Raw genomic sequence first — 57,671 nt, forward strand, 5'->3', positions numbered from 1 at the left:
AGCGCTGATACGTATGCTGGACGGCTCGCGTAACGTCGAGCTGCCAACGGCGGACAGCAGCCTAAAGGTGCAAAAGCTGTATGGCTTTGATAAACAAGGCAACTTGCTGTGGATGCACATGCAGTCACCCGCTGGCGCGTTCGTGGACAAAGCGCTGGACAGCACCAGCACCATTGCCGATATATTAACCACCTATAGCCGCATTGACCGCAGTCAAAAGGACTTTCCAAACTTGCCTACAGGCGCACAAACGCCCAATGCGCAAAACAGCGTGGACATCAAAGCCTACCTTGAAGCATTGGATGAAGATAAGGACAACGCACAGACACTAGAGGGTATGCGCATGCGTCTGTTTTCGATGATGATGATGGCATCTGCGATGACCCGCTGATTTATCGTTCATTGTTATTAGCATGGAATATCAGCGTATCTGTTTTGGCAGGTGCGCTTTTTTATGTTTGCATAATCGCCATCTTTAAGAAAGGTAACATTCTGCCCATATCGCCTGCCATGCCTTGTATCGTGCCTATAAGCGCTCTATCATGCTAACAGCTTCGCGCACAAGTAAGCGGCGCTATAGATGATAATAAGGAGGGCAATATGCCGCAGATACTGCTTGGCGATGATGATGAAGAGCTGACCCAACTGCTCCAAGAGTATTTGCGCAATCATGGGGTAACTTGTGATTGTGTATACGATGGTGAGGCGGTCATCCAAACCCTAAAGACCAAACGCTACGACTTGCTGGTCTTAGACATCATGATGCCTAAGATTGACGGGCTTAGCGTGCTGCGTCAGTTGCCCGCCATCAGTCAGCTGCCTGTGATTATGCTTACCGCAAAGGGCGAGGAGATTGACCGTATTATTGGGCTTGAGCTGGGGGCAGATGACTATATCACCAAGCCATGCAACCCGCGCGAGCTGCTGGCGCGTATCAAAGCGGTGATTAAGCGCACGCAGGCGTCAGTGTCTGAGCACAGCCCCTTACCGAGTGATGGGCGCATCGTGTTGGACCAAGCGCATCGGGTGTGCTGTATTGATAACACCGAGGTACAAGTAACGGGTACAGAGTTTGATATCTTGGTCGAGCTGCTGCGACAAAAAGGGGAGGTGGTGAGTAAGGCATGGCTGTCTGAGCATGTACTGCAGCGTGAGCTACAGCCCTTTGACCGCAGTTTGGATGTGCATATCTCGCGCTTGCGTAAAAAACTGCAGCCCTTTCACCCCGACCCGATAAAAGCCATTCGCGGGAAGGGCTATCAGATGGTCGTGTGATGATGAATGACGCCCCTAAATCGCCACGTTTTGCCGTGCCATTATTTTGGCGACTGTTTTTAAGCCTACTTGTCACCATTGCTTTGACGGCGGTGCTGTCTATTTTGGTCGAAAGACACCTCAACGAGCAGGCGCTCGCGGCGGGCATGGACCGTCAAATTGAGCGCTTGATGATACGGCGCGCGCCTTTGATTGCTGCGCTTGAAGCGGGCAATTTGGATAGCGTGGCTCAGATGTATCGCCGTGAGCGTCGCATAATGAACCAGATACGTGTCTATGATGACGAAGGCAGTATCTGGTATCCGCGCTACCGCGAGCCTACTGAGCCGCGTGAGCGCAGCAGCGATACGCTGCCGCCCGCATCTGAGCCACGCGCCCCGCGTGGGCGTAGCGAGAATCCTCGCGAGCGTCCCTTATCTGTACTCGATCGGCTCTTGCATCCCACACCGCCGCACAAGGCGCTAGCCAATTTGGAGGCGCGTCCTGAGCTGGCAGAAGTGCCCGTACGTCTGCCCGATGGTCAGCGCGTGATTGTGCAGCTGCGTCCGCACTTGCTCTTTAAAGACGTGTTGGCGCTTCAGCACACCAACCTTGCGGTGCGCGTCAGCTTGATTATGCTCTTTAGCGTGTTGATGTGTTTTTGGCTCAGTCGCACCATGACGCGCCGTATCCGCCAAGTGCAGCATCGCGTACATCGGATGATTGCAGGCGATTACCACACGCCGCCATCGCAGTCACCAGCGGCGGATGATGAGCTTGGGCGCTTGGCACGCGATGTGTCCGAGCTGTCCAAGCGGCTGGCGGACAGCGAGCTTGCGCGTAAGCAGGTACTGAGCGACATCAGCCATGAGCTGCGCTCACCTTTGGCACGTCTTGAGGTGGCAACCGAGCTGGCACGCGACTGTGCGCCCGAGGCTCAGCGCTATCTTGCGCGTATTGATAAAGAAACCGCGCGTATGAATGAGCTGATAGAGCACATCATCCGTATCCAAGCGCTACAAATGCAAAAATACACACTCGAGGACAGCGCATACGAGACGGTCGTGATACCCGACTTAATCGATGAGATTGGGCAAGACGTGTGCTTTGAGTTTCAGCAAAAGGGCGTACAGTGGCACTGGCAGATGCCAGACAATACAGCCGCGTGGTGTGTCAAAGGCAATCCAGAACAGCTGCGTAGCGCCATCGAAAACATCATTCGCAATGCCTTTATGCACACCCCGCTGCAAGGTCGCGTCATCGCGCAGCTTGACCAACCGATGCGCGGACAGCTGCGTATTCGTATTAGCGATGAAGGCGGCGGCGTCGATGCGGCAGATACCGAGCGTATCTTTCAGCCGTTTGTGCGCTTGGATTCGGCGCGGCATCGGCAAACGGGCGGCTATGGGCTGGGCTTAGCGATTGCACAGGCCATCATCAGCGCGCACAAAGGCGAGGTCAGTGCAGAGAATCATTACAGCCGTACAGAGGCGGGCGCAGTACAAGGGCTGATGGTACAGATATACCTACCGCAATAGCTTGCGGGTACAGCGCCCTTATTATGGCGATGGCTCATATAAAGGCGCTAAAGGGCGATTGATGCCTGCACGCTATAAAGGCATGAATATGGCGCTCTATTTGCCGTATCGGGCTTTGATTTGTTTGTACGCTTCGTCGTAGTGCGCCATATCAATCATGTGCTTTTCGTCTTTTGGCTGAATGCACCAGTCATCATCGCTCTCTGCTCTTTGCCCCAGATTGTAGCGAATGTTTAGCATTTGCTTGTCGCAGCGCAGACAGCAGTATTCATTGCCTTTGACTTGCGTCGGCAGCGCCATCCCACCACAGCGGCAAGTAATCGCGCAATTTGTCAAAATAGCGATATTAATATCGGTCGGTGTCTGTGGGTCAGTGATTAAGAGGTCATTCTGTTTACCAAGACCCAATAGTGTGGTTATCTTGCCAAAAACAGCCATAAAACCATCCTTTAATATAAAGCTTGAAGAGTTTTTATTAACAAAAAGTTTGGTATTGTGCATAGCCTTCCAAAAAGTGAATATCCGTGTTTTATTACAAAAAATAATGCCCAGACGCTAGGCGCTTGTATATATCTATGATAGCCAATAAGCCAAATAGGCTCGCGTATTGTAAAAACAGTAGCTATGTTATTGTGCAAGAATCTTGCCATTATTGGGCTGTAGCGAAAATAACTTGTAACTGATACTCGTTTACGGTCTACTTACTATGAGCGCATATTGTAATTTAAACAATTACCTATTTACATAAGTTTCATAAAAATTACATAAAAAATATTTAAAAAAAATGCGAAGTCATAATTTAGAGAAGATAAATACATTTTTTAATATGATTTATATAACAAAAAGTTATTGATTGAATAAATGAAAGATATTGATAACTAACGGTTTTATACACCGTTGTCTTTGATGAATAGCGCCGAAAACGCCTTTGTAACAAAGCTCATGGCAATAAAGGCGGTGAAAATAGGAGCGGTGTGGCGTATCTAAGGACGGGCGACTGTCTGTGATGTTAACACACGCCATTAATGATAAGTAATCACAAAGGTGCTGCCACCTTGCGGGCTTGGCTGATAGGTGATTTGCCAGCCAAGATGTTGAATGATGCGCTGTACGATGCTCAGCCCCAGACCACTGCCATCGATGCCATTCATATCGCCACGTGCAAAACGCTCGAACAGCTGTGGCAATAGCGAATCATCAATGCCACTGCCTGTGTCGCTGATGGTGATACTCTGCGCATCGACGTGAATGCTGACCGTGCCTGTATCGGTGTATTGAAAGGCATTTTTAATCAGGTTGCCGAGCGCCATTTTTAGCAGCTCAGGGCGGGCGTGGGCGCTGTAAAGTGCTTCACAGTCTAGCTCGCAGCGCACGTCTTTATACTTAATTAAGTAGTTTAAGCGGCTGATTTCATGCTCGATGATAGGGCGTAGTGGCGTGATGGGCGCGTCAAGCTTTTCAGGGGCGCGTGAGAGCAGCAGTAGGGCGCTGATAATCTCTGAGGTTTCGGTGGCGGTGCTGTGGATGCGGTGGGTAAACTCGCGCTGACGGCTATCGGCGGGCAGCTGCGCCTCTAACACTTCGGCAGCGCCCATAATGATGGTCAAAGGCGTGCGCAGCTCGTGACTGACATCGCCTGTGAACAGCTGCTCGCGCTGCAAGTAGCCTGCAAGTTTGCGGTTTTTGGTATCTATAGCACGAGCCAAAACACCGACCTCGGATGGCAAGTGTAATAAGCCGCCAAGATGTTCATTGTCCGTCTCGACCGCGTGCTTAAGGCGTGATAAGGGCTTGGTAATCTGATGCGCGGAGACGTAGGCAAAGGCAATGGCAATCAAAAAACTCAGTGCCACCGCGCCGAGCAAGGTCTTTAAAAACAGCGCCTCAAAGTCTTCATAAATCGCCAATACAGGGTAATTGGTCAATGCGATTTGCTCACTGAGCAAGTAGGTGAGGATATAGCGCGTCTGTCCCTCGCTGTGGCTAAAAAAATGCAGCTCGCCGTCATAGGGCTGACCCGCGTGCATAAAGTTGGTCACTTGCATCTCTTGCACAGTATCGGTGGCGCGCGTTTGCAGCATCGGCGGCGCGTCGGCAAACTGATAAATATCAATACCTGGCTCGGCGCTGTAATGCGCCTGCACGCCCTTGGTTTGTAGGCTGCTGCTTAATTCTTCCAGCAAGCGCCCTTTAACCAGCGCCTGCTCCATGTGCATGCCTGCATACAGAAATATACTGACAAAGCTGATGCAAATAATGGCAGTAAAGATAAAGTAGGACAGGCGTACCTTTTGGGCGATAGCATTAAACAAAGTGGGGCTGCTCTTTTTGCTGGTGCTGATGGTTTATGGTTCGGTGACGGTGTCATTTACAACGTCATTTGAGGAGACTCGCGCAGCGTCAGGCGTATTATCTGCCGCGCCCAGCTGATAGCCAATCCCCGCAAGGGTGGTAATCATCGGCTGGGAAAACGGCTTATCTACCTGCGCGCGTAGGGTGTGCACATGGGTGCGCAGCGCGTCGCTGTCAGGGATATCGCGTCCCCAGACTTTGTCCTCAATCTCGGCTTTGGTCACCACATTGGGCGCGGCATTCATTAACAGCTGCAAGATTTTAAACCCCGTCGGCGTCAGGCGCAAGGCGTGTCCTGCCCGCGTGGCGGTGCGGCGCTCGGTATCAAGCTGCAATTCGCCCACTTGCAGTAAATGCGGAAAATGCTCGTTTTGGTCGCGGCGAATAAGCGCTTTGATACGCGCATCGAGCTCAACAAGGGAGAATGGCTTGACCACATAATCATCCGCGCCACTTTCAAAACCAATGACCTTGTCCGAGACGGTATCGCGGGCAGTCAGCATAATAATCGGCGTCTTGTTATGATGCTCGGCGCGTAGGGTTTGGCACAGCTTGGTGCCGTTCATACCAGGCAGCATCACGTCCAGCAGTATCACGTCATAGCGATTGGCGATTGCCAGCTCAAGACCGCTTACGCCATTGTGTGCATTGTCCAGCTCGTAGCCTTGCGCCTCAAAAAAGGCATAGACATTGGCGACGATATCGGGATTGTCTTCAATAATCAGTATTTTATACATCATGCCCATCACTTATAAGTAAACATCGTCTGTGCGCCTGCGGTTTCTTTGGTTTGTATGTCAAAGAACGTCAGCAAGGAAGGGGTAATTGCGTCATGTGATATCGGCTGCGTGGTCTGTGCTTGCAGGCGTGCGCTATCAATGCCGTTATTCTCAGGCGACCAGATAATCAGCGGGACGTGCTTTTGCGTGTCGGGGGCGATTTGGTACGGTAAGCCATGCAAATAAATGTTGTTTTCGCCCAAGCTCTCGCCGTGGTCACTCATATAAACCATCATAACATCATATTTATCGGCGTAGGGCTTTAGCGCATCGATGGTCTGAGCCAAAAAGTCATCAGTATAGCGCAGCGCATTGTCATAGCCGTTAATCACTGCCTGTTGGTCGCATTGTGACAGCTCATTGCTTTCACACACGGGGGTAAAGTGGGTAAAGTTTGACGGATAGCGCTTGTAGTATGCAGGTCCATGGTTGCCCATCTGATGCAGCACGATAAGCGTGTCTTTGGGCGCTTTGGTGTCCACCATTTTATCCATACCTGTCAGCATCCCCACATCACGGCACTCGACATCACAGACGGGGTTGGTCTTGGGTTCTTTAAAGTCGGTGTAACTGACCCTATCGGCGACACCTTTAGAGCTGGAATTGTTATCGCGCCAAATCACGGTAACCCCAAGACGCTGCAAGGTATCGAGCACGTTTTCGTTATAGTCGGCGGTGTCGATGTCGTAATCGGCTTGGTTTAAATAGCTGAACATACAGGGCACAGAATATGCCGTCGATGTGCCGCACGCGGTCGCTTGTTTAAAGCTATAGATATTGTCTTCTTTGGCAAGGCGCGGCATGGTGTCGCGCGGGTAGCCATTGAGGCTGATGTGGTCAGCACGTGCCGTCTCACCGACCACGAATACCATCAGCTTGGGCTTGCTTGCGCTACTTGCCGCCGCTTGCATGACTTTTTTGGCGTCCCCAGCATGCGCAATCATCGAGGTCGGGCGCGTGGCATCGTCATAGCTGTCTTTGCCGAGGCGAAATGCAGAATACACAGGCGTGATGGGCGTGGTGTAATAGCGAATAGGCTTATGCTGACGAAAAAAGCTCGCGTACTGGTCGCCAAAGGGCAGCAGACACAGCCCAACCACCGCGACCGCCGCCAGCATGGTGACGGCTTTGGCAATGGCGGCTTGCTTCCATGGGCGCAGCTCGACTTTGGTTTTAATAATCAAAAACGCGGGCACTATCCCAAGCAATAACACACGCACAAAAAACGCAGGCGCTAACAAGTCAGAGGCTTCGGCTTGGTCGGTCTGTAGCCCATTAATCAGCATATTTTTATCAAACACCGTGCCATATGTGTCAGTAAAATAGGCACACACCGCCGCGATAATGACCATCGCCACCAGTACAACACGGTAGCTAAAGCGATAGCATAAGAGCTGCAAAATCAGCCACATCAAGCCAAACAAAACGCCAGCGGTGGATAAGACAAAGCCAATATTGTCCCCAATATTATACACCGCCAAGATATGCGCAAAAAAACTGATATTGGCGCTCGCCACCAAAAACAGTGCCGTCAGCATAATCAGGGTATCCATACGCATCGGGTGTGCGGCGGGCGAGAGCTTGTGCAGCCAAGGGGATTGTGTGGTCATGTCATCACGCATCTGTCGGACTAAAGCCGCTAGATTAGCAATCCCCGCGTTAAGATGGCGTTAACATCGTTTTTTATTTGCTTTGTGCCTCCATGTTTATTTAAAGGTTATTCAACGGTTATTCAGCTTTTCTCTTATTTGGCTTGTCCTTTTATGTGATGGATTGCGCCTGATTTAACAATTAGTGAACGGCGAGCTTCACAACATCTTAACAAGTGCCTTGCTAGGCTAAGTGTCATTGATTGTCTGCTTGCTAATTTTATGACTGCCTAAGAGTATCGCTACTGATGACGCATTCCGCCCACAATACTCATGATACGCCTACCGCGCATGACCGCTTGCCCGCACCGCATCCCGTATTAACAAAAAGACGGCTAGGTGCTCAGCCGAGCGCCAGTGTGCATGACCGCTTAGCCATTCACGCCATAGGATTATTACTGCTCGCCATCCTTGCGACATGGGCGACCGAGCACAGCGCGCTGGACGTTGCCATCAGTCAGCTGTTTTATCAGCATGGCGCGTGGCTGATTACCAAAGGCAGCGAGCCGTATGCGTTGGTGTTTTATGATTTACCAAAAGCGGCGTTGATTCTCTTTGGTGTGTATTTGCTCGGTCTGCTTGTCTTACGCTACGCGCAACAGCGCTATATGCCTGCGCATGCTGTGTGTGCGGTGCGGGGCAGCTATATAAATCCGCCGCCCGCGCCATTTTTCGCCACGCGCGACATTGGCTATTTGCTGGCTAGCATCATCACCGTGCCGAGCGTCATTGGGCTGTTAAAGGCGGCGACGCACGTCAGCTGTCCCAATCAGCTGTCTGTCTTCGGTGGCGCTGCGCCGTATCTGAGCCTATGGCAAGACATCGCCATGCACAGCGATGCCAAGTGCTTTCCCGCCGCGCATGCCAGTGCGGGCTTTGGCTTGTTGGCGCTCGCGTATCTGCCGCGCCTGCGTGACTATCGCGCATGGATATTGAGCGCGGTACTGCTGCTTGGCTGGGTGATGGGCGTGTATAAAATGATGATTGGCGACCATTTTTTTAGTCATACGCTGGTGTCCATGCTGCTGTCGTGGGCGCTGGTCTGCGCGCTGGCGTGGGTGTTTTATCGCCGTGCGCCGCTGGCGGGTAACCGCTGTTAGTTTTGGCAAGGGCTTTGCGTATTTAAAATAAAAAAAAGCTGCGGTTTGTCACCACAGCCCTTTTGTTAATCACTTATGGTAGCCTTTATAAAAAACGCCCTAAGCGCTACCCAACATCGGCATATAATGAAAATACGCATACAGCGTGCTGGCAATGGCGGCGATGATAAGGCACGCGGCGACCAGAACACGGTCAAAGGTGCGCCATGTGTGCTGCCAGTGGATTTTGCCCGCGCTGGTCAGCCATTCGGTGACGCTAATCGCCACAATCAGCCACAGCGAGCCTGCCAAAAACCCACCCAAAACATCGCTCAGATAATGCTCGTTCAGCACAATACGGCTCAGCCCCACGAGCACACAAATCATAACCGCGAGCGAAAACAAGCGCACCTGCCACGCAAAGTTGCTGGTCAAACGTATGGCGATATAGGCAATAAAGCCATATAAAGCAATGCTGATGGTCGCGTGCCCGCTGGGAAACGAGTAGGTCTGCTCGGTCAGCAAAATCTCGGTCGGGCGCTCGCGTGCAAACAACATCTTGCTCAAAAACGAAAACAGCGTACTGCCGATGGTCGATATGAGCAGCCCAACAATGATATACGGCTTACGAAGCACGGCACAGACGATACTGGTCAAGGCGATAATCAGGCACGTCACCGCCGCCGCGCCGAGGCTTGTGATGACAATCACGCTACTGATAATCGGCGAGCTGCGCAACACGCTCATATGCGCCGATACATAATGGTCAAAGGCGACAATGGCTTCGGCTTCGACCACATCTTCGACCAAGCCTGCGTACAGCGCTAAGACATAGCCGCCCATCACCACAAACATCGTCAAGGTCAACCCAAAAAAATGCTCTCGCTGAAAGCGCGCCGCCAAAAACCCCGACAACGCAGGATGACGCTCTACTAAGTGCTGTATCAACGGCTGGCGCAGCAAATGAAAACGCGCGACCTCCATATAATGCCAAATGCGCCTCAGCACCCGCTCACCGTAGCGAATCGCCAGCACCTCTATCAATGACAATACGAGCAGCACGGCAACCATCGTTGCAATGAGGCTGGCGAGCTGGGCGTTTTCTTGTAATAGCGCAAACATGAACGGTATATCCTTACGTCCTTGTGGTGAGTGTGGGGCAGGCGTGATAAGGCGACATGATACCCCAGCACTTCAAGGATTGTCGTGGCGGTTGTGTTGCAAAAGTGCGTGGATAAATGCGTTGGTAGCGTCAATTTGCATCATAAAGCACTGATATAGGAATTTATTCTGCCGTACTGTGTGCGCAAGTTGAATGAATCTCTTTGAGAAAAATTGAAAAACAAATGTTTTTTAGTTTTCCGTTGTATGATATAAAGAGTTCGGTTACATGTTAGTAACGCTATGAAATAATCGACTGCCATAGGAATATTATGAAAAAACTTATTGCCGCATTGCTTGTTAGCACCGCCAGCCTATCAGGGTGTGCCGTGATGGATATGGCAAAAGCCTCGTATGAGCGCGAGAATAATAAGGCTTTGGATTTGATTTATCCGACACATGCAGAGCGTAGCGCGATACTCAAACGTGCTGCCACAGAAAGTGTTAGCGATCCGCATTTTGCACATTACAACTGGCTGTATATAAATACTGACGATAAAGGTAAAAAGTATTATGTGAATACGACAGTAGTAAGCTCCAAAAACACTGCAGCTGGGGCTGTCAAAACGTTGAATCCTGATCAAAGCTATAAAATCATTAATTATCGGTTTTTTTGTTATGAAGGGTATGGGCGTAAGTTATCTGGTCACAGCTACACCGCCGACCATAAAAAGAAATTTCAGCTGATTGGTTTTGGTCCTGGTGAAGAGTACGACAGACGCCCGATGGCAGAAGAATCTCATTATGCCAAAGCCATTTGCGCGCTTGGTGGTTTTTCAAGAGACGCTGCTTAATACAATAAAAGTCAATATTATCAGTTGCTTTCTGTTTTACAGGCATACGCGCCTATGACTCAATACTGCAATAGGTGCGGTACTTTTTATTGCCGCTCGGTGTGAAAATAATCTGCGATAACGGATAGAGGCTCTGTGATATGCAGCGCCTCACCAGCGACGCCAAAACCACGCAGTTCGCACGTATTGTATACGACTTGCTTAACGTATATCCTTAAGGCAGTAGGGCGTCACCATGGGCGCCCTTTTTCGTTGTCTGTTGTTCTACTGCTGTGATTGGATACCTATGACCACCGATACCACACCCGCGCTGTCTTTTCGGCGCTACCCGTCGACCACCGCGCTACAGTGTTTTGAGACAGCCGCGCGTCATTTAAGCTTTACCCACGCCGCGCAAGAGCTGCACATGACCCAAAGCGCGATTAGCAAGCAAGTCGCACAGCTAGAGGAAATGCTGAACATTGCGCTGTTTTATCGCACCTCGCACCGCATCTCGCTCACCCCTGCAGGCAAGACGTATTACCTTGAAGTCCTAAACATCCTCAAGCATATCGAAGTGGCGACCACCACCTTGATGTCGCACACGGACAATACTGAAGTGCTGAGCATCGTCTCACATCCGACCTTGTGCTCGCGCTGGTTGATTCCGATACTAAAAAACTTTAATGACCGTCATCCATTGATTCGTCTGGACATCCAGGAGCAAGCACAGCCGTTTTTTTATGAAGACCAAAAGGTGGATATCGCCTTTTTATACGGTGATGGCATCTGGAGTGGTATGGAGGCGCTCAAGCTGTTCGATGAGCATTGCATCGCGGTATGTTGTCCCGCCTATCTTGAGGATAATCTATTGAGCCATCAGGCATTGAGCGCAGGGCACGCGACTGATGTCACGCTACTGCACATCAGGTCGCGCCCCAGTGCGTGGTATGAGTATTTTAAGCAGCAAGACATCAGTATCGACGGCACGTTCGTCGGTCCTTGTTTTGACACCTTTCATACCTGCATTGCCGCGGCGCTCCACGGTCATGGTATCGCCTTAGTGCCTCAGCGTTTGGTCACGCCAGAGCTGGAGGCGGGCAGCTTGGTACAGGTATGGGACTATGCGTCCAAAGGGCGCGGCGCGTATTATATGGCGTATCCGTTATCGCACGGGCGCGCGCACAAAACCAAGGTCATGATTGATTGGGTAAAAAGCGTGCTTGAATAAAGAGCAATCACGCACGCCAGCGCCCGTGTTTTGTAAAAAGCCAATGAGCAAAAGGAATGCTTGCCCAACTTTAATTCGTTTGCGGCATGATGGGGTATTTGCTGAAATGAAAGTCTGATTCAAGGACGATGAGAGACTTTCATGGACACCCGCTATCAAGTGACCGATGCTTTTACGATGGTACACCCGATTACCCTCACGCATGGCAGCAATGCCCGCGTCTGGGACACTGATGAGCAAAGCTACATTGACTTTGTTGGCGGTATCGGCGTCTTAAACTTTGGGCATTGTCAGCCTAAGATTGTCGAGGCTATTACCCAGCAGGCGCAATCACTGATTCACTATGCGTACAATGCCGCAGGGCACTTGCCGTATCAGACCTTGATGCCGCGTCTGTGCCGATGGGTCGCCGCCAGTATGCACGCGGTGAATGCCGCGACCGACCCCGCCAGCCTAAGCGCGCAAGACATCGCCGCGTTTGACACCGCTCCTTACGTTACAGACATTGCCTTATCAGGGATGCTCACCAATTCAGGTGCAGAAGCCACCGAAAACGCTCTAAAAATCGCTCGCCTAAAAACCAAGCGCGTCGGTGTGATTGCCTTTGATGGGGGCTTTCATGGACGTACACTCGCCGCCGTTAATCTTAATGGCAAGGTTGCGCCGTACAAACGCGGTCTTGGTGCGCTGGCAGGTGCGGTGTATCACATTCCTTTTCCCAGCCCAGACAATGCGGTCAGCGACCAGCACGCCATTGACGCGCTGACCCGCCTGTTCGACGTCGAAACCGATGTGGACAATATCGGCGCATTCATCCTTGAGCCTGTGCAGGGCGAGGGCGGCTTTCAGCGTCTCTCTCCGAGCTTTGCGCAATACTTGCGCGCGTTTTGTGATGTGCACGGCATCGTTCTGATTATGGATGAGATTCAGTCGGGCTATGGACGCACAGGCGTGCCGTTTGCCTTTATGCATCTTGGCATTACGCCTGATTTGCTGCTGCTCGGTAAAAGCATCGCTGGCGGGCTACCACTTGGCGCGGTCATCGGTACTGATGCGTTGATGAATGACTTGCCCAAAGGCAGCCTCGGCGGTACGTATTCAGGCAACCCTGTCGCCTGTGCGGCGGCAAATGCCACTTTTGACCTTATGGCGGACGCTGCTACGTGGGAGAGTGTCGCGCATTATAGCGAGGTGATTGCAGAGACAGTGAGCGCATGGCAAGCAGACAATCTATCGCCTTGGCTACATGGCTTGACGGGTGTGGGCGCGATGCGCGGTATTGAGCTGCGTCACGACGTGGCGGGCAAAAATCCGCAGGTTATGGCGCATATCTTAAGTGAAGCGCGTGCGCGTGGCTTACTACTGATGCCCAGTGGTAAGTACCGCCACATCATTCGCCTATTGCCGCCTTTAACCATCGAGCCTGAGACCTTGCAACAAGGCTTGGCTATTTTAAAAGATGTATTAAAGACCATTCCTGCGCATTTTAGCCAGTCATCTGAGGTGAATAATACCAAAGCGACTGCGACCCATACCGCGCAAGCCCAAGCCAATGAAACGACTGCTACACCCAAAAAAGTATTGGCAGCTGGCTAAGCCTGACGTGTACGAATGACATTATTATTTTAATTATCGGAGACAACGCTAATGACAAGTGAAAGCACACATACCCCTCATGACGGCTTTGTCAGTCGCGACACCATTCGCCACGCTTTTTCTGTGGCAATGTCGGAGATGTACCAAGCCGAAGTACCGCTGTATCAAGACCTACTCACGCTGGTCGCGGATGTCAATGAAGCGACGCTGGCGCAGGATGCCGTGCTTGCTGAGCAGCTGGCGCATACAGGCGAACTGCCACGCCTCGATATGGAGCGTCATGGCGCGATTCGTCTGGGTACGGCGGACGAGCTGGCGATGATGCGTCGTCTGTTTGCGGTCATGGGAATGTATCCTGTGGGCTATTACGACTTAGCGCCCGCGTCTGTGCCTGTGCACTCGACCGCCTTTCGCGCGCTCGATAGTGAGTCATTAAACCACAGCCCGTTTCGGGTATTCACCTCATTATTGCGTCTGGATTTGATTGACGATACGGCGCTACGTGCTGCCGCAAAAGCAGCGCTGGACGCCCGCAACATCTTTACCGATGAGGCAGTGGCACTTATCGAGCAGTGTGAGCGCGATGGTGGGTTGACGGCGGCAGACAGTGCGCGCTTTGTCAAAGCCGCGCTTGAGACCTTCCGTTGGCACAAAGACACGCCGATTTCAAAGACCTTATATCAGCAGCTGTCTGACCAGCACCGCTTGATTGCCGATGTGGTGGGCTTTAAAGGGCCGCACATCAACCACTTAACCCCAAGAACGCTGGATATTGACGCGGTACAGCAAGGCATGGCGGCACGCGGTATCCCGCCTAAAGCCATCATCGAAGGACCACCACGCCGCCAGTGTCCGATTTTGCTGCGTCAGACGAGCTTTAAGGCGCTGCAAGAAGCCGTGAGCTTTCGCAGCGCCGATGGCACGTATGAGGCAGGCGAGCATACCGCACGCTTTGGTGAGATTGAGCAGCGCGGCGCAGCCCTAACCGCCAAAGGGCGCGCACTATACGACCGACTGCTGGCGCAGGCACGCACCGAGCTGGGCGCGATGCCAAACGAAGACAATGCCGAGCACTATATGCAGCTGCTCAGCGCTGCCTTTAGCGCGTTTCCTGATGACTATCGCACGCTGCATGATGAGGGGCTGGCGTATTTTTATTATCAGCCCGTGCCTGATGCGGCGGATAAGGACACGCTTGCCATCATCACAGAGATGAACAGCGACCCTCACGCGCTCAACTCCGCCGATATGGGCAGTTTGCTGGATGCAGGCGCGTTACGTATCGAGCCGATTGTCTATGAGGACTTTTTGCCTGTCAGTGCGGCAGGGATTTTTCAGTCCAATTTGCAAGAGGACAACACCAGCGCTTATACAGGCGCGTCCAATAAAGACGAGTTTGAGCAGGCACTCGGCGCGCCCGTCTATGATGAGATGGCGCTGTATACCGCCATGCAAGACCAGAGCCTCGCGCACAGTGTGCACGTGCTACAAGGCACTGCCGAGCGTACCACGATGGCGGCGCTGTCTTAGCCTAATGACTAAAACATAAGCACAAAAAACTCCGATAGAAAGTAGCAACACACACGCCATTCCATTTGGGAATGGCAGCAAGAATTTAATTATTTTGCAACGCTGTGAGCGGCGATGTACTTTGATAAGGGTATCAAGGAAGCCCGCTCAACCCACCAAGCATAACAAAAGGAATGACTATGATTCAGCAATACATGTCCGCCATGGGTGTTCAAGACGACCACTACCAAAACGGTGATTTTGCCGTGCATACGCCGATTGATGGCAGCGTGATTGGTCACGTCAGCCTACACAGCACCGATGATGTAAAGACTGCGGTAGACAACGCCAAAACTGCCTTTCACACATGGCGCACCGTGCCTGCACCCAAGCGCGGCGAGCTGATTCGCATCTTGGGCGAAGTGCTGCGTGAGTACAAAGACGAGCTGGGTGCACTGGTCTCCATCGAAGCAGGCAAAATCAAAGAAGAAGGTCTGGGCGAAGTCCAAGAGATGATTGATATCTGTGACTTTGCGGTCGGTCTGTCGCGCCAGCTGTACGGCTTGACCATCGCCTCAGAGCGCCTAGGACACCACATGCGCGAGACGTGGCACCCGCTTGGTGTGATTGGCGTCATCTCCGCCTTTAACTTCCCTGTCGCGGTTTGGTCGTGGAATACCGCCCTTGCTATCGTCTGCGGCAACCCTGTCATCTGGAAGCCCTCAGAAAAGACCCCACTTACCGCCATCGCGTGCCAAGCGCTGTTTGAAAAAGCGCTCGAAAAGTTCGGCGACGCGCCAGCGCATTTGTCACAAGTCATTCTTGGTAAAACCGAAGTCGGTAACGCCTTGGTCGAAAATAAAGACGTGGCGCTGATTAGTGCCACAGGCAGCACGCGCATGGGGCGCGCCGTTGGACCAAAAGTCGCTGAGCGCTTTGGCAAATGCCTGCTAGAGCTTGGCGGTAATAACGCCATGATTTTGACCCCAAGTGCGGATTTGGACTTGGCACTGCGCGGCATTCTGTTCTCCGCCGTCGGCACCGCAGGTCAGCGCTGCACCACCTTGCGCCGTCTGTTCGTGCATGAGTCGGTCAAAGACGACATCTTGCCACGCGTAAAGGCAGCGTATGAAACCGTGACCATCGGTCATCCGCTAGAGGGCAATTTGGTTGGGCCACTGATTGATAAAGACAGCTTTGATGCCATGCAAACGGCGCTGAGCAATGCCAAAGATTCAGGCGGTAGCGTCACTGGCGGCGCGCGTGTCTTAGTAGACAAGTACCCTGATGCTTACTACGTCAAGCCTGCCATCGTTGAGCTCGATGAGCAAAACGACGTGGCGCGCAACGAGACCTTTGCCCCGATTTTATATGTCATGACCTATACCGACTTTGATGACGCGCTTGCCATGCAAAACGACGTGCCACAAGGGCTGTCCTCGTGCATTTTTACCAATGACATCCGTGAAGCTGAAGTGTTCTTGAGCGACCGAGGCAGTGACTGCGGTATTGCCAATGTCAATATCGGCACCAGTGGCGCTGAGATTGGCGGCGCGTTCGGCGGCGAAAAAGAAACAGGCGGCGGGCGCGAGTCAGGCTCGGACGCTTGGAAAAACTACATGCGCCGTCAGACCAACACCATCAACTACTCAAAAGAGCTGCCACTGGCACAAGGCATTAACTTTGGTTAATCCTTTGAGGTTGTCAATCTTTTTATAGCACACAAGAGACGGCGCGTCTTATCCCAGCATGGGGCGCGCATTTGGTTACCAGCAGTGACGCAATTTGTAACCACCCATAATGATAAGGAATGCTAATACGGCTTACGAGCCACTACTAAGGAAGGTAGGTGTATATGATTCACGAAACCCCATCAAACCCCAATGATGACGACTACGACACATCATCCAATTTCTTACTTGATATTGCGCCCTTGGTACTGACTGCCATCATCTTAATGGTGCAATTTTTTGTGTTTAAAGACTTTACCCCGCACATTCCTTTGGCGTGCGGCATCTTGCTGACAGGTCTGTTTGTCAAGCTGCGCGGGCGCAACTGGCAGGGTATGGAAGATCGTTTTTTAAAGGTCATTAAAATCGGTCTGCCTGCGATTTTGATTTTGATGGGCGTGGGCATGCTCATTGGCTCATGGATTATCGCAGGCACGGTGCCGACCATTTTATATTATGGCTTTAGTATCTTTTCGCCATCCTCGTTCCTAGTCTCGGTGTGTATTATCTGCGCCATTATTTCTGTGGCGACAGGGACGTCATGGGGCACGGTCGGTACGGTCGGTCTTGCCATGATGGGTATTGGTATGGGCTTGGGTATTCCTGCCTATCTGACAGGCGGCGCGATTGTCTCAGGCGCGTTCTTTGGTGACAAGATGTCACCTTTGTCAGACACCACCAACTTGACGCCAGCGGCGGCGGGTGTGGACTTGTGGGAGCACATCCAAGGCATGCTGCCGACCACGGTCCCTGCGATGGTCACCGCGCTGGTACTCTATGCGTGGATTGGGATGAGCTATGGCAGTGACAACATCGACATGACCTCGGTACAAACGCTGCAAACCACCTTGATGGACAATTACACCATCAGTCTATGGACATTATTGCCAGCGGTCGTGGTCGTCGGTGCTGCGGTCATGAAAATGCCCGCCATCCCAACCGTATTAAGCGGTGTGGTGGTGGCGTCACTGGTTGCCTTTTTTATGCAAGGCGTTGGCGTCAGCGAAATCTTTACCGTATTACAAAATGGCTTTGTCAGTGAGACAGGCTCGGAGGTGGTGGACAAGCTACTGTCCAAAGGCGGCGTCATGTCGATGACGTGGGTCGTGACCTTGACCATCTTTGCGCTCGGCTTTGTCGGCTCGCTTGAGCATTACGGCACGCTAAAAGCCATCATGCACAAAATCAAGCACATGGTAAAAAGCCGCCTCGGTCTGGTGTTGACCAGCTATGCCAGCGTGATTGGTGTCGGCACCATCATCGGCGATGTGTACACCACCTTAGTGCTGCCCGCGCGTTTATTAAAAGACAAGTATCAAGAGATGGGCTACAAGCGCACCACCTTGACCCGCGCTATCGAGGACAGCGGGACATTGTTATCACCGCTCATTCCTTGGAATATGGGCGGTAGCTTTGTGGCGGCGACGCTCGGCATTGCCACCTTAGCCTATGCGCCGTTTGCCTTTGCGTGTTGGCTCTCGCCGCTGTTTGGCTTGCTGTGGGCGGTACTGGGCAAATTTATTCCAAAAGAAGACGACGCAGACATGCCAGCGCGCCATGACAACGTGCCCGCCGCGTCAGTATCTATCGAAAAGTTTTAACCACAAGCCGCCTGACTTGCTCGCATCACGCATCAGGCATCACCACTTGTGTGGGTCGCGCTTTTGCTGACCCAGCATCAACACCGTCGGCTGCACAAAGGAGGGCACGATATGTTGCAAGAGCATTGTTTATGGGACATCACCGCCCCCAAAGCGCCCCACTGTGAGACATTGACTAGAGACGCCAGCGCGCAAGTCTGCATCATCGGCGGCGGCTATACGGGACTGTCGGCGGCGATACATTTGGCTGAAAAAGGTGTGCGCGTTGTGGTCTTAGAGGGCAAGACCATCGGCAGCGGCGGCTCGGGCAAAAGCGTGGGCTTGGTCAATGCAGGCACGTGGGCACGCCCTGATGATTTAAACACCGCGCTTGGTGTTACAGACGGCGAGCGCCTGACCGAAGCGCTGGGCGCTGCGCCAAAACTGGTCTTTGACCTTATCAAACGCTACAACATCGACGCGCAAGCGACCAATGCAGGCAACCTGCACATGGCGCACAATACCAAAGGCGAACAAGATGTCGATATCCGCTATGAGCAGTTGAGCCGACGCGGCGCAAATGTCGAGGTGTTAACGGGCGCTCGCTGTCACGACTACTGCGGCACGACCAGCATTAATAAAGCGCTGCTCGACCATCGGGCAGGCACACTAAACCCGCAAGCCTACGTGAACGGTTTGGCAAAAGTCGCCCTCAGCCTTGGGGTCAGCATCTACGAGCAGTCCCCCGTACAGAGTTTGTATAAAGCCGATGGGCAGTGGTACGCCGCAACCGACCGCGCGCACGTGGGCGCTGAGCGCGTCATCATCGCCACCAACGCCTATACCGAGGGCGAGTGGACAGAGATTAAAAAAGCCTTTTATCTGGTCGCCTACTACCAAATTGCCTCCGAGCCATTAACTGGCGAGGCGGCAGCGCGCATCTTGCCTTACCGCACAGGCGCTTGGGACACACGGCTTGCGCTCTCAAGCTTTCGCCGTGACCATGATGACCGCTTATTGCTCGGCACGGTCGGCGCACGCGCTTATAAGCCCAAAGCCTTTTATCAGTCGTGGGCGAATCTTGTGCAAAAAAGCTATTATCCCGACTTGCCTGCATTTAAATGGCAGTACGAGTGGAGCGGGCAGTTTGGCTTTACCCAAGACCATATCTTTCGTGTGCTAGAGCCTGACGCAGGCTTATTGACCGCCACCGCGTACAATGGTCGCGGCATCACCACAGGTACGATGATGGGCAAGTGCTTTGCCGATTATATTATCACTGGCAATAAAGACAGCATCCCGCTGCCCTTTAAAACGCTTGAGGAATGCAAAGTCTCGATGCCAAGGCTTAAGTCCATCATGACCGAAGTCGGCTTGACGCTGTACCACTCAGGGCAGTGCTTGCAGATTATTAAATAGCGGATTATCAAATAACAGATGGCTAAATAACAGATGACTAAATAGCGGATTGTTAACTCAAAGACAGTCAGCCAAAAAAAAGCGCCGTCACGAAGACAGCGCTTTTTTGTAAGTAAAAAATAAAGCATCACAGCGGCTGCTGCAATCCTTGCTGGCGTGCTTGATAGCGACTATAAAAATAAATCGCCAAACCAGGCACATACAGCACCAAGGATAAGAGCAGATTGTCCAGTCCCGCTGCATAGACCAGCCACAGCCCGTACACGCTCGCGCCCAGACCAGTCGCCTTAATGTACCAGCGCTCGTTTTGTGCAAAAGACACTTTTACCAAATACGCGCCTACCAAAAAGTAAGGAATCAAAATCATCGAGGTCGAGATAATGACCAAGGTATTGTAGCCTTCACCCGTCAAGAAAATCATCAGCAAGCACAGCTGCACGGTCACACTGGTCAGCATGAGCGAGGCGGTCGGCGTGCCTTGCGCGTTTTGCTTGGTAAAGATACGCGGGAACGCATGGTACTTGGCTGCCGTGTAGGGCACTTCGGCAGAATACAAAATCCAGCTCAGATACGATGCCAATACCGAGATAATCAGACCGATGCTGATGCCCCATTTGCCGATAGTGCCTGTCATCTGCGTCATGATGCCTGCCATGGACGGGTTGCTAAGCGCCGCCACATCGCCACGGGTCATGACCCCAAGCGACAGCAATGTGATACCGACATACAGCACCAAGGCGAACAGCACGCCCAGATAGGTCGCGCGACCAATGTCGGCACGTTTTTTGGCACGTAGGGACAAGACAATCGCCCCTTCAACCCCAGTGAACACCCACAATGTGATGAGCATGGTGTTTTTGACCTGATCCATAAACGGCGCTTCTAAGGTCGTGCCCGCGCGGTCAGCGCTAAAGGTCTGTACATCAAAGCTATAATAAGCAAAAACAATAAACGCAATCAGCGGCAAGCTTTTTGCCAATGTGGCAAGCAGGTTAATAAACGCTGCCTGCTTAACCCCGCGCAGCACCAGATAATGCACCAGCCATAAAATCGCCGACTCACCCACCAATGCCCATAGGGTATTGCCTTCCCCAAAAATAACCTCGTTTGGGCTATCGACAAAGCTGCCGAGCGCCGAAAACGCCACCACCAAATACCCGACCACGCCAATGGTCGCACACAGCCAATAGCCCCATGCCGAAAAAAAGCCTGCCAAATCGCCAAAGCCATTTTTGGCATAAGTGTAGATACCGCCATCCATATCGGGCTTTAAGCGCGATAAGTGTAAAAAACAGCCCGCAAGGAACATAATCCCTACGCCTGTAATCAGCCATGCGGTGATGATGGCATCCACCCCAGCCACTTCCGCCATATTCTGCGGCAAGCTAAACACCCCAGCGCCCACCATCGAGCTGAACACGAGCGCGGTGAGCATGGTTAACCCAAGTTTTTGTCCATTTTGCATCATACTGTCTCTATATCGTTCATCTCTAGATTGCTTACGCTTGCGCGGCGTCGTCAAAATGCGCGCTCAGCACCTCGATATGCTCAGGACCAATACCGCAGCAGCCGCCAATCAATGACGCGCCTTGGCTTTGCCACTGCTCAGCCCAGCGCAAATACGCAGGTGGGGTCAGGTCAGCGCGCACCTCATCAAGACCGTCATTGGCGGTGGCGTCTTTAGGCTGCGGCGGGAACGCATTGGCATACGCACCAAGCTGTACCGACAGCGCGTCTTTGTCCGTAAGGGTGGCTTTCGCGACCGTCAGCGCCGCATCAATCACCTCAGGCTGACAGCAGTTAAACAAAATCGCTGCCACATTGGCATCAGAAAGGGCGGCAATGGCTTCGGCGACCGTCTCACCTGAGCGTAGGCGCGGCACATCGATATTTTCATTGTCCTCAAGGGTGAACGACACCCACACAGGCTTTTGCGCGGTATCCAACGTGCCAATCAGCTGACGCGCTGCTAGTGACTCTGCGATAAGGCTTTGGGTCTCAATCAACCACAAATCGACATAAGGCGACAACCCCTGAATCAATGGGGTGGCGATGTCCTCGACGTGTTCTGCATCAAACAAGTCAGCACGGTACGAGCCGAATAATGGCGGAATAGAGCCTGCCACGCGCGCGCTGTTGCCTTCTAGCGCCACCGCTTCACGCGCCATCTCGCCTGCTTTTACTGCCAGCGCTTCGGCTTCGGCATCAAAGCGCGACTGCCCAATATGAAACGGCACAAGGGCATAACTGTTGGTGGTGATGACCGCAGCGCCGCTTTGGATAAAGGCGCGATGCACATCACGCACCACCTCAGGCGCTTCAATCATTGCCAGCGCCGACCACTCAGGCTGACGAAAGGGTGCGCCACGTTTGGCCAATTCACGACCCATACCGCCATCAATGATGGTGACTGATTGTATTGTCATAACAAATCCTTCTTTGCGGTAGATAAAAAAAATAAGAAAAGGCTCGCGGGCATTTATAGCCGCTGAACCGATAAAGTGGGCAATACTAGGCGTAATGCTGGCATGATGCAACCGAAAGTTTGGCAACACCCCATGCAAAAGCGGCAATAAGACAAGCGTCATCGATCAAATGGCAAAAGCGCGATGAAGGCACAACATATCTGTAAAGCAAAGCATACACGGACCAACAAGGCGATACGTATGCCTCGTTGACACACCGTCTTGGATAGGGGCATCATGCTAGAGCATGATTATTTTTAATGTGCGATATAAAAACTTGATAACAACTTTAGTGAATAACGACAGCAAACCACCATGATCCAAGGAGCGCGACATGAAAGCGGCACGTTTTTACGATAAAAAAGACATCCGTATTGAAGACATTCCAGAGCCCACCGTAGAGCCAGGCACAGTCGGTATCGACGTGGCATGGTGCGGCATCTGCGGCACCGATTTGCACGAATTTATGGAAGGACCGATTTTTATTCCCCCTTGCGGTCACCCGCACCCCATCTCAGGCGAGTCCGCGCCCATCACCATGGGGCATGAATTTTCAGGCGTCGTTTATGAAGTCGGCGAAGGCGTTGATGATATCGAAGTCGGTCAGCACGTCGTGGTCGAGCCGTACATCATCGCGGATGACGTACCCACAGGTGAGGGCGACGACTATCATTTGTCTGAAAACATGAACTTTATTGGTCTGGGCGGTCGTGGCGGCGGTCTGTCAGAAAAAATCGCCGTCAAGCGCCGTTGGGTACACCCCATCTCAGAGGACATTCCCCTTGACCAAGCCGCCCTTATCGAGCCACTTGCGGTCGGCTATCATGCCTTTGTGCGTAGTGGTGCTAAAGAGGGCGATGTGGCCTTGGTCGGCGGCGGTGGTCCTATCGGACTGATGCTCTCGTCTGTGCTTAAAGCCAAAGGCTTGACCGTCATCCTGACGGAGCTGAGCGCCGCGCGTAAAGACAAAGCGCGGGAAAGCGGCGTGGCAGACCATGTGCTTGACCCCACCGAAGTGGACTTAAAAGAAGAGGTGATGAAAATCACCAACGATCGCGGCGTTGATGTCGCCTTTGAATGTAGCAGCGTCAATCAGGTGCTCGACTCACTCGTTGAGCTGACCAAACCTGCAGGCGTGGTGGTCATCGTCTCTATCTGGAGCCATCCTGCAAAAATCAGCGTCCACAGCGTGGTCATGAAAGAGCTGGACGTACGCGGCACGATTGGTTATGTCAACAATCACAAAGACACCATCGAGCTGGTCGAAAAAGGCTTGGTCAATCTTGAGCCGTTCATTACCCAGCGTATCAAGCTCGATGAGCTGATCTCAGAAGGCTTTGATACCTTGATTAACAACAATGAATCGGCGGTGAAAATCATCGTTAATCCGAATTTGTAAACAATCTTAGTCAGTCATAATCAGTAAAGCATAAACAAGTGGCGCGATTTTGCCCTCTTGTTTGTGCTTTTTTTTATGCCTTTAAAACACGAGCGGCTATCACTCATTACGCATGCTGGCATGCACAAACGCACTTTTCGCACAGATGCACAAGCAAAGCGTCCGTGATTATTTGCGACAACAATTTAGCAGATTAAACAGTCATGACCCGCAAAAATATGCCGATACTTTGTTTGTTATGGGTGAAGGCGTGATTGTCAGCGCGCAAACCCAACAAACCGCATTAACCATCGACTTTGGTTGCTTATGGCGGTAATATGCTAAATAGGCATATCTCTATGATAGGTATCCTGTTGACATAAAGGAATAAGGAAGTCTTTATGCGTACGGTTGGCATACTGCTGTTCGATGCGGTCGAAGTCTTGGATTTTGCAGGTCCTTTTGAAGTATTTTCGCTCGCAGAAAGCGAGCAGGGCGACGCACACTTTCAAGTCGTGACCATCGCTGAGCGACCAGCAGCCATCACTGCCAGACACGGGCTAAGCGTGATACCGACTTACGACATCCACTCGCATCCACCTTTGGATGTGCTCATCATTCCAGGCGGACACGGCGCCAAGAATATCGAAATAAACAACCCCATCATCATTGACTGGATTGCCGCGCAAGCACAAACCGCCGAGCTGGTGCTGTCGGTATGTACAGGCGCGTTTTTATTGGCCGAAGCGGGCGTGCTGGCAGGTCGCACCGTCACCACCCATTGGCGCGAGCTTGAGCGCTTGGCGCTGCGCTATCCAGAGGTGAACGTCGTGGCGGACAATCGCTTTATCGATGCCAGTGATGAACGTATGGCGCTTGTGACCTCAGCTGGGATTAGTGCGGGCATCCCCGCGAGCTTGTATTGTGTCGAAAAACTGACAGATACCGCGACCATGCAGCGCACGGCAAAGCGCATGACATTTACGATGGAATAATAAGGTCAAACATAAAGGAATCATAAAAAGAAGCACAACAAACAGGAGGTGTGGGTATGCAAGAAGCCGTTGCAAATATCCTCGATGAGGATTATGGACTACCAAAAAACATGAGTGAACAAAGGGCGTATAGTGTCTGCGTGCCGAATATGCCAAGGTGTACCTCGGTCGATGAGCACAACGTCATGATACTAAATGCGCTTGAGGCCATCTGTCTGCATATTGGCTGCGCGGATAAAAACGCCGCGCCCCATGATAAGCCCGCCGCCGTACAGGCATCAGAGGGCAGCGGACGAAGCGGTACCATCTGGATGCAGATATATTCAGACACCTGTAAAGGCAGTCAAAGCTGTGATGTGGAAGACACACCAACACCATAAGCTATTAATAAACGGCTCAGCACACTGCCCACCCGTCATGTCAAAGGCACGACGTTGGGTATTCAATGCCATTTATGGCGCAATAAGCGCCGTTATTTTTTGCATTTTTTAATATATGATTGACTTATTGGCAATCAATGTTACGCTAGAAACTTCTTTGGGGAGTAGCCTGTTTTTGTCAGCAAAATAAGCTCACAAAAGCGTTCGTATCAACATATTTGGCCACATGCCATGGTGCGGACACCTCTCGGTTGGCGAGACCATCGATATATACACACTGCAGGTCGAGGGTGTGCGTATGTCGTGGACTCTATACTCGACCCGAGACTGTGTGAATGAACCCGATAGCCCTTCTGTTACTTGCCTTTTCTATGTCCACCGATGCCTTTTCGGTCGCGATTGGTAAAGGGGCAAGCCTCAAAAATCCGCGTTTTACTCAAGCCCTACGCTTAGGACTTATCTTTGGTATTGTCGAAGCCATCACGCCGCTTATCGGCTGGGGGATTGGACGCTCTACCACCTATTTTATTGATGCCGCCTTTATCGAGCGCTGGGACCACTGGGTCGCTTTTGTCATTTTGGTCGGTCTTGGTATTTACATGTTCTTTGAAAGTCTGCAATCAGACGATGATGAGGACGACACCGACGAAAAGCCCGCAAAAATGTCTTTGGCAAAAACCATGCTCACCGCGCTGGGCACGAGTATCGATGCCATGGCGATTGGCGTCAGTCTTGCCTTTATTGAGGTCAATATCTTGGTTGCGGCGGCATTGATTGGTCTTGCGACCGCAATCATGGTGACGATTGGGGTGATGCTGGGTAAGGCGCTCGGCGCGTTAATCGGTCACCGCGCTGAGATGTTCGGCGGGGCGATGCTGGTGGCGATTGGCACATGGATTTTGCTCAGCCACATGATGGGCTAGTGCCATATTTTCTCTAATACCCTAAACCAATTTTCTGAGGCTATCTGGTTAATCAGTGCCTCAGAAAAGTTGCGCTGCTGCATACGCGCAAGCAGCTTATCCATATCACGCACATCGCTAAGTGACTCAGGCAACAGACAGCCGTCAAAATCTGAGCCAAAGCCCACGTGGTCGTCGCCCAAATGCTCCAGCAAATAAGCCAGATGGTCAATGATGACGTCAAGGGCGGTCTGTATATTGCGCTGCCCATCGGCGCGTAAAAATGCCACGTCAAAGTTCACCCCGACCATACCGCCGCGCTCTTTAATAGCGCTCAGCTGCGGGTCGGTCAGGTTTCGCGCCTGCGGACATAAGGCGTGCGCGTTGGAGTGGGTCGCGACAATCGGCTGATTTGTAATCTCTAGCGTGTCCCAAAAGGCGCGCTCATTCATGTGCGAGACATCAATCAGCATGCCTTTTTTGGCACAAGTGACCACAAGGTCTTTACCTGCATCGGTCAGTCCTGATCCTGTATCAGGCGAGTGCGGAAAAGCCGCGTTTAAGCCGTCCCCGAACAGGCTTTTTCGATTCCACAATGGACCGATGCTTCGCAGCCCTGCCGCATAGAATGTGTCTAACAGCTCAGGCTGAATCGCCAAAAACTCCGCGCCTTCTACATGCAGCACGATTGCCAGTTGGTTGTTTTTTTGACAGTGTATGATTTGCGCGACCGAGGTACAAATCTGAATTTGCCCATTTGACTCCGCTTGTAATGCGTGAGCAAGCTGCAACTGCGCGCAGTAAATATCGACGATTTCTTGTGGCGTAAAGTCTGTATTTTCAGGATTGGTCAATTTGTCAGGATGGTTGTTTTTCACATAACCATAAGGCGGCAAAAAGATAGAAAACAGTCCGCCCAACCAGCCCGCTTGCTGACAGCGCTGCAAGTCCAAATGCCCGGGCAGCGTGCCATGAATAAAATCATGCACAGGGTCAGCCGCTGAGCTGAGCCAAAGGCGGGTCAATAAATCATTGTGTCCATCAAAGATCATTGGCGGGGTCATGGTTGCTGTATTCATTCTGCCACCGTCTGCGTTGGGATGCGCGCCTCTTTGCTGAGTAGCTTCGAGTTTTTTGGATTCCTAAAGCGCAAGTCTTCAAAGGCGACGGGCGTTTCGCTATTGATGCGTGCCTCTTCAATCAGATAGTGATAAGGCGATTTGCCGCACACAGGGTCGGCGTTTTTGGCGTCGCCTGTCAGCATAAACGCTTGGCAACGACAGCCGCCGTAATCGCGCTCCTTATCAGGGCAGCTTTGGCACATCTCAGGCATCCATTCATCACCGCGATACTGATTAAAGCTCGCCGAGTCATACCAGATGTCTTTTAGCGGGGTTTGCTTGACGTTGGGGAATGCTATCGGCAGCTGTCTTGCCGCATGACAGGGCAACGCGGTGCCATCGGGCGCGACGGTCAAGAAAATCTTGCCCCAGCCATCCATACATGCTTTGGGGCGCTCTTCGTAATAATCAGGGACGACAAAAATCAATTTGCACTTAATGCCCAGCTCGGCAATTTTTTTGCGGTATTCATTGGTGATGCGTTCGGCGCGCACCACTTGCGCTTTGGTCGGCAGTAAACCTTCGATATTTTCAAACGCCCAACCATAAAACTGACAAATTGCCAGCTCAACGGTGTCGGCTTCTAGCTCGAGGCACAGCTCAATGATTTTATCGATTTGGTCGATGTTCTGCCGATGAATCACAAAGTTAAGCACCATCGGGTAGTCGTACTTTTTAACCAGTCGCGACATCTCATATTTTTGTTCAAAGGCATGCTTTGAACCTGCCAAGAGATTATTTACGACGGGGTCGCTGGCTTGAAAGCTGATTTGGATATGCTGTAAGCCTGCGTTTTTTAGGCTGGCAATGCGCGCTTCGGTCAGCCCCATACCTGAGGTGATGAGATTGGTATAAAAGCCCTTTTGGTGCGCGTAGGCGACCAGTGCTTCTAGGTCTTGGCGCACCAATGGCTCACCGCCAGAAAAGCCCAATTGCACCGCGCCAAGCTGCCGCGCCTCATCGAATACTGTGCACCATTCTTCGGTCGTCAGCTCGTCTTTATAGTGCGCATAGTCAATGGGGTTGGAGCAATACGGGCATTGTAGCGGGCAACGATAAGTCAGCTCCGCAAGTAACCATAAGGGCAGCCCAACAGGTGCAGTCATACCAAATCAATCCAATGTTCACGCTGGGCGACCAGCATGTATTCAATAATATCTTGCTCAATCTCAGGCACATCGCCGAACATCGCCTTTATCTTTTTAATGATATTGGCAATCGATGCGTGACCATCAATCTGTTGACCAATGATGCTGGCGCTATCGTTGAGCGTAATCATGCCCTCAGGGTAGAGGAGCACATAGGCATCTTGCGCAGGCTCAAACTGAAAGCGGTAGCCGTGACGCCATGTGGGAACCAGAGTTTGGTCCAGCTCAGGTATACTCATTTGAACAATCCTTTATGCCAGACATTATCATTGGTGACGCTTTGGTACGGCGCTTGGTCATGCACATAAGCAAGGCTCAAGGCGTCCAGTATCGTCCATAGAATATCGAGCTTAAACTGTAAAATCTCCAGCATGCGTGTTTGCTGCTCTACCGTCTTGAACGAATCCAAAGTAATGGTCAGCCCATGCTCGACATCGCGGCGCGCTTGGCTTAAGCGCGAGCGAAAATAGGTGTAGCCTTCTTCTTTAATCCACGGATAATGCTTGGGCCAAGACTCTAGGCGCGACTGATGAATCTGCGGGGCAAACAGCTCGGTCAATGAGCTGCTCGCCGCCTCACGCCATGTGGCACGGCGGGCAAAATTAACATAAGCATCGACAGCGAAACGCACCCCTGGCAAGACCAATTCTTCAGAAATGACTTGCTCACGTGTCAGACCGACCGCTTCTGCCAGACCGAGCCACGCCTCGCGCCCGCCGCCATCAGGATACACGCCGTCTTGGTCAATCATGCGCTGAATCCACTCTTGACGCACTCGCTGATCGGGGCAGTTCGCCATGATTGCCGCGTCTTTTAGCGGAATATTGATTTGATAATAAAAGCGGTTGGCGACCCACGCTTGGATTTGCTGCTGTGTGGCGCGCCCTTCGTGCATCATGATATGAAAAGGGTGATGAATGTGGTAATACTGACCTTTTGCCATAATCGCTTGTTCAAACGCTTCTGGACTTAAGGCGATATTGTCTTCTGTTATTGTTGTCATAGGATTGCCTTACCGTGTGTCTTACAGTTCTATCTGCATGCCATCGAACGCCACTTCAACGCCGTGTTGTTTTAGTGTCGCCGCTTGCTCTGATTGCTCATTTAATATCGGGTTGGTGTTGTTGATATGAATCAGCACTTTGCGCGTGTCACCCAGCTGGTCGAGATAATGCAGCGAGCCATCGTCACCGCTGATGTGCAGATGCCCCATGTCTTGCCCCGTCTTGGTACCGACGCCGCATTCTTGCATCTCATTGTCCGTCCACAGCGTGCCATCAATCATCACGCAGTCAGACGCCTTCATAATGTCCATGACTGTATCGTCAATCTTGCCAAGACCTGGCGCATAAAAGAGCTGCTTTTGCGTGGTAAGGTCTTTCACAATCAGTGCGATATTGTCGCCATCATGCGGGTCATTGCGGTGCGGTGAGTAGGGCGGCGCTGAGCTGCGGATGACAAGTGGCGTCAATTCTAAATTGTCAAAACCGTCGATGCTAAAGGGCTGCGCTGGGTCGATTTGATTGTACGCTAGACCGCCATTCCAGTGCTTGAGCATATTAAAAATAGGAAAGCCTGTGGTCAGGTCTTGATACACCATGTCGGTACACCATACCGAGATGGGGCAGCCTTCACGCAAAGTCAATAGTCCTGTGGTGTGGTCGAGCTGGCTGTCCATCAACACCACGGCGCTGATGCCCGTGTCTCTGAGCTGGCGGGCAGGCTGCGCGGCTTTAAAGTCAAACAGCTGCTGGCGAATATCGGGCGAGGCGTTAAACAAAATCCAATCGATGCCGTTTTCTGAGATGGCAATGGAGGATTGAGTGCGCGTTTGTGCGTCAATCGTACCTTGACGGACGCCGTGACAGTTGGCGCAGTTGCAGTTCCACTGCGGGAAACCGCCGCCCGCCGCTGAGCCTAAAACATGAATATACATAAATCGATATTTCCAAAGTACCAAAAAAATAAAAGCCCTAATCAACTAGGGCTTTTAATGCATTAACGGCAAGTCTGTGCTTAGCGCGCTTCGAAATACATGGTGATTTCAAAGCCGATGCGGATGTCTTTAAAAGCGGGTTTGGTCCACTGCATGATATAACTCCAAGGAAGGTAGAGCTCATTAATGAGCTGTAGGAATAATGTAAGTACCTAATGGTATTATAAGCGCGCCGCTTGTGTCAATTTGTTGTTCGGCACGGCGTATAGGGTTTTGGTAACGAAGACTAACACTAAGTATGCTATGCGCAACATTTTGATGACGGTATCGCTTATTGAAGGCAATGAATCTGCACACTTTCAAGCACTTGGTATTTTTTGCACTTATACGCAAAAATAAAAAAGCCCTATAGGAAGTATCGGGCTTTTGACTTATCCATATTACCAATAAATAGCAATGGGCGCTTTTATTACGCCTTTTTGCTATCATCTGTTGCCGATATTTTGATAATCGGTTTTAGCGTGATGCCTTTTTCGCTGTCTTCTGCCGCTTGGTTGATGTCGTCAAAGTCATAGAACTTAACCAACTTATCAAAAGGGAACTTGCCCGCCATATATAAGTCAATGAGCACAGGGATAAAGATACTGGGCACACTGTCGCCTTCGACCACGCCAATCAGCGTTTTGCAGTTTTGCATGATGTCGGTGACATCGAGCGCGGCGGTCGTACCTGGCGCAGACGCACCCACGATAGCCGCTGTGCCACGCGAGCGTAGGGACGCCATCATGTCGCAAATAAGCGCACTGATACCTGTTGAATCCATGGCAAACTGTGCGCCGCCATGGGTAATCTCTTTAACGCGGGCGACGGCATCTTCTTCTTTACTGTTAATGACATGGGTAGCACCAAGCGTGCGCGCCAGCGCCAGACGTGAGGGCACGATGTCGATGGCGATGATGGTGGTCGCGCCCAAAGCTGCTGCCGCCATGACCGCTGACAGCCCAACCGCGCCGCCGCCCCAAGCCACAAAGCTACTGCCTGCGCTGACCTTGAGCGCATTCATCACCGTGCCTGCGCCCGTTTGGATACCGCAGCCCAATGGACCGAGCAGCTCAAGGGGCGCGTCTTTACGCACTTTGATGACGTTACGCACATTGGCAATGGCATATTCGCTGAACGAGGACTGCCCAAAAAAGCGGTCATGCAGCTCGCTGTCGTCCTCTGCGCTCAAAGCATGCGAGCCATCGACGCGCTGCCCCGAAAAGTTATAGTCGTTAAAGTTTTCGCAGTAGGCGGGATGCCCCTCGTGACAGGCATTGCACGTATTGCAGTTTAAAAAGGTCAAGACCACATGGTCACCTGCCGCAAGCTCGGTCACCTTGCTGCCGACCGCCTGCACGATACCTGAGCCTTCATGCCCAAGGACAATAGGCTGCGGTACAGGAAAGACTTGGTCACGGGCGACCATATCGGTGTGGCACATGCCCGCAGCGACCACGCGTACCAGCACTTCATCGTCACGCATGTCGGTCGCCTTGACGGTTTCCATCTGAAACTTGCCGCCTTTTTCACGAATCACGGCGGCTTTATAGGTTTTTTGCGGGGTTTGTTGTTGAGTATTTTGAGTCATCATCATTCCTTTGAGCGCGAAGTAAGCGAAAAGCCTGTGCGGGTCTGTGCTGCGTCGACAGAGCCGCACCCTGTAGTTTTTTATGATTTACAGGCAGCGCTTGCTTCTTGTGCTTTTTTGTAGACGCTGTCCGCGTCCAGTCCTTGCGCTTTGACATCGCTTAGGTACTTTTGCGTGCCTGCCTCTAAGGGCGCTTTCCATTTGGGATCGCTGAGCGGGTTGGGGATATCAATCATGGTGTCGCCTTTGGCTTTGGCTTCTGCCATATATTTTGCGTCTTCAGCATCGAACACTTTGCCCGCCGCCGCTGCCATTGCCATGCCTGAATTGTCATCAATCACTTTTTTAAGGTCATCAGGTAGGCGCTCATAGGTGTTTTTGTTCATCGTCACCATGATGGCGGAGCTATAAAACGGGATATTGGTATGGGTGTTGGTCAGCTCAATCAGACGAAACGAGCCTGTCGCATCCCACGGTAGGCTCAGCCCATCGAGGACGCCGCGCTGCAATGAGGTATAGATGTCGGTGGCGGGCAAGCCAACGGGCGTGCCGCCAGCTGCTTCAATAATTTCACCTGCGATTGCCGATGGGCGGCGGATACGCAGACCTTTTAAGTCTTCAGGCGCGCGAATGGCCTTGTCGATGGTATGGATGCCGCCAGGTCCTGTACCCATCATAAACAGCAGATGCGTGTCTTCATATTCTTTGGCAATCACGCCATCGTCATACAAGGTCTGGAGCATGCAGTTCATTTGGGTGGCGGAGTTCGACAGTCCTGGCAGCTCGGCAACTTGGGTTAATGGAAAGCGACCATTGGTATAGCCTTGCAGCTGCGAGCCAATATCGACTGTGCCTTTGGCGGCAGCATCATAGGTGGCGTCAGGCTTGCTCAGGGTAGCAGAAGGGTAAATCTCCACTTTAAGTCTGCCGCCTGACTCTTCCTCGATTTTTTTGGCCCATGGCTCAAAAATCTCAGTATGTGTCGCGGCAGTGGCAGGCCAAAAGTGTGAAAACCGTAGGGTGGTGGTCTCGGTGCTGTCCGTAGCAGCGGTATCGCCTGATTGCGAGCAGCCAGTCATGCCAAGAAGAGCCGCCAATGCGAGGCTCATTGGAAGTCGCTTTTTCATCATAAAATCCCTTTTTGATGTTTACAAAGTAACGCTATTTTAAACAATCATGTTCTAAATATGAATTATTGTTCGTATTTAGAATTAAACTATCTTTTTTTGGCGGCACTGTCAATCAGATTGTTGCTTTATTTGCACTCATCTTTATGAACATCTAACGCATCAATGGCGTCCAAAACCGCTTGGCATTGCTGCTCGGCTGCTTGGCAATACCGCAGCGGGTCAGTCAAGGCAATTAGGGCATCCTGTTGCGTGTTGGAGAGTGTATTAGCGTGCGTATCAGATGGCGCCGCCAGCAGGTCTTGCAATGTCACCACAAAGCCTTGGTGCTGCTGATGGGCGTCCTCGCTTGCTTTATCAATCATGGCGAGCAAGGCGGGCGCGTCGCTGTCTTTGGCGTAGCGGGTGAGCGGCTTGGTCAAATAGGCGTCACTGTTTAAGTCAAGATTCGCCGCCATACGTGCGGGGTGGACTTGCAGACCTTGTAGCAGTGTTTTTAAATAAAAGACCGCGCCCGCGACGAGTGCCGCGCCTTCGGTCAACGGTACCCAACTGGCATGCCATTGTCCAAGCGCCCGCTCAAACGGCTGAGCGCTGGTATTGCTAATGACGCTTAGGTGTCCATGCATTCTTATGCTGGCGGCTGTAATCAGCGCGCACAATATGGGATTGCGCTTGTGCGGCATCGAGGATGAGCCGCCCATACCTTCAATCGCTGGCTCGGACACTTCGCCGATTTCGGACTGGCACATCAAAGCGATGTCCTCTACGATGTTTTCCATCGCCCCTGCGCAAGCGTCAAGGCTGCTGGCAATGGCGTGGATGGGCTGGCGATTGGTATGCCATGGCAGTAAGGGCACTGCCAAGCCCAAGTGGTCAGCAACTTGCTTGGGCAGCTGGTGCTGTTGGTTGTCCACATCACCGATACCCACAGGACCGCCCCATTGCAGGTAAAATCCTGTTTGCGTCAGCTGCTGTAGCTGAGGCACAACAGCGAGCAAACCCGCCGCCCACTGCGCAACCTTGACCCCAAAGGTAATGGGCAATGCCTGCTGTAGTAAGGTTCTGCCCGCCATCGGGGTGCGTCGATGCGCGTGGATAAGCTGGCGGCACGCGCCGAGCACGTCCATCACGTCCTGCTGAATGTGCGCCATGACAGGCTTGAGCATCAGCATCATCGCGGTATCGACCACATCTTGACTGGTGACGGTCTGGTGAAAGTAGGGGATAAGCTCGGTAGGAAGGATGGCTTTTGCTTGCTGGACAAAGGGAATCGCTGCATTACCGCCCAAATAGCTGTCATGGCTTAGGGCATCCATATCAAAATGCTCAAGCGCCAAGGCGTGCTTAGATTGTGCAAAAATACCCTCAGGAATCAGTCCATTGCGCTCGCGCACCAGCAGTATCGCCAGCTCAAAATCGAGCATCGCTTGGACAAAGTGTCGGTCTGATAAGTCCTCTGCCACCGCAGGGTGTACAAAAGGCTGATTGATTAATCGATTGATTTTCATTTAAAATCCCTGATTTGGTAAGTAAAAAACAGTATGCCCATGACACAAGATAAGAAAATATCCTCTGACAGTCCAGATTTTGTCGCGTCGCTTGCAGGCGGGCTGAGCGTCTTATTGGCGTTCGATGAGAACCACACCACAATGACCCTAAGCGAGGTCGCTGAGCGTGCAAGCATGGACAGAGCAAAGGCGCGGCGCTATCTGCTGACGCTACATGCGCTCGGTTATGTGCATAAAAACAAGCGGCAGTTCAAACTGTCGCCAAAAACCCTCAGCCTTGGTGCAAGCTATCTGAACAGCGTACACCATCATGATATTATTCAGTTTTATCTGGAGCGCGTCACCGAGCAGACAGGCGAGTCTTGCTCTTTTGCGGTGTTGGACGGCGACGATGTGACCTATATCGCTCGCTCCGCCGCGCAGCATCGCTTATTGTCTATCGCCATTGCCATCGGTACGCGCCTGCCTGCTGCCTACACCTCGATGGGTCGCGCGATTATCGCCAATTTGCCCGAAGAGGCGCTTACCGATTTTCTTGACAGCACTGAGATGGTCGCGCATACCCCGCACAGCATCACCGAGATGGCGGCGTTTAAAGACGAGCTGGCACGCATCAAAACGCAGCAATACGCGGTGGTTGACCAAGAGCTGGATTCTGGACTGCGCTCATTGGCATTGCCCGTTTATAAGTCCAATAAAGAGCTGATTGGCGCAATTAACATCAGTACCAACGCCATGCGCATCTCAGAAGAGGCACTGATTGAGCAGTTTTTACCGCTGCTCAAAGAATGCGCGGATAATATCCAAACTTACTATATTTAATACCGCTGTTTCGTCCGCTGTTTAGACCTCTCATGCAGACGTCTTATCAGAGTAGCACCGCCATGCGATGGTTTGACCGCGTTGGCGGTTTTTTTTGGCTTTGCTCGCGTGCCTCATTCTTTGCCGATGGTGTCTAGACTTTAGCAGTTCTGAGCTTGTTTTTATTTAAAACGGGCATATTCGCTCGACAAAGATAAACCATTGACAGCCCAATAAAAAAAGTATAGCTTAATTCACAATACGAACGTTAATTCTAATTAAGAACAAAAACAATGTCGTTACGGCATGTTTTGGGGTAAGGGCGCTGCTATACGTCGCCATTATCTCGCATATCACCAAGCCAAGGATGGTCGTGCAGCGGGTACGGGTGCGTCGTCATACTGATGATGGCACTGGGGACAATCAAGGAAGAGATGCTATGAAAAAAGCCATAAAGCGCACCAGCTTGTCTGTGGTCGCGGCACTGATGCTCGGGTTGGCAGGTTGCTCAGGGCAAGCTGACAATGCAGGCGGCGCACAAGCAGACACCACCGTATTGCGGTTTTCGCACTTTTGGCCTGCCACCTCTGCGATGCATGTTGAGGTCTTTGAGCCTTGGGCCAAAAAAGTCGAGACTGAATCAAACGGCAGACTCAAAGTGGAGATTTACCCGTCTGCCACCTTGAGCAAACCCGATGCCACCTATGACGCCGCTGCCAAAGGTACGGTCGATATTGGCGCGCAGGTACACGGCTACACCAATGGGCGTTTTCCATTGACGCAAATTGCCGAGCTGCCAGGACTGTCCAACTCCGCCACCCAAATGGGCTGTATTCTACAGACACTCTATGACAATGGCACCATCGCCAGCGAGTATGAGGACACGCATCTGCTGTTCTTAATGGGTGCAGGGCCTTCAGCACTGCACACTGTCGATAAGCCCATCCGCGTGCCTTCGGATATGAAAGGGCAACGCATTCGCCGTCCTTCTGCTATCGCAGGTGACATCATCGAAGCCACAGGCGGCACGCCCGTCGGCTTGCCCGCCACCGACATCTATACCTCATTACAGCGCGGCGTGATTGACGGGCTGAGCTTCCCTTGGCAGCCAACGGGAGATTTTCGTCTGATTGAACTGACCCGCGCACACACCAACATCCCGTTTTATAACTCTTCCTTGTTGGTGACGATGAACAAAAACAAATACGAAAGCCTGCCTGATGACCTAAAAAAGGTCTTGGATGACAACTCGGGCAGAGTCATGTCTGACTTGGTGGGCAAGGTGACGGATAAAGAAGATGCCAAGTTCCGCGAGGAAGCGCGCGCCGCAGGGCATACCATGGTCGATATCCCTGACCCACTGAACGACCCCAACTGGAAAGAACCCTTAATGGCAGGCAGTCAAAAGTACCTCAATGACGTCAAAGCCATGGGCTTGGATGCCGACAAGGTCTATGAGGAAGTCAAAAAAGTCAGCGCGGCGTGCAAAGGATGATTAACAACGGTTAAAGGATGAACATGATGAAAAGCATTACCCACCCAACAGGGCGCTTTGACAACAGCGCCAAAGACTATCAGCATATCAAGGCTGTGCCTCTAGCGGCGGCGATGGGCGCAGAAATACAGGGCGTGGACTTGAGCAATCTGAGCGATGAGGCGTTTCGCGAGATTGAGTCGGCGCTCTATCGGCACAAGCTGATTTTTTTTAGAGACCAAGACTTGTCGTTCACCGATCATGAAAACTTGACCTTGCGCTTTGGTGAGTTCGGCACCGATGCCTACACCAAAGGCGTCGAGGGACACGAAAACATCCAGCCTGTGATTAAAGAGGCGACCGTACAGACCAAGATGGTCTTTGGTAGTGGATGGCACACCGACTCTGCGTTTTTGGCGCGTCCGCCGTCTATCGCCATCAACTATGGCAAAGACATGCCTCCTTTTGGCGGCGATACCTTGTTTGCCAATACGGTCTTGGCTTATAACAACCTAAGCCCAGCCATGCAAGAGATGATAGCGCCGCTCAAGGTTTGGATGAGTGCCAAGCACGTGGTCGCCTCCATGCATGCCGAGCGTGCGGACAAAAAAGCCAGCGAGCTTGGCAGTCTGGAGCTCGATGTCGATACCCAAAAGATGATAGAGGGGTCGTATCACCCCTTGGTCAGAACGCATCCTGTGTCGGGAGAAAAGTCCTTGTATGTGGACAAGACTTACGCCTGCGGCATCGAGGGTATGACCGAGGCCGAATCGCGCCCGCTACTGGATTTTTTGGCGAGCTTTGCCACACAAGAGTCGTTCGTCTGCCGCCTAAAATGGTACAACAACACGGTAATTATGTGGGACAACCGCATCTGCCTGCACCAAGCGTTCAATGACTATGAAGGCTATAGACGCGAGATGTACCGCGCGGTGGTGATGGGCGAGCAACCCGCATAAGGAGCATATTATGGAAGATATTTTTAAGTCGCAGGTTACCCCCGCAGGCTATAGCGAGGTCGAGTGGCGCGCGCGTATCGAGCTTGCGCTGTGCTATCGGATGGTCGATTACTATGGCTGGACCACGCAGGTTTACAACCACATCTCGTACCGCATACCGGGCACCGAGCATGTACTTATCAATGCCTTTGGTCTGTTATATAGCGAAGTGACGCCCTCAAACTTGGTCAAAATAGACTTTGATGGTAATAAAGTCGATGACTCGCCATACCCCATCAACAAGGCGGGCAATGTGATACATACCGCCTTGCACAAAGGGCGCGATGATGTGCATTGCGTCATGCACACGCACAATGCCGACGTGCAAGCAGTGAGCGCCTTGTCCTGCGGGTTTATCCCCTTATTCCAAGAAGCCTATATCTTTTATGAACGGGTGGGCTACCATCCGTTTGAAGGTATCGTGCTCGATATGGCAGAGCAAGATCGCTTGGTCGCTTCCCTAGGCGAGACCAACCATACCTTGATGCTGAACAATCACGGGGTCATCACCACAGGTCACGATGTCGCCTCAGCATTTGTACGTATGTATCAGCTGATACAAGGCTGCGAGGTGCAGCTCAAGGCGATGGCAACAGGTGCAGAGCTACTGCAAGCGAGTCCAGAAGCAATGCGTCATACCCGAGCACAGTTTGAGGAAGGCGATGCACAAGCGGGCGCACAGGTGCGGCTGCCTGAATGGCCTGCCTACTATCGTCTAATTAATCGTATCGACCCTCATTGGATAAGATAAAGTATTCGTTAGTATGACGACGCTAAGTGCGCTTGGATGCGCCTTAAGTTCACAATGCAATCATCAAAACCTACGCACAGTCGTAGGTTTTTTATTCTAAAAAAAGCCTGACTTTCATGTTGACAGCCAGCGGCAAAAGGTATAGTTTAATTCATTATACGAACAATTATTCTTATATAGAACAAATAAGAAAAAGGTTCAACCCTCAAAGCGACAGGAACTACCGCATCACGAGCCTCGCTCGCATCATCTCTAGGGAGAGAGAAGCATGACCGCAGTCTATATTTGTCATCCAAAACGCTCAGCAGTCGGCCGTTACGGCGGCGCATTGGCCGCCATCCGTCCTGATGATTTGTTGGCGCAAGTTATCAAAGCCGTGTTGGATGATGCCCCTGACTTTGACCACAGCATGATTGATGATTGTTTTATGGGCTGTGCCAATCAAAGCGGCGAAGACAATCGCAACGTGGCACGTATGAGCGCCCTGCTATCAGGCTTGAGCGAACAAGTGCCCGCAACGACCATCAACCGCTTGTGCGGCTCAGGCTTGGATGCGGTCGGTACGGCATTTCGCGCCATTGCCAGTGGCGAGATGGACTTGGCATTGGCAGGCGGGGTGGAGTCCATGAGCCGCGCGCCCTTTGTGATGGGTAAACCAGAAAAAGCCTATGACCGCAGCCAAACCCTGCAAGACACCACCATGGGCTGGCGCTTTATCAATCCGCAGCTCGATGCCATGTACGGCACAGAAGCCATGCCGCGCACCGCTGAAAACCTTGCCGAGCATTACCACATCTCACGCCAAGACCAAGACGCCTTTGCCCTATGGTCACAGCAAAAGACCGCACAGGCGCAAAAGGACGGTCTGCTTGCCGCTGAAATCACCCCCATCAGCATTCCTCGCCGCAAACAAGACCCACTCATCGTCGATACCGACGAGCACCCACGCCCTGATACTGACATGGCGGCGCTCGAAAAGCTGCGCCCTATTTATCAAGACGGCACCATTACCGCAGGCAACGCCTCGGGCATCAATGATGGTGCGGCGGCGATGCTCATCGCCAGTGAAGCGGCGGTACAAAAATATAATCTGACGCCCATCGCCAAAATCGAAGGCATGGCGACCGCAGGCGTCGCTCCAACGCATATGGGTATCGGTCCTGTGCCTGCCACCAAAAAACTGCTGGCACGTCTGAATCTTAGCCTAGATGACATGGACATTATTGAGTTAAACGAAGCCTTTGCCGCGCAAGTACTGGCGTGCTCACGCGAGCTGGGATTGGACGACCGCGACCCACGTATCAACCCAAAAGGCGGCTCGATTGCACTCGGTCATCCACTTGGCGCGTCGGGCGCGCGCATTCTCATATCGGCGGTGCATGAGCTACAGCGCACCAACAAGACGCGCGCGCTGTGCACCATGTGTATCGGCGTCGGGCAGGGCATCGCCCTTGTTGTCTCAAGAGTAGGAGCATAATCATGGCATTTTTACATACGGGCACGCATCTGATTGCCTATCACGACAGTGGCGAGCGCTATTTGCCCGCCTTGGTCATGGCGCATCCACTGGGCATGGACCGCAGTGTGTGGGACAGCGTTTGCGACCAGCTGCACGGGCACTATCGCTGTATCCGCTGGGACTTGCCAGGGCATGGCAGTAGCGGCGCGGCAAGTAGTGAGGTGAGCATCGACGCGCTGGCAAAAGACGCACTGCATCTCGTTGATACTTTAGATATCGAGCGCTTTTATTTTATCGGCACGTCTATCGGCGGCATGATTGGTCAAAGTCTGTGCCAAATCGCCCCAGAGCGTTTAGAGCAAGTATGGCTGACCAACACAGGCGCGGTGATTGGCACGGCTGAAGCATGGGCGGAGCGCGCGGCAAAAGTGCGCGATATTGGCTTGGGACAGATGGCAGAAACCATCGTGCCGCGCTGGTTTTCACCAAGCTATGTCGAGCAGCATCCCGATGCCTTGTCAGGCTGGCAAGTACAGCTGTCACGCAATGATGACGAAAGCTACGCCAAGCTGTGTGAAGCGATTGCGCAAATGGACAATCGCGGCAAGCTCGCCAACTATAGCGATACGGTTACGCTGATTGCAGGCGCGGATGATGTCTCCACACCTGTAGCAGCGCTAGAGGGACTAAAAGAGCAGTTCGCTGAGGCAAGTTTAAGCGTCTTAGACGCGGTCGGGCATGTGCCCTCGCTAGAAGCGCCGAAGCGCCTAGTCGCGCATATCCAAGCGGACAGCGCGCGCGTGACCCTTGGTCAGACGGGCGTCCGTTACGAGCAAGGTCTGGTGCAGCGCAAACGCATTTTGGGCGACGCGCACGTGGCAAAAGCCTCCAGCAATGCCACAACCTTAGACAGCCCGTTTCAGCAGTTCATCACGCGCACGGCGTGGGGCGAGCTGTGGGGCGATACCAGTTTAACCGTACAGCAGCGCAGCATGATTACCACCGCAATCTTGGCGGCACTGGGGCGTGACGGCGAGCTTGAGCTGCATCTACGCACCGCACAGCGTCTGGGTATCCAAGAAAAACAGCTGCAACAAGTACTGATGCACGTGGCGATTTATGCAGGCGTACCTGCGGCAAATCATGCCTTTGCTTTGGCAAAAAACAACGGCTGGGGCAACCCTGTCAGTTAAACCGTGTGCAGACACAATGGATACCATCTGCCTGATACCTATGGAGAGTACGATAATGAGTCAACCCTATCCTTTTTTTCTACCGCGCGACCGCAACTGGCAGCCAGAAGCCTATACCCCAGGCTACAAGACCTCGATTGCGCGCTCGCCGCGCCAAGCCTTGGTCAGCCTGCACCGTGGCAGCGCCTCCGAGCGTAGCGGTCCTGTCTTTGACGGTTTAGAAATTGGCAAATACGACAATGACTTGCTCATGAACTTTCGCACCGAAGGCACGGTGGCAGGATTACCTATTGGTGAGCGCATCATCATGCACGGTCAAGTCATTGACCAATTTGGCAAGCCTGTGCCCAACACCTTAGTTGAGATGTGGCAAGCCAACGCAGGCGGACGCTATCGCCATAAAAAAGACAACTACCTTGCGCCATTAGACCCCAATTTTGGTGGCGTCGGTCGCTGCATCACAGACAGCGAGGGTCGCTACCGTTTTCGCACCGTGCGTCCAGGTCCGTACCCTTGGCCAAACGGCATCAACACATGGCGTCCTGCGCACATTCACGTGTCGGTTATGGGACCGTCCATCTCTACGCGCTTGATTACGCAAATGTACTTTGAGGGCGACCCGCTGATTCCGCAGTGCCCAATTGTACAGGTGCTCAAAGATGATGATGCGGTCGAGACCATGATTGCCCGCTTGGACATGACGCACAGCCGCCCGATGGACTGCTTGGCTTACCGCTTTGACATCGTGGTGCGCGGCGCCTTACAAACCTATTTTGAGGAGTAAATCATGTATAGCCAATACAAATTACAAGACGATAGTGGCTTGCTGCGTGAGACCGCCTCCCAAACCTCAGGTCCATTCGTACATATCGGTCTTGCGCTCGAGATTGCAGGCTTTGCCTCGCGTGATGATGAAATCTGGGAGGAGCTGGCAAAAGACGGCGCGGCAGGCGAGCGTATTGAGCTGGTCGGGCGGGTGTTCGATGGCAATGGCGATATGGTGCGTGATGCGCTCATCGAGCTGTGGCAAGCGGACAGCGAAGGCAACTACATCAGCCGCTTTGATAACAAGCAGCCCTTTAGCGGCTTTGGGCGCAGCGCGTGTGCCAACGACGGCGACTTTCATTTTTATACCGTAAAACCAGGACAAGTGGATTTTGATGGCGCGCCGATGGCACCACACGTGAACATCGCCATTTTTGCTCGCGGTATCAATCTGCACTTGCAAACCCGCGCTTATTTTGACGATGAAGCCGAAGCCAACGATGCGTGCCCCATCTTAAACAGCGTGCCCTCTCCAGAGCGCCGCAAAACCTTGATTGCAAAAAAAGAGCAAGGCGGTGACGTGACGCGCTATTGCTTTGATATTTATTTGCAAGGGGAGAATGAAACCGTATTTTTTGATTTTTAACCACTGTTTTTATTGTGCTGCGCGCTGAATAAATAGTCTACAAACCACGGGCAGCATACACAGACGTACTTAGTAATGAGAGGGATTTCATGAACCATAAAACCAAAATCGCCATCATTGGTGCAGGACCATCGGGTCTATTGCTTGGTCAACTTTTGACCAAAGCGGGCATTGACAACATTATCTTAGAGCGCCAGACAGGCGAGTACGTCTTGAGTCGCATCCGTGCAGGCGTCTTGGAGCAAGGCACGGTCAGCTTGATTCGTGAGTCTGGCGCAGGCGAGCGTATGGACAAAGAAGGTCTGGTACACACAGGCACGGATTTTAGTTTTCAAGGCGAGCACTTTCACATTGACCTTGAGCCGTATACCAATGGCAAGCATGTGGTGGTGTATGGACAAACCGAAGTCACCCGCGATTTGATGGAAGCGCGCGAAAAGACAGGCGGCGTGACCATTTATCAAGCGCAAAACGTCGAGCTGCATGATATTGAGTCAGACGCGCCGTATGTGACCTATCAGCATGAGGGTGAAGTACACCGCCTTGATTGCGACTATATCGCAGGCTGTGATGGCTTTCATGGCGTCTCGCGCAAATCGATTCCTGCTGACCAATTAGAAGAGTATGAAAAGGTCTATCCCTTTGGCTGGCTGGGACTGATGAGTGACACGCCGCCTGTCAATGATGAGCTGGTGTACTGCGCCCATGAGCGCGGCTTTGCCCTATGCTCCATGCGCTCGCCCACCCGCAGCCGCTACTATATCCAAGTGCCTGACACCGACAAAATCGAAGACTGGAACGAAGAGAAGTTCTGGGATGAGCTCAAGCGCCGCATTCCGCCAGAGATGGCCGAGCGCTTGGTCACAGGGCCTGCGATTGAGATGAGCATCGCGCCGCTACGCTCCTATGTCTGCGAGACCATGCAATATGGTCGTGTGTTCCTGCTCGGTGATGCCGCGCACATCGTACCACCGACTGGGGCAAAAGGCTTAAACCTTGCCGCCAGTGATGTCGATACCGCCTATCGCTTGTTCGTCAAAATCTACGAAGACGACCGTACCGATTTGATTCCCCGTTATCAAGAAATCTGTCTTGCCCGCACATGGAAGGCGGTGCGCTTTTCATGGTGGATGACCATGCTGTTGCACCGTTTTCACAGTGCAGGGCGTTTTGATTTTCGTGCGCAGCAGGCGGAGTTTGATTACTTTATTCATTCAGAAGCGGGCCGCGCGACCATCGCCGAAAACTATGTGGGCTTGCCCTTTGAAGCCCTAGAGTAGCGGGTTATTGGGTTTGATTATTTAACTTTTATAAAGGACGATTCCATGTTAAATAAAGTGACGGCAACGGCTTTAGAAGCGATGCGCCATGTCAAAGATGGCGACACCGTACTTATCGGCGGCTTTGGGCTGGCAGGACAGCCAGCCGAGCTGATCGATGCCTTGATTGAGCGTAATGCCAAGGAGCTGACCATCGTCAGCAACAATGCAGGCAATGGCGAGACGGGGCTGGCATTGCTATTAAAATCAGGCTGCGTGCGCAAGATTATTTGCTCGTTTCCGCGCCAGCATGACTCTTATATTTTTGATGCACTGTATCGGGCGGGCGAGATTGAGCTGGAAGTTGTACCGCAAGGGACACTGGCGGCGCGTATCCAAGCAGGCGGCAGCGGTCTGGGCGCAGTCTACACGCCGACAGGCTATGGCACGCTACTTACCGAGGGCAAAGAGACCCGCACCATCGATGGCGTCGATTATGTGCTCGAATATCCGATTAAAGCCGATGTGGCATTGATTAAAGCCTACAAAGGCGACCGCTGGGGCAATCTGACCTATCGCAAGGCGGCGCGTAACTTCGGTCCGATTATGGCAGCGGCATCTAAGCATACGATTGCGCAGGTGAGCGAGGTCGTCTCTTTGGGCGAGATTGACCCTGAGCATGTGGTGACGCCCGGTATCTTTGTCCACGAAGTGGTTTGTATTGAAGGAGAAGCAGCATGAGTGAGTATACGCCACGTTCTGTCGATGAGATTGCCAAGCGCGTCGCCCAAGACATTGATGAGGGCATGTATGTCAATCTGGGCATCGGGCAGCCGACCAAGGTGGCTGACTTTTTGCCAAAAGACAAAGACATCTTTTTGCACAGCGAAAACGGGGTGCTCGGCATGGGACCTGCACCCGATGAAGCCAACCAAGACGGCGATTTGATTAACGCAGGCAAGCAGTACATTACCTTGCTTGAGGGCGGCAGCTATTTTCATCACGGCGATTCGTTCGCCATGATTCGCGGCGGGCATATTGATTTGTGTGTCTTGGGTGCGTTTGAAGTGGCCGAAAATGGCGACATTGCCAACTGGTTTTTGGGACGTCCAAAGGACATTCCTGCGGTCGGTGGGGCGATGGACTTGGCAGTCGGTGCCAAAAAAGTGTACGTCATCATGGATCATGTCAGCAAAAACGGCGATCCAAAAATCGTTGAAACACTGAACCTGCCGATTACAGGTGAGCGCTGCGTCAACCGCATTTATACCGATTTGGCAGTGATTGATGTCACCGATGACGGCTTGGTGGTACGCGACATGGTGGATGGACTCAGCTTTGAGGCGCTGCAAGCAAAAACGGGCGCGACATTGCGCCCCGCTTAAAGCGAGCTGTTTGCGCGTGCGCCTGTTTTGGTGACGGCCAGCGGTATTTTAACCATCAAAAAAGGATTTTATGATGAAAGACAAGTTATCTTTTCCAGACCCTGCTGGCGCAGATTGCGCCGCAGCTGATGGTATCGGGGGTGTGCTATGACGCCTTTAACCAAACTCAGTCAAGGCATCTCCAAGTTTTGCCAATTCATTGGCGGTTTGAGCCTGATTATCATTGTGATGATGACCATGGTCGATGTGGTCACGCGCTATATCTTTAAGCTGACCGATGGCTCGTTTGGCTTTACGGTCAAAGGCACGGTCGAGATTGTGTCGTATTTTATGCTGTTTGCGCTTTTGGCGGCGTTTGCTGCCTTTGTTGAGCGCTCACAAATCATCGTGGATATCTTTACCCAAAAAATGCCACAAGCCATCAAAGGCTATCTGATGGCGATATTTATGTTTGGCTTTTTTGCCATCGGCATGGTGTTTGCGTGGGGACTGTATGAAAGCGGTATGGACGCGCTGGAGTACGGCAAGGTCACTCAAGATTTGAGCATCTCGATGATGCCTATTTATATGGTCAGTGCGGTGCTGAGCCTGCTTTTGGCAGTACGCGCATTGATTGAATCCATCACCATCTTTAAGACGGGTGAATTTTTTGACGCTGAGGAGACAGGCGCATGAGTCCAGAAATGATTGGTGCGACAGGCTTGGTCGTCATGATTTTGCTGGTCGCCTTACGGGTGCCCGTGGCGCTTGCCATGTTGGGTGTGGGGTTGATGGGGTTTGGTGCGGTCACCGACGCTGGTGGTGCGCTGCAAATGCTCAAAGACATTCCTGTCGATGTGCTGGCAAAGTATGACTTTAGCGCCATTCCCTTATTTATTTTAATGGGCGTGTTTGCCACGCATTCAGGTATGGCAGGCAAGCTGTTTGATGCCACGCGCACCATATTTGGGGGCGTGCGCGGCAGTTTGGGTATTGCAGGTATTGGCTCATCTGGCGTGTTTGCGTCTATCTCAGGCTCATCGCTTGCGACGGCATCAACGATGACCAAGGTTGCTTTGCCGCAGATGGAAAAATACGGCTATCAGCCAGGTTTTGCCTGCGGTATTTTGGCAGCGGGCGGCACGCTTGGGATTATGATTCCACCCAGTATCGCGCTGCTGGTCTACGCCATTTTGACCCAGCAGTCGGTCGGCGATATGTTTATCGCAGGCTTTTTGCCAGGTATCTTAGGCATGGTGATGTATTCCATCACGGTGATGATTATGGTGCGCTGGAAGCCGCATTTGGCAAAGCGCGGCGAACCCACGTCATGGAAGCATAAGTTTTTGTCCTTAACGGGGCTGATACCGTTTAGCTTTATTTTTATTGTCATTATCGCAGGTATTTTCTTTGGTTTGTTTACCCCAACCGAAGGGGCGGCGGTCGGTGCGTTTGCGGCGTGGGCGTATGCGTTTGTCAAAGGCATGCGTATGGAAGGGCTCAAGCAGTCGCTGATTGAGACTTTGGCGCTGTCGGCGGTGGTGTTTTTTATGCTGCTTGGCGCAGAGGCGCTCGGCTACTTTATCTCCGTCTCGCGCTTGTCTTATTCGTTGGCAGCATGGATTGGTGGGCTTGCGGTCAGTCCGATGGTGGTGCTGCTGTGCATCTTGGCCATGTATTTTTTACTGGGCTTGTTTATGGATGCGCTCGCGATGCTGGTGATTACCATTCCTGTGGTCTATCCCATCATTTTGGCACTCGGCTTTGACCCTGTATGGTTCGGGATTGTCGCGGTATTGACGGTCGAGCTGGGTCTGATTACGCCGCCGATGGGCATGAATATCTTTGTGATTAAGGCGATGGCACCGCACATTAAGCTCTCGGAGATGTTTCGCGGGGTAGCGCCGTTTATTGTGTCGGATGTGGTGCGCTTGGCGGTTTTGGTCGCGTTTCCTGCTATTTCGCTGGTGCTACTACGTTAAGCCAAACAACACCAACTGTGGTTATAAAAGCATCGCTTTGCTTGATATAAAGAACATTACAAATCCTGCCGCGTATAAATACGTTTCGCCCTGTGCGATATGCCACTATAGGCGGTCTCTATAAAAAAATAAGGAACAACCATGTCAAAATACGATAATCTGCATTACAACTATATTGATGGCGACTGGCGCGACGGTCAATCAAGCCATGAAATCGTCAGCAGCAATCCTTTTACAGGTGAGACGATTGCCACGTTCAAAGCCGCCAGCGTCGATGACATTAACAATGCCTATGCCGCGCTTGAGAAAAAACAGCAAGCATGGGGCGAGACCAACCCGTATGAAGTCAGCGGCATTATCGAAAAAGCCGCGCAAGTGATGATTGAGCGCCGTGATGAGCTGGTCGACGTGTTGGTGCGCGAGTCAGGCTCGACCGTCATCAAAGCCAATATCGAAGTCGATGCCTGTATCGGCGTCATCAAGCTGGCGGTTGAATATCCGTTTTTGCTCGAAACGGTGATTGCGCGCTCAGCCATCCCTAACAAGTCCAACCACATTATCCGTAAGCCTGTCGGCGTAGTGACCGTCATCGGTCCTTTTAACTTCCCGATGCTGCTCGCGATGCGTTCGGTGGTCACAGCGCTGGCAAGTGGCAATACGGTACTTCTGAAGCCTGCCTCTACCACGCCGATTAGCGGCGGTATTTTGCTGGCAAAAATCTTTGAAGAAGCGGGACTGCCCGCAGGCGTGCTTTCTGTGGTCGTACCAAAAACGTCTGAGATTGGCGATACGCTGTACACCAACCCCGTGCCGAGTGTGATTTCGTTCACAGGCTCAACCGAGGTCGGCAAGCGTATCGGCGAGCAGGCGGGCGGCGCGATTAAACGCTGTATTCTAGAGCTTGGCGGCAACAATGCCTTTGTCGTGCTTGAAGATGCCGATGTCGATTACGCGGCGCGTTCGGCAGTGTTTGGGCGCTTCTTACACAGCGGGCAGATTTGCATGTCGATTAACCGCATCATCGTGCATGAGTCTATCTTTGATGAATTTGCCGAAAAATTTGTCCAGTACACCAAAGGGCTCAACGTCGGCGACCCTGCGCAGCCTGATGTGCTCGTCGGTCCACTGATTGATGAGCGTGAAGCCAAGCGTGTCGAAGACGCCGTACAGCGCGCCCTTGACGAAGGGGCAGAGCTGCTGCTGGAAGGCAAACGCGATGGCGCACTTGTCCATCCGTATGTATTAAAAGGCAATAATGACGTGTATTCAGCACGTACTGAAATGTTCGGTCCTGTCGCAACCTTGATTGCCCATAAAGGCGATGACGATGCGCTCAGACTGGCGAACGATACCGACGCGGGACTCAGCGGCGCGGTACACTCAAAAGACATCAAGCGCGCGCAAAAGTTTGCCGCAGGCTGGCGCACAGGTATGGTGCATATCAATGACCAAAGCGTCAATGATGAGCCGCGCATTGCCTTTGGCGGCGAAAAAGCATCAGGCTTGGGGCGCTTCGGTCGTCATATCAGCTTTGATGAGTTCACTACGTATCAATGGGTGTCCATACAGACCGAGCAGCGCCAGTATCCGATTTAAACTTTTTATTGTTAGTAAAACCCACAAGGTTTCTGTGTTTGATAGCGCCTTGTGGTTTTTTTTGCTTATTGGTTTTGGCTGCGTGATTGCGAACAAGATCATAAAAATAATGAAAGGTTTTAAAAATAGCCTAAGTAAAAAAGCCAACCTCAATGCTGCTACATTCTCACCTATGGAAACAAGAAGTGAGCAACATGAGATCGGAAGTGGAGAAGAAAAGTCGGCGGATAAAAAGAAGTGCTTTAGCCAGCCGACATGAGCGTATTTAAACAAGGAATGAATAATGCCCTAAAATGCCTTGGTTAATGAACCTCTGATTAAGTTGCCTTCAAAGGTGTTTTCGTTTGAGTATTCTTTATAGATGCCCACATCCCCGCCGAGCAGCAACTCAGGGGAGAAGTAAGCGGTCGAGACACCAATAGCGTTACGTTTTTCATCGCCTGCGCCCGTCTCAAAGGTATTGTAACCGACCAAACCGACATCCAGCGTACCAAAGCTTTTGCTCAGTCCCCACTCAATCATCAGCTCTTCATCCAGCCCATGCTCTTGCGGAATCTCATAAGTGCCGAGCGCACTAAAATCAATATCGCCTGCTTTATTGAGCTTGACGTTGCCGCCTAAGGTAAACGACAGCGAATCATAATCTCTAGCAGGACTGGCAAAGCGGTCAACCGAAAAGTCGCCACTGTTACCAAAGTACCAGCCTGCACCTGCGACCGCATCCCAGCGCTCGCCATGCCAGCCGAGCAGTCCGCTGGCATACAGATTGGCAAGCCCAGTACGGTCGTCTTCGGCAATGCCGTTTAGTTTGATATCGGTGCTGACCAGCGGCACAAGCGTGTCTAAGATGACATCACCGCCCAAGAATTTTTGCGGGGTGACCCATACGGCGCGATTGACCAGCGCGGTGACATCAACCTTGCCACCATCGGGCAGGGCTTCGTTTTTATCGGCGCTGTAGTTGGCCAAGTAGCCCCGATAATACACACCGGGAGGCGGCAGTACGCTGCCTTTGATGCCCTCTAGACCAGGGACATATTGCGAGTCTGAAGCGTGCGCGGCAAACGGTAGGCTGACAGCAGCAAGTGCGGCGGCAAGAGAGCTGATAATGGTTTTCATGGAACTTCCTTGTTCATAAGTGATATAAAAAGAGATGTCATGGTGGGTAATGCTTTGCCATCAGCCATGCGGGTATGGCTGACACCTAGGCTTGATAGCGCACGCTAGGCAGTATCAAGGGCACAGTAAACAGTAATAGATGCTCAGGTTAAAGGCGCTTTTTTGGGGGAGTAATCCGCGCCTTTATTAAGGGTAGGGCTTTGATGAAAGTTAATAGACGTTAAACAATAACCGCGCGTTAGCCTTGTACGCGGCGGCGCTCGACATCGCTGCCTTGCACTTCAGGCTTGCTGTCTTTGATCAGATGAAAATCAAAATCAATTGAGGCATACGGTTTATCCAAGCCTTTTTCTGCCAATGTGTCCGCATCATCGACCATGGTCAGCTCTGGCACCAATCCTTCGCGACTGGCAAAGGCAAAGTCATCCCACAGATACTCATCACCATCAATATTGATTTGCGTGGTTAGCTTGCGCATGCCATCGGCACTCACAAAAAAGTGGACGTGCGCGGGGCGGTGACCATGACGACCGAGCGCGCCCAGCACCTTTTGTGTCATGCCATCAGGCGGCACAGAGTAGCCGAGCGGTACGATACTGCGAAAGGCGTAGTTGCCATTTTCATCGGTGAGAATCGTGCGGCGTAGGTTAAATTCAGACTGTGACTCATCAAAAAAGGAATAATTGCCTAAGCTGTTGGCGTGCCACACTTCTACTTTCGCGTTAGGCAGGGGCTGACCTTGCTCATCATAGACCGTGCCTTGCATAAATAAGACGGTGCTGTCTTTGTCATCCGTGCCATCATCCAAACGCGCAAAGCCACGACTCTCAGGCGCACCCGCCACGTACAAAGGTCCTTCAATTGTACGTACTGTGCCGCCCTCTAAGCCTGCCGCTTTCATGTCTTCTTCAATCATTAAGTCCATAAAATGATCAAAGCCCAAACCTGGTGATAGTAGACCCGCTTCTTTACCCAAATCGCCGATATAGGCGACACCGCTCCAATATTCATCAGCGGTAATGTGCAAGTCGTTGATGGCTTTCATCAAGTCGCCAACGATGCGCAACGTAATCTCTTGTACGCGTGGGTTAACTTGCTCTGGAAAGTCGATTTTGCCTTTGACGAATTTTTCTGCTAAGGCGTCTATGTCTTTGTGTTCCATGTCTCTCTCCTTGTTGAGGACTGTTCAAAAGTGCTGCATTTTTGGTGTTTATTGCTCAAACCCAACGGTGTCATTGTCGCGCTTTGCTCTAATAGCCTATGGCTGTTGCCAATGCCTTATCAGCTGTCGTCACTGCGTATCGAAGACGGGTGACGCAGCAAAGGCGTGACGTCTACTTGCATATACGGGTATAGGGGCAGCGACATCATGATGTCGTGTAGGGCTTCATGGCTCTCAACATCGAAAATGCTAAAGTTGGCATACTCGCCTGCCAAGCGCCAGATATGTCGCCATTTGCCTTCTGCTTGTAGTTGCTGCGATAAGGCTTTTTCGTCCGCCTTGAGTTTTGCTAGCGTTTCGGCGTCCATATCGCTCGGTATCACGACATCCATACGTACGTGGTATAGCATTGCAATCTCCTTATTACCTGCTCATGTGAAATCGTTGTCTGTCCGTTTTATCCGTTTAGCGACTGAGCTTGGTTGGCATACTTATTGGCGTAGTAGCTCACCTTGTCACGGTCTACCTCAATGCCCAGTCCAGCGCCAGTCGGCACGTCTAAGTTAAAATCATGGTAATCCAGTGGGCGTACCAAAATGTCATCGGTCAATAAAAGCGGACCGAACAGCTCGGTATCAAAATTTAGAGTCGGAAAGGTTGAGAACACGTGTGCAGAAGCTGCCGTACCGATAGGACCTTCAAGCATCGTGCCGCCATACAGCTCAATACCTGCCAAATGCGCCAGTTGCCCAATCAGGCAGCCTGCTTTGAGTCCACCTGCTTGGTTGATTTTGACCGCGAACACATCCGCACAATGTGCTGCTGCCAAATGAAAGGCGTTTTGTGGGTCTTGCACAATCTCATCTGCCATAATCGCCACGTCAAAGTGCTCTTTTAGACGCTTGAGACCGTCTTTATTGCGCATCGAGATGGGCTGCTCAATCAAGTCAATGTGACCGTCTTGCAAGCGCTTAATGCCCTTGATTGCCTCAAGCTCTGTCCATGCTTGGTTCACGTCCACCGTGATGCGGCAGTCGGGCAGGGCATCTTTAATCGCCAGCACATGAGTTAGGTCTTGTTCAAGGGGGTTGCTGCCGATTTTGAGCTTAAAGATACGGTGGCGTTGTTGGGCGACCATTGCTTTGGCTTCAGCAATGTCTTTTTCAGTGTTGCCGCTGGCGAGTGTCCACGCTACGCCGAGCGTATCACGTACGCGCCCGCCCAAAAGCTCGCTGACAGGCACGCCCAGACGTTTGCCCTCAATATCGAGCAATGCCGTTTCTATTGCACACTTGGCAAAGCGGTTGCCGCTGATGTGTTGACTGAGCAGTTGCATGGCTTTTGCGGTAGAGGTGGGCGCTTCTTTGATAAGTAGTGGCGCAAAATATGTGTCGATATTGGTTTTGATACTGTGCGGGCTTTCTTCTGCGTAGCTCAGCCCACCAATAGTGGTGGCTTCACCCCAGCCTTCAAGCCCATCTTCCGTTTGGATATGAACAAGAACTAAAGTTTGCTCTTTCATTACTGTGCAAGCGAGCTTGTGCGTTCGAATGGTCGGTATCGGCACCAGTAATGTGTGAATGGAACGAATCATGACTGTCCTTATCCTATGTGATAAATCCCTTAATCGTGCTATTTACTATATGTTTCGTGGGTCACTTTGTCTAAGACCTATTAGGGTGCTATTTGATACCTTTTAGGTATAATGTAAGTCTAAGGGCTGTCTTGTTAACAACCGTATTTGGTTCTTAGTCACCTATTAATCAAGAAATGCCAGTCATGAAGACAAACTGAAACGAAAACTGAAAAGGAAAAAGGTATGGAGCTTAGACATTTACGCTATTTCATCGCTGTTGCCGAAGAAAAGAGCTTTAATAAGGCAGCAGAGCGCCTGTATATCTCGCAGCCGCCGCTTAGTCGGCAAATCAAGCAATTGGAAGAAGAGCTGGGTGTGGTGCTGATTGACAGAGAGCAGCGTCCGCTAAAGCTCACCGAGGCGGGGACATTTTTTTATGACCATGCGCTACAAATCATTAAAAAATCAGACAACTTACGAGCGATGACCATGCGTAAAGCGCACTTCGACGGCGCTATCTCTATTGGTTTTGTCGCGTCGATGCTATACGGCACCTTGCCACGTGCGATTGCGCGTTTTCGCAAAGTCTATCCAAACATTAATATCAAGCTACACGAGCTGAACTCATGGCAGCAAACCCAAGCGCTCACCAGTGGCAAAATAGACGTGGGCTTTGGCAGGCTACTGTTCGATGATGCGTCAGTCAGACGCATTGTATTGCGTGAAGAGAGCTTGGTTGTCGCCTTACCTTTAGAGCATCCGATCATGCAAGAACAGCGCAGCAGCATTGATCTTGCCGATTTGGTCAATGAAAACTTGCAGTTATATCCCAAGCTGCCGCGCCCTGGGTTTATCGATTATGTTTTAGGACTGTTCGAGGCACGCAATCTCGAGCCGACCGCGTTTACTGAAGTCAGCGAGCTGCATGTGGCGCTTGGCTTGGTGGCGGCAGGTGAGGGCATCACCATCGTGCCCAAATCGCTTGAGCATTTACGCGACAAAGAAGTCGGTTATCTTCCTTTTGCAGATGGACAGCTCACCTCTCCTGTCATTATGAATGTGCGCCATTTTGATAAGTCTGCGCTGTTATCGACATTGCTCGACGTGCTGTATGAGATTTATGAAGAAGAAGGGGTGACGCATACCCGCGAAGCTATTTAAGCATGCGCTTAGAGCATGGCTTTGAAGTTATAGATGATAAGTAAAGAGTTGATAAGACAGATAAGGCTATACAGCTAAATATACCTTGAAAGCATAGGTTGAAAGTTCAATTATTATTAAAACGGTATATTCATATTTTCATAAATTCTAGAGATAGCAGCATGGAATACATAGAATATCTTTATGTTTTTATTATAATTTTTAGAAAATTTATAATTTTTTCAAATAGAGAGTCATATTTTTTGATTTTTTACGTTGACAATGGTTAAAGCGACTGCTAAATTTATTTGAAATGTAAAGTATTTTACGGAATAAACAGAGATACGAACGGATTTTCTTGTATATCAAGGATGATAACATAAGAACTTTAGTTTGTTTTTTGGTGTGTTTGCAGTTTACATTCTAAGAAAGGATTCTGATTATGAAACTCCCCTTTGCTTTAACCGCCATACTCGCTACCGCCATCAGTGTTAGCGCTTGCTCAACTGAAAACAACACTACCACCGCGACCGATGACGTGACGACCTTGCGATTCTCCCATTTGTGGCCCGCATCTGCTGTGATGCATACCGATGCGTTTGTGCCATGGGCTAAGAAAATCGAGGAAGAATCAGGCGGTCGCCTAAAAATCGAAATTTATCCCTCTGCCACACTCAGTAAGCCTGACGCAACCTATGATGCGGTAGCCAAAGGGACGGTCGATTTGGGTGTGCAGGTGCAAGGCTATATCAATGGTCGCTTTCCCCTGACGCAAATTGCCGAGCTGCCTGGTCTGTCAAATTCCGCCGCCCAAATGAGCTGTATGCTCCAAAAGCTCTACGATGACGGCGTGATTGCCAAAGAATATGACGACACGCATCTGCTGTTTATGATTGGCAGCGAGCCTGCGACCTTACACACTATCGATAAACCAATACGCACGCCCGCAGATTTAAAAGGGCTACGCATTCGCCGTCCGTCTGCCATCGGTGGTGAGATTATTGAAGCGGCAGGGGGCGCACCTGTTGGCTTGCCTGCGACCGACTTGTATACCTCATTACAGCGCGGCGTGGTCGATGGCATGGCATTTCCGTGGAGTCCGACAGGCTCTTTTAAACTGACCGACATCGTCAACACGCATACCAACATGCCTTTTTACAGCTCGGCATTGGTGGTGACGATGAATAAGGACAAATATGACAAGCTGCCTGCCGATCTGAAGAAAATCTTAGACGACAATACAGACAAAGCCATGTCTGATGTTGCCGCCCAAGTGTTTGATACGGAAGCCGAAAAATACAGCAGCGAAGCGCGCGCGCGTGGTGATGTGATGATTGATATCCCCAATCCGCTGAGCGACCCGCAATGGAAAGTGCCGCTAGAGGCGGGCACGAAAAAGTATCTGGCAGATGTCAGTGCCATGGGACTAGATGCCCAGTCGGTCTATGACCAAGCCAAAGCCGCCAGCGCCGCATGTCAATCGTAAGGCACACGCGGCGCGGGTTGGTTCTGTCTTGTCACGGTTACTGGCGTTTAATAAAAACCGATAGTAAGTTATGGATACGACAGTTATTTTAAACCAGCATTGTTTTAATGATACCATTCTATTTTTACGACTCTATTTTTATTGAGGCGGTATAAAAGCGAATGGCATATTAAAAATAAACGGCTGGTATTTTTTGTCGTCTGGTAATTTTTAGTTGATTTATGATAACGGTCATTAATCAATAGATTCGTTATTTTCTAACTTGTTTTCTAAATTATCAAAAAGCTTTTGACTGAGCCTCAAAAAAGTATCCAATTCTTCTTTAGAGAATTTAGAAAATAAGTTCTCAAGCATAGGCGCGGTCGTCTTGATAATCAAATTGACCTGATCTCGACCTTCCTTGGTCAGTTTAACGAGGCGCACGCGTCCATCACTGGCTTGCTTAAACACCTTGACCAAGCCCTCTTTCTCCATACGCTGCACGATTTTGGTGGTCGTTGGAATCTTCATTAATGCTTCGTTAGAAATCTCTGATATCGCTAGGGTCTCATGTTCTCTGAGTAGCAGCCCAACACGCCAGCGCGAGGTGTCCATACCTATTGGCTTTAGGGTTTTTTCCATTTCGATATTGTAAAGAGATTCAAGGCGTGCGACCCAGTAAAAAGGGTATTTACGGTGATCAAAGTCGTCGCTATCGGGGATATATTGTGATTTTTCTGTGTGCACTTTTATGCTTCCTAATGATTTAAATGTCTGTTTTTTATAAAAATAAAAATAATTATAGTCAAAGTATTTGACATTTCAACTAAATTTTAAGATACTTTCAATTAAGCCATGAATTGAAAGGATTCAACATGAATGATTTCACCACTGTATTCCCTGTATCGGACGTCGATTCGCTAACGGTGGCGATAAAGGACAGTATCGATATTGCAGGGACGCCCACGCAGCTCGGTAGCGATGCCTGCCTTAATGCGCCGCCTGCAAAAAAAGACGCCACTGTGGTGGAGCGTCTGAAACAACATCACTTTTCTATTGTGGGCAAAACGGTCATGCATGAGCTTGCCTTTGGCATGACGGGCGTCAATCGCAGTTATGGTACACCAGTCAATCCATTATATCCTAATTTGATTCCTGGCGGCTCATCGAGCGGCTCGGCAACCGCGGTGGCAAGTGGTCAAGTGGCGGTCGCGATTGGTACGGATACAGGTGGCTCGGTGCGTATGCCTGCGGCGTGCTGCGGTATTTATGGCTTTAAGCCGACCTTTGGGTTGGTCAGTCGAGCAGGGGTGTGGCCAAGCGCATCGTCTTTGGATTGTGTGGGGGTGTTTGCCGCCAAGCCTGAGTTGATTACCCGCACTATGCAAGCGATTGCACCTGAGTTTGCGCCATTATCGCCCGCAGATGTTGCCCTGTTAGAGCAAGACACATTGACGCTGGGCTGGCTGTCGGTGGATGCCGATACCCGCATTACAGCGACGATTAAAGCGGCGCTGACCCAGCATGACGCAACAACGACAACAGCAACAGCGCATCCGCGCATTACGTTAAAACCTGTCGAATGCGCGGGTTTAGACGCAGCGTTTCAGGCAGGTCTTAGTATCATTAACCGCGAAACGTGGCTGGCGTGCAAAGACTTTTATGCTACAGGCAAGCTTGGGGATGATGTCGCCACACGTCTAGAAAAAGCCAGTCGCACCACCGACAGCGAACTGCTAGAGGCCGAATACGTTCGCGCCATCTTTAGCGCCCAAATCGATGCGCTGCTGGCAGACACCCGCGTGCTGGCACTGCCCACGCTACCCAATGCGCCGATGACGCTTGCGGATGCTTTGGCAGGCAAGACCGATGTCACCGCCTCCAAGCTGGTACGCCCGTTTAATCTGTCAGGATATCCCGCCTACGCGCTGCCTTGTCATTCTGATTTTGATTTTCCCATCAGCCTGCAATTGGTCGGGCGCAAAGGTGACGATGCCTTTGTCTGTGCGCTTGCCGAGCGTTTGACGGCTTTACTTTCACCCAACTTGACGACCGCTGCGCGATAAGCTGCCGCATTATGGACATCCATACGAAAAAGGAATTTCTATGACCACGATTACTCCCCTTATTGAACATCCAGACCTTGACGCGCTGCTCGATGACATTCGTAAGCGCGCTGACGACTGTGAAAAACAGCGCCACATTGACCAAGACATTATTGAGCGTTTTAAAGCCATTGGCGTGTACCGCGCCTTTGTGCCCAAGCGTTTTGGCGGCGATGAGCGCAGCCCAACCGATTTTTTACGCCTGATTGAGACCATCGCGATGGCAGACGGCTCGGCAGGCTGGGTCGCAAGCTTTGGCATGAATCCGTTTTATTTGGGCGGTCTGCCGATGCCGACGATTGAAAAGGTCTGGGCAGATACGCCTGATGTGGTGTTTGCTGGGGCGATTTTTCCCGTGCGCCCTGCCGAAGTGCGTGACGACAGCTACGTGGTGTCGGGACGCTGGAAGTTTGCCAGCGGCTGTATGGGTGCGTCACTGATTGGTGTGGGCATCAAGCCTGAGACCGAAGGCGCACTACCGCGCATCGCGGTCATGCCTGCCGAGTCCTTACAGATTGATGAGACGTGGGACATGATTGGGATGCGTGCCACAGGCAGCCATGACGTGGTCGC

At 51.6% G+C, this 57,671-nt stretch carries 55 protein-coding genes (2 of these 55 cut by a window edge); 34 read left to right on the top strand and 21 right to left on the bottom strand.

The window, feature by feature from the left end; genetic code table 11:
• The 3 genes from JMW05_RS00195 to JMW05_RS00205 form a co-directional block, all read left to right on the top strand.
• A protein-coding gene (locus JMW05_RS00195) for a hypothetical protein (protein ID WP_201503424.1) crosses the window boundary here: on the top strand, positions 1-391 show its final stretch. The gene continues 1,379 nt to the left of window position 1, outside the view; 391 of the gene's 1,770 nt are visible here — the last part of the coding sequence; its start codon lies off the left edge, out of view; the stop codon is at positions 389-391.
• Between the two features lie 209 nt (positions 392-600).
• Positions 601-1,275, top strand: a complete 675-nt coding sequence (locus JMW05_RS00200) for a response regulator transcription factor (protein ID WP_201503425.1) — start codon at positions 601-603, stop codon at positions 1,273-1,275.
• 2 nt (positions 1,276-1,277) lie between these two features.
• Positions 1,278-2,792, top strand: a complete 1,515-nt coding sequence (locus JMW05_RS00205) for a sensor histidine kinase (RefSeq protein ID WP_201503426.1) — start codon at positions 1,278-1,280, stop codon at positions 2,790-2,792.
• Positions 2,793-2,888: 96 nt separating this feature from the next.
• Here JMW05_RS00205 and JMW05_RS00210 read toward each other — a convergent pair whose 3' ends face one another.
• The 4 genes from JMW05_RS00210 to JMW05_RS00225 form a co-directional block, all read right to left on the bottom strand.
• Entirely contained in the window at positions 2,889-3,230 is a 342-nt protein-coding gene (locus tag JMW05_RS00210) for a hypothetical protein (protein WP_201503427.1), read from the bottom strand.
• 584 nt (positions 3,231-3,814) lie between these two features.
• Complete coding sequence (locus JMW05_RS00215; RefSeq protein ID WP_201503428.1) at positions 3,815-5,104, bottom strand: sensor histidine kinase; 1,290 nt, start codon at positions 5,102-5,104, stop codon at positions 3,815-3,817.
• A gap of 33 nt (positions 5,105-5,137) precedes the next feature.
• Complete coding sequence (locus tag JMW05_RS00220; protein WP_320158751.1) at positions 5,138-5,884, bottom strand: response regulator transcription factor; 747 nt, start codon at positions 5,882-5,884, stop codon at positions 5,138-5,140.
• A gap of 5 nt (positions 5,885-5,889) precedes the next feature.
• Positions 5,890-7,482 carry a phosphoethanolamine transferase gene (locus JMW05_RS00225; protein WP_406947463.1) on the bottom strand — a complete coding sequence of 531 codons (1,593 nt, stop codon included), beginning with the start codon at positions 7,480-7,482 and terminating at the stop codon, positions 5,890-5,892.
• 338 nt (positions 7,483-7,820) lie between these two features.
• Between JMW05_RS00225 and JMW05_RS00230 the strand changes: the two genes are divergently transcribed.
• Complete coding sequence (locus tag JMW05_RS00230; RefSeq protein WP_201503430.1) at positions 7,821-8,672, top strand: PAP2 family lipid A phosphatase; 852 nt, start codon at positions 7,821-7,823, stop codon at positions 8,670-8,672.
• Between the two features lie 99 nt (positions 8,673-8,771).
• Here the strand turns inward: JMW05_RS00230 and JMW05_RS00235 are convergent, their stop codons facing one another.
• Entirely contained in the window at positions 8,772-9,773 is a 1,002-nt protein-coding gene (locus tag JMW05_RS00235) for a phosphatase PAP2 family protein (RefSeq protein WP_201503431.1), read from the bottom strand.
• A gap of 311 nt (positions 9,774-10,084) precedes the next feature.
• On the opposite strand from JMW05_RS00235, the gene JMW05_RS00240 reads away from it, so the two are divergent.
• The 7 genes from JMW05_RS00240 to amaA all read left to right on the top strand — a co-directional run bounded on the left by JMW05_RS00240 (position 10,085) and on the right by amaA (position 19,650).
• On the top strand, positions 10,085-10,606 hold the full coding sequence (locus tag JMW05_RS00240; RefSeq protein ID WP_201503432.1) for a hypothetical protein: 522 nt from the start codon (positions 10,085-10,087) through the stop codon (positions 10,604-10,606).
• A gap of 286 nt (positions 10,607-10,892) precedes the next feature.
• Positions 10,893-11,816: a LysR substrate-binding domain-containing protein gene (locus JMW05_RS00245; protein ID WP_201503433.1), complete on the top strand. Its 924-nt coding sequence runs from the start codon at positions 10,893-10,895 to the stop codon at positions 11,814-11,816.
• Between the two features lie 141 nt (positions 11,817-11,957).
• A complete protein-coding gene (locus JMW05_RS00250; RefSeq protein WP_201503434.1) occupies positions 11,958-13,412 on the top strand; it encodes an aspartate aminotransferase family protein in 1,455 nt (484 codons plus the stop codon).
• 51 nt (positions 13,413-13,463) lie between these two features.
• Positions 13,464-14,942, top strand: coding sequence for a 2-oxoadipate dioxygenase/decarboxylase HglS (hglS, locus tag JMW05_RS00255; protein WP_201503435.1), 1,479 nt, complete (start codon positions 13,464-13,466; stop codon positions 14,940-14,942).
• 179 nt (positions 14,943-15,121) lie between these two features.
• Positions 15,122-16,612 carry an L-piperidine-6-carboxylate dehydrogenase gene (gene amaB, locus JMW05_RS00260; protein WP_201503436.1) on the top strand — a complete coding sequence of 497 codons (1,491 nt, stop codon included), beginning with the start codon at positions 15,122-15,124 and terminating at the stop codon, positions 16,610-16,612.
• Positions 16,613-16,776: 164 nt separating this feature from the next.
• Positions 16,777-18,252 carry a Na+/H+ antiporter NhaC gene (gene nhaC, locus JMW05_RS00265; protein ID WP_201503437.1) on the top strand — a complete coding sequence of 492 codons (1,476 nt, stop codon included), beginning with the start codon at positions 16,777-16,779 and terminating at the stop codon, positions 18,250-18,252.
• A 111-nt stretch (positions 18,253-18,363) separates the two neighbouring features.
• A complete protein-coding gene (amaA, locus tag JMW05_RS00270) occupies positions 18,364-19,650 on the top strand; it encodes an L-pipecolate oxidase (RefSeq protein ID WP_201503438.1) in 1,287 nt (428 codons plus the stop codon).
• Positions 19,651-19,777: 127 nt separating this feature from the next.
• On the opposite strand, the gene JMW05_RS00275 is transcribed toward amaA, so the two are convergent.
• Positions 19,778-21,115, bottom strand: a complete 1,338-nt coding sequence (locus tag JMW05_RS00275) for a basic amino acid/polyamine antiporter (protein WP_201505453.1) — start codon at positions 21,113-21,115, stop codon at positions 19,778-19,780.
• 34 nt (positions 21,116-21,149) lie between these two features.
• Positions 21,150-22,076, bottom strand: coding sequence for a homocysteine S-methyltransferase family protein (locus tag JMW05_RS00280; protein ID WP_201503439.1), 927 nt, complete (start codon positions 22,074-22,076; stop codon positions 21,150-21,152).
• A gap of 373 nt (positions 22,077-22,449) precedes the next feature.
• Here JMW05_RS00280 and JMW05_RS00285 point away from each other — a divergent pair, with 373 nt between their 5' ends.
• From JMW05_RS00285 to JMW05_RS00300, 4 genes are all read left to right on the top strand, one after another.
• Positions 22,450-23,514, top strand: coding sequence for a 2,3-butanediol dehydrogenase (locus JMW05_RS00285; protein WP_201503440.1), 1,065 nt, complete (start codon positions 22,450-22,452; stop codon positions 23,512-23,514).
• 380 nt (positions 23,515-23,894) lie between these two features.
• Positions 23,895-24,488, top strand: coding sequence for a DJ-1/PfpI family protein (locus tag JMW05_RS00290; RefSeq protein ID WP_201503441.1), 594 nt, complete (start codon positions 23,895-23,897; stop codon positions 24,486-24,488).
• Between the two features lie 56 nt (positions 24,489-24,544).
• Positions 24,545-24,868 carry a type II toxin-antitoxin system HicB family antitoxin gene (locus tag JMW05_RS00295; RefSeq protein ID WP_201503442.1) on the top strand — a complete coding sequence of 108 codons (324 nt, stop codon included), beginning with the start codon at positions 24,545-24,547 and terminating at the stop codon, positions 24,866-24,868.
• Positions 24,869-25,239: 371 nt separating this feature from the next.
• Positions 25,240-25,791 (top strand): manganese efflux pump MntP, encoded by a 552-nt coding sequence (locus JMW05_RS00300; RefSeq protein ID WP_265090589.1) that lies wholly within the window; start codon positions 25,240-25,242, stop codon positions 25,789-25,791.
• Here the strand turns inward: JMW05_RS00300 and JMW05_RS00305 are convergent.
• From JMW05_RS00305 to JMW05_RS00345, 9 genes are all read right to left on the bottom strand, one after another.
• Positions 25,788-26,822 carry a dipeptidase gene (locus tag JMW05_RS00305; protein ID WP_201505454.1) on the bottom strand — a complete coding sequence of 345 codons (1,035 nt, stop codon included), beginning with the start codon at positions 26,820-26,822 and terminating at the stop codon, positions 25,788-25,790. The two genes, JMW05_RS00300 and JMW05_RS00305, sit on opposite strands and share 4 nt — an antisense overlap.
• Positions 26,823-26,845: 23 nt before the next feature.
• Positions 26,846-27,997 (bottom strand): pyrroloquinoline quinone biosynthesis protein PqqE, encoded by a 1,152-nt coding sequence (gene pqqE, locus JMW05_RS00310; protein ID WP_201503444.1) that lies wholly within the window; start codon positions 27,995-27,997, stop codon positions 26,846-26,848.
• Positions 27,994-28,278: a pyrroloquinoline quinone biosynthesis peptide chaperone PqqD gene (pqqD, locus tag JMW05_RS00315; RefSeq protein WP_201503445.1), complete on the bottom strand. Its 285-nt coding sequence runs from the start codon at positions 28,276-28,278 to the stop codon at positions 27,994-27,996. The genes pqqE and pqqD overlap by 4 nt, the downstream gene beginning before the upstream one ends.
• On the bottom strand, positions 28,275-29,042 hold the full coding sequence (pqqC, locus tag JMW05_RS00320; RefSeq protein ID WP_406947432.1) for a pyrroloquinoline-quinone synthase PqqC: 768 nt from the start codon (positions 29,040-29,042) through the stop codon (positions 28,275-28,277). Before pqqC ends, pqqD begins: the two co-directional genes overlap by 4 nt.
• Before the next feature lie 21 nt (positions 29,043-29,063).
• Entirely contained in the window at positions 29,064-29,975 is a 912-nt protein-coding gene (gene pqqB, locus JMW05_RS00325; RefSeq protein WP_201503446.1) for a pyrroloquinoline quinone biosynthesis protein PqqB, read from the bottom strand.
• An 80-nt stretch (positions 29,976-30,055) separates the two neighbouring features.
• The gene (gene pqqA / locus JMW05_RS00330) at positions 30,056-30,130 is read right to left on the bottom strand and encodes a pyrroloquinoline quinone precursor peptide PqqA (RefSeq protein WP_201505456.1); all 75 of its coding nucleotides are present in this window, start codon (positions 30,128-30,130) and stop codon (positions 30,056-30,058) included.
• Positions 30,131-30,444: 314 nt separating this feature from the next.
• Entirely contained in the window at positions 30,445-31,605 is a 1,161-nt protein-coding gene (locus JMW05_RS00335) for an NAD(P)-dependent alcohol dehydrogenase (protein WP_201503447.1), read from the bottom strand.
• Between the two features lie 80 nt (positions 31,606-31,685).
• On the bottom strand, positions 31,686-32,732 hold the full coding sequence (dctP, locus tag JMW05_RS00340) for a TRAP transporter substrate-binding protein (protein WP_201505457.1): 1,047 nt from the start codon (positions 32,730-32,732) through the stop codon (positions 31,686-31,688).
• A gap of 128 nt (positions 32,733-32,860) precedes the next feature.
• Positions 32,861-34,243, bottom strand: a complete 1,383-nt coding sequence (locus JMW05_RS00345) for a lyase family protein (protein ID WP_201503448.1) — start codon at positions 34,241-34,243, stop codon at positions 32,861-32,863.
• Positions 34,244-34,276: 33 nt separating this feature from the next.
• Between JMW05_RS00345 and JMW05_RS00350 the strand changes: the two genes are divergently transcribed.
• The 15 genes from JMW05_RS00350 to JMW05_RS00420 all read left to right on the top strand — a co-directional run bounded on the left by JMW05_RS00350 (position 34,277) and on the right by JMW05_RS00420 (position 48,790).
• Entirely contained in the window at positions 34,277-35,065 is a 789-nt protein-coding gene (locus tag JMW05_RS00350) for an IclR family transcriptional regulator domain-containing protein (RefSeq protein ID WP_201503449.1), read from the top strand.
• A 418-nt stretch (positions 35,066-35,483) separates the two neighbouring features.
• The gene (locus tag JMW05_RS00355; protein WP_201503450.1) at positions 35,484-36,539 is read left to right on the top strand and encodes a TRAP transporter substrate-binding protein; all 1,056 of its coding nucleotides are present in this window, start codon (positions 35,484-35,486) and stop codon (positions 36,537-36,539) included.
• 23 nt (positions 36,540-36,562) lie between these two features.
• Positions 36,563-37,477, top strand: a complete 915-nt coding sequence (locus JMW05_RS00360; RefSeq protein ID WP_201503451.1) for a TauD/TfdA dioxygenase family protein — start codon at positions 36,563-36,565, stop codon at positions 37,475-37,477.
• 10 nt (positions 37,478-37,487) lie between these two features.
• The gene (locus tag JMW05_RS00365) at positions 37,488-38,267 is read left to right on the top strand and encodes a class II aldolase/adducin family protein (protein ID WP_201503452.1); all 780 of its coding nucleotides are present in this window, start codon (positions 37,488-37,490) and stop codon (positions 38,265-38,267) included.
• Positions 38,268-38,535: 268 nt separating this feature from the next.
• On the top strand, positions 38,536-39,744 hold the full coding sequence (gene pcaF / locus JMW05_RS00370) for a 3-oxoadipyl-CoA thiolase (RefSeq protein ID WP_201503453.1): 1,209 nt from the start codon (positions 38,536-38,538) through the stop codon (positions 39,742-39,744).
• A gap of 2 nt (positions 39,745-39,746) precedes the next feature.
• Complete coding sequence (gene pcaDC / locus JMW05_RS00375) at positions 39,747-40,919, top strand: bifunctional 3-oxoadipate enol-lactonase/4-carboxymuconolactone decarboxylase PcaDC (RefSeq protein ID WP_201503454.1); 1,173 nt, start codon at positions 39,747-39,749, stop codon at positions 40,917-40,919.
• 55 nt (positions 40,920-40,974) lie between these two features.
• Complete coding sequence (pcaH, locus tag JMW05_RS00380) at positions 40,975-41,703, top strand: protocatechuate 3,4-dioxygenase subunit beta (protein WP_201503455.1); 729 nt, start codon at positions 40,975-40,977, stop codon at positions 41,701-41,703.
• A 3-nt stretch (positions 41,704-41,706) separates the two neighbouring features.
• Positions 41,707-42,330, top strand: coding sequence for a protocatechuate 3,4-dioxygenase subunit alpha (gene pcaG, locus JMW05_RS00385; protein WP_201503456.1), 624 nt, complete (start codon positions 41,707-41,709; stop codon positions 42,328-42,330).
• An 89-nt stretch (positions 42,331-42,419) separates the two neighbouring features.
• Positions 42,420-43,610, top strand: coding sequence for a 4-hydroxybenzoate 3-monooxygenase (pobA, locus tag JMW05_RS00390; RefSeq protein ID WP_201503457.1), 1,191 nt, complete (start codon positions 42,420-42,422; stop codon positions 43,608-43,610).
• A gap of 45 nt (positions 43,611-43,655) precedes the next feature.
• Positions 43,656-44,330 carry a 3-oxoacid CoA-transferase subunit A gene (locus JMW05_RS00395; protein ID WP_201503458.1) on the top strand — a complete coding sequence of 225 codons (675 nt, stop codon included), beginning with the start codon at positions 43,656-43,658 and terminating at the stop codon, positions 44,328-44,330.
• On the top strand, positions 44,327-44,974 hold the full coding sequence (locus JMW05_RS00400) for a 3-oxoacid CoA-transferase subunit B (RefSeq protein ID WP_201503459.1): 648 nt from the start codon (positions 44,327-44,329) through the stop codon (positions 44,972-44,974). Before JMW05_RS00395 ends, JMW05_RS00400 begins: the two co-directional genes overlap by 4 nt.
• A 147-nt stretch (positions 44,975-45,121) precedes the next feature.
• Positions 45,122-45,649 carry a TRAP transporter small permease gene (locus JMW05_RS00405; RefSeq protein ID WP_201503460.1) on the top strand — a complete coding sequence of 176 codons (528 nt, stop codon included), beginning with the start codon at positions 45,122-45,124 and terminating at the stop codon, positions 45,647-45,649.
• A complete protein-coding gene (locus JMW05_RS00410; RefSeq protein ID WP_201503461.1) occupies positions 45,646-46,935 on the top strand; it encodes a TRAP transporter large permease in 1,290 nt (429 codons plus the stop codon). The genes JMW05_RS00405 and JMW05_RS00410 overlap by 4 nt, the downstream gene beginning before the upstream one ends.
• A gap of 141 nt (positions 46,936-47,076) precedes the next feature.
• Complete coding sequence (locus tag JMW05_RS00415) at positions 47,077-48,531, top strand: aldehyde dehydrogenase family protein (RefSeq protein ID WP_201503462.1); 1,455 nt, start codon at positions 47,077-47,079, stop codon at positions 48,529-48,531.
• 34 nt (positions 48,532-48,565) lie between these two features.
• Positions 48,566-48,790, top strand: a complete 225-nt coding sequence (locus JMW05_RS00420; RefSeq protein WP_201503463.1) for a hypothetical protein — start codon at positions 48,566-48,568, stop codon at positions 48,788-48,790.
• Between the two features lie 29 nt (positions 48,791-48,819).
• On the opposite strand, the gene JMW05_RS00425 is transcribed toward JMW05_RS00420, so the two are convergent.
• The 4 genes from JMW05_RS00425 to JMW05_RS00440 form a co-directional block, all read right to left on the bottom strand.
• On the bottom strand, positions 48,820-49,650 hold the full coding sequence (locus JMW05_RS00425; RefSeq protein ID WP_201503464.1) for a SphA family protein: 831 nt from the start codon (positions 49,648-49,650) through the stop codon (positions 48,820-48,822).
• 238 nt (positions 49,651-49,888) lie between these two features.
• The gene (gene catA / locus JMW05_RS00430; RefSeq protein WP_201503465.1) at positions 49,889-50,812 is read right to left on the bottom strand and encodes a catechol 1,2-dioxygenase; all 924 of its coding nucleotides are present in this window, start codon (positions 50,810-50,812) and stop codon (positions 49,889-49,891) included.
• A 119-nt stretch (positions 50,813-50,931) separates the two neighbouring features.
• Complete coding sequence (catC, locus tag JMW05_RS00435; protein ID WP_201503466.1) at positions 50,932-51,222, bottom strand: muconolactone Delta-isomerase; 291 nt, start codon at positions 51,220-51,222, stop codon at positions 50,932-50,934.
• A 47-nt stretch (positions 51,223-51,269) separates the two neighbouring features.
• Positions 51,270-52,406: a muconate/chloromuconate family cycloisomerase gene (locus JMW05_RS00440; protein WP_201503467.1), complete on the bottom strand. Its 1,137-nt coding sequence runs from the start codon at positions 52,404-52,406 to the stop codon at positions 51,270-51,272.
• Between the two features lie 225 nt (positions 52,407-52,631).
• Here JMW05_RS00440 and JMW05_RS00445 point away from each other — a divergent pair, with 225 nt between their 5' ends.
• The gene (locus tag JMW05_RS00445) at positions 52,632-53,549 is read left to right on the top strand and encodes a LysR family transcriptional regulator (RefSeq protein WP_201503468.1); all 918 of its coding nucleotides are present in this window, start codon (positions 52,632-52,634) and stop codon (positions 53,547-53,549) included.
• A gap of 421 nt (positions 53,550-53,970) precedes the next feature.
• Positions 53,971-55,014: a TRAP transporter substrate-binding protein gene (locus JMW05_RS00450; RefSeq protein WP_201503469.1), complete on the top strand. Its 1,044-nt coding sequence runs from the start codon at positions 53,971-53,973 to the stop codon at positions 55,012-55,014.
• A gap of 234 nt (positions 55,015-55,248) precedes the next feature.
• Here JMW05_RS00450 and JMW05_RS00455 read toward each other — a convergent pair whose 3' ends face one another.
• The gene (locus JMW05_RS00455; protein WP_201503470.1) at positions 55,249-55,740 is read right to left on the bottom strand and encodes a MarR family winged helix-turn-helix transcriptional regulator; all 492 of its coding nucleotides are present in this window, start codon (positions 55,738-55,740) and stop codon (positions 55,249-55,251) included.
• 128 nt (positions 55,741-55,868) lie between these two features.
• Between JMW05_RS00455 and JMW05_RS00460 the strand changes: the two genes are divergently transcribed.
• Both JMW05_RS00460 and JMW05_RS00465 read left to right on the top strand, forming a co-directional pair.
• The gene (locus tag JMW05_RS00460) at positions 55,869-57,059 is read left to right on the top strand and encodes an amidase (protein WP_201503471.1); all 1,191 of its coding nucleotides are present in this window, start codon (positions 55,869-55,871) and stop codon (positions 57,057-57,059) included.
• Positions 57,060-57,099: 40 nt separating this feature from the next.
• A protein-coding gene (locus JMW05_RS00465) for an acyl-CoA dehydrogenase family protein (protein ID WP_201503472.1) crosses the window boundary here: on the top strand, positions 57,100-57,671 show its 5' portion. 565 nt of this gene lie beyond the right edge of the window; only the first 572 of its 1,137 coding nucleotides appear in the window; it begins with the start codon at positions 57,100-57,102; the stop codon falls past the right edge of the window.

It is taken from the genome of Psychrobacter aestuarii (assembly GCF_904846035.1).
GTDB classification, from domain to species: Bacteria; Pseudomonadota; Gammaproteobacteria; order Pseudomonadales; family Moraxellaceae; genus Psychrobacter; species Psychrobacter aestuarii.

Bases quoted from the DNA above. Each gene is read 5' to 3' on its own strand.
- JMW05_RS00360 (WP_201503451.1), top strand. From the start codon at position 36,563: ATGATGAAAAGCATTACCCACCCAACAGGGCGCTTTGACAACAGCGCC.
- pqqD (WP_201503445.1), bottom strand. From the start codon at position 28,278: ATGAGTATACCTGAGCTGGACCAAACTCTGGTTCCCACATGGCGTCAC.
- pqqC (WP_406947432.1), bottom strand. From the start codon at position 29,042: ATGACAACAATAACAGAAGACAATATCGCCTTAAGTCCAGAAGCGTTT.
- JMW05_RS00280 (WP_201503439.1), bottom strand. From the start codon at position 22,076: ATGACAATACAATCAGTCACCATCATTGATGGCGGTATGGGTCGTGAA.
- pqqE (WP_201503444.1), bottom strand. From the start codon at position 27,997: ATGACTGCACCTGTTGGGCTGCCCTTATGGTTACTTGCGGAGCTGACT.
- JMW05_RS00365 (WP_201503452.1), top strand. From the start codon at position 37,488: ATGGAAGATATTTTTAAGTCGCAGGTTACCCCCGCAGGCTATAGCGAG.
- JMW05_RS00460 (WP_201503471.1), top strand. From the start codon at position 55,869: ATGAATGATTTCACCACTGTATTCCCTGTATCGGACGTCGATTCGCTA.
- amaB (WP_201503436.1), top strand. From the start codon at position 15,122: ATGATTCAGCAATACATGTCCGCCATGGGTGTTCAAGACGACCACTAC.
- JMW05_RS00225 (WP_406947463.1), bottom strand. From the start codon at position 7,482: ATGCGTATGGATACCCTGATTATGCTGACGGCACTGTTTTTGGTGGCG.
- JMW05_RS00400 (WP_201503459.1), top strand. From the start codon at position 44,327: ATGAGTGAGTATACGCCACGTTCTGTCGATGAGATTGCCAAGCGCGTC.
- nhaC (WP_201503437.1), top strand. From the start codon at position 16,777: ATGATTCACGAAACCCCATCAAACCCCAATGATGACGACTACGACACA.
- pqqB (WP_201503446.1), bottom strand. From the start codon at position 29,975: ATGTATATTCATGTTTTAGGCTCAGCGGCGGGCGGCGGTTTCCCGCAG.
- amaA (WP_201503438.1), top strand. From the start codon at position 18,364: ATGTTGCAAGAGCATTGTTTATGGGACATCACCGCCCCCAAAGCGCCC.
- JMW05_RS00235 (WP_201503431.1), bottom strand. From the start codon at position 9,773: ATGTTTGCGCTATTACAAGAAAACGCCCAGCTCGCCAGCCTCATTGCA.
- JMW05_RS00335 (WP_201503447.1), bottom strand. From the start codon at position 31,605: ATGACTCAAAATACTCAACAACAAACCCCGCAAAAAACCTATAAAGCC.
- JMW05_RS00450 (WP_201503469.1), top strand. From the start codon at position 53,971: ATGAAACTCCCCTTTGCTTTAACCGCCATACTCGCTACCGCCATCAGT.
- JMW05_RS00350 (WP_201503449.1), top strand. From the start codon at position 34,277: ATGCCCATGACACAAGATAAGAAAATATCCTCTGACAGTCCAGATTTT.
- dctP (WP_201505457.1), bottom strand. From the start codon at position 32,732: ATGAAAAAGCGACTTCCAATGAGCCTCGCATTGGCGGCTCTTCTTGGC.
- JMW05_RS00245 (WP_201503433.1), top strand. From the start codon at position 10,893: ATGACCACCGATACCACACCCGCGCTGTCTTTTCGGCGCTACCCGTCG.
- JMW05_RS00440 (WP_201503467.1), bottom strand. From the start codon at position 52,406: ATGATTCGTTCCATTCACACATTACTGGTGCCGATACCGACCATTCGA.
- JMW05_RS00210 (WP_201503427.1), bottom strand. From the start codon at position 3,230: ATGGCTGTTTTTGGCAAGATAACCACACTATTGGGTCTTGGTAAACAG.
- catA (WP_201503465.1), bottom strand. From the start codon at position 50,812: ATGGAACACAAAGACATAGACGCCTTAGCAGAAAAATTCGTCAAAGGC.
- JMW05_RS00415 (WP_201503462.1), top strand. From the start codon at position 47,077: ATGTCAAAATACGATAATCTGCATTACAACTATATTGATGGCGACTGG.
- pcaH (WP_201503455.1), top strand. From the start codon at position 40,975: ATGAGTCAACCCTATCCTTTTTTTCTACCGCGCGACCGCAACTGGCAG.
- JMW05_RS00220 (WP_320158751.1), bottom strand. From the start codon at position 5,884: ATGATGTATAAAATACTGATTATTGAAGACAATCCCGATATCGTCGCC.
- JMW05_RS00285 (WP_201503440.1), top strand. From the start codon at position 22,450: ATGAAAGCGGCACGTTTTTACGATAAAAAAGACATCCGTATTGAAGAC.
- hglS (WP_201503435.1), top strand. From the start codon at position 13,464: ATGACAAGTGAAAGCACACATACCCCTCATGACGGCTTTGTCAGTCGC.
- JMW05_RS00445 (WP_201503468.1), top strand. From the start codon at position 52,632: ATGGAGCTTAGACATTTACGCTATTTCATCGCTGTTGCCGAAGAAAAG.
- JMW05_RS00240 (WP_201503432.1), top strand. From the start codon at position 10,085: ATGAAAAAACTTATTGCCGCATTGCTTGTTAGCACCGCCAGCCTATCA.
- JMW05_RS00295 (WP_201503442.1), top strand. From the start codon at position 24,545: ATGCAAGAAGCCGTTGCAAATATCCTCGATGAGGATTATGGACTACCA.
- JMW05_RS00405 (WP_201503460.1), top strand. From the start codon at position 45,122: ATGACGCCTTTAACCAAACTCAGTCAAGGCATCTCCAAGTTTTGCCAA.
- JMW05_RS00290 (WP_201503441.1), top strand. From the start codon at position 23,895: ATGCGTACGGTTGGCATACTGCTGTTCGATGCGGTCGAAGTCTTGGAT.
- pobA (WP_201503457.1), top strand. From the start codon at position 42,420: ATGAACCATAAAACCAAAATCGCCATCATTGGTGCAGGACCATCGGGT.
- JMW05_RS00305 (WP_201505454.1), bottom strand. From the start codon at position 26,822: ATGATCTTTGATGGACACAATGATTTATTGACCCGCCTTTGGCTCAGC.
- JMW05_RS00300 (WP_265090589.1), top strand. From the start codon at position 25,240: ATGTCCACCGATGCCTTTTCGGTCGCGATTGGTAAAGGGGCAAGCCTC.
- JMW05_RS00345 (WP_201503448.1), bottom strand. From the start codon at position 34,243: ATGAAAATCAATCGATTAATCAATCAGCCTTTTGTACACCCTGCGGTG.
- JMW05_RS00410 (WP_201503461.1), top strand. From the start codon at position 45,646: ATGAGTCCAGAAATGATTGGTGCGACAGGCTTGGTCGTCATGATTTTG.
- JMW05_RS00250 (WP_201503434.1), top strand. From the start codon at position 11,958: ATGGACACCCGCTATCAAGTGACCGATGCTTTTACGATGGTACACCCG.
- JMW05_RS00200 (WP_201503425.1), top strand. From the start codon at position 601: ATGCCGCAGATACTGCTTGGCGATGATGATGAAGAGCTGACCCAACTG.
- pcaG (WP_201503456.1), top strand. From the start codon at position 41,707: ATGTATAGCCAATACAAATTACAAGACGATAGTGGCTTGCTGCGTGAG.
- JMW05_RS00205 (WP_201503426.1), top strand. From the start codon at position 1,278: ATGAATGACGCCCCTAAATCGCCACGTTTTGCCGTGCCATTATTTTGG.
- JMW05_RS00425 (WP_201503464.1), bottom strand. From the start codon at position 49,650: ATGAAAACCATTATCAGCTCTCTTGCCGCCGCACTTGCTGCTGTCAGC.
- JMW05_RS00230 (WP_201503430.1), top strand. From the start codon at position 7,821: ATGACGCATTCCGCCCACAATACTCATGATACGCCTACCGCGCATGAC.
- pcaF (WP_201503453.1), top strand. From the start codon at position 38,536: ATGACCGCAGTCTATATTTGTCATCCAAAACGCTCAGCAGTCGGCCGT.
- JMW05_RS00395 (WP_201503458.1), top strand. From the start codon at position 43,656: ATGTTAAATAAAGTGACGGCAACGGCTTTAGAAGCGATGCGCCATGTC.
- pcaDC (WP_201503454.1), top strand. From the start codon at position 39,747: ATGGCATTTTTACATACGGGCACGCATCTGATTGCCTATCACGACAGT.
- JMW05_RS00355 (WP_201503450.1), top strand. From the start codon at position 35,484: ATGAAAAAAGCCATAAAGCGCACCAGCTTGTCTGTGGTCGCGGCACTG.
- JMW05_RS00275 (WP_201505453.1), bottom strand. From the start codon at position 21,115: ATGCAAAATGGACAAAAACTTGGGTTAACCATGCTCACCGCGCTCGTG.
- catC (WP_201503466.1), bottom strand. From the start codon at position 51,222: ATGCTATACCACGTACGTATGGATGTCGTGATACCGAGCGATATGGAC.